The sequence below is a fragment of the Streptomyces sp. Tu6071 genome (assembly GCF_000213055.1).
In the GTDB taxonomy this organism is placed as follows: Bacteria; Actinomycetota; Actinomycetes; order Streptomycetales; family Streptomycetaceae; genus Streptomyces; species Streptomyces evansiae.
This window is the reverse complement of the sequence record NZ_CM001165.1, coordinates 6291646-6347931: the sequence shown is the minus strand read 5'-3', so window position 1 is coordinate 6347931 and position 56286 is coordinate 6291646. Positions and strand designations below refer to the sequence as shown.

Annotated in this window: 54 protein-coding genes and 1 riboswitch (2 of these 55 cut by a window edge); of the genes, 32 read left to right on the top strand and 22 right to left on the bottom strand. The window is 74.7% G+C overall.

Going from position 1 to position 56286, the window contains the following annotated elements; translation table 11 throughout:
* The 3 genes from STTU_RS26860 to STTU_RS26850 form a co-directional block, all read left to right on the top strand.
* A protein-coding gene (locus STTU_RS26860) for a S8 family peptidase (RefSeq protein ID WP_007828689.1) crosses the window boundary here: on the top strand, positions 1-389 show its final stretch. It extends 1132 nt beyond the left edge of the window; only the last 389 of its 1521 coding nucleotides appear in the window; its start codon lies off the left edge, out of view; the stop codon is at positions 387-389.
* A gap of 172 nt (positions 390-561) precedes the next feature.
* The gene (locus STTU_RS26855) at positions 562-1944 is read left to right on the top strand and encodes a CoA transferase (protein WP_007828688.1); all 1383 of its coding nucleotides are present in this window, start codon (positions 562-564) and stop codon (positions 1942-1944) included.
* Positions 1945-2129: 185 nt separating this feature from the next.
* Entirely contained in the window at positions 2130-3107 is a 978-nt protein-coding gene (locus STTU_RS26850) for a CopD family protein (RefSeq protein WP_007828687.1), read from the top strand.
* Here STTU_RS26850 and STTU_RS26845 read toward each other — a convergent pair.
* The 3 genes from STTU_RS26845 to STTU_RS26835 form a co-directional block, all read right to left on the bottom strand.
* A complete protein-coding gene (locus STTU_RS26845) occupies positions 3076-3738 on the bottom strand; it encodes a lysoplasmalogenase (protein WP_043256454.1) in 663 nt (220 codons plus the stop codon). The two genes, STTU_RS26850 and STTU_RS26845, sit on opposite strands and share 32 nt — an antisense overlap.
* Entirely contained in the window at positions 3735-4712 is a 978-nt protein-coding gene (locus STTU_RS26840; protein WP_007828685.1) for a sterol desaturase family protein, read from the bottom strand. The genes STTU_RS26845 and STTU_RS26840 overlap by 4 nt, the downstream gene beginning before the upstream one ends.
* Positions 4713-4872: 160 nt before the next feature.
* Positions 4873-5595 (bottom strand): VIT1/CCC1 transporter family protein, encoded by a 723-nt coding sequence (locus tag STTU_RS26835; RefSeq protein ID WP_007828683.1) that lies wholly within the window; start codon positions 5593-5595, stop codon positions 4873-4875.
* 284 nt (positions 5596-5879) lie between these two features.
* Between STTU_RS26835 and STTU_RS26830 the strand changes: the two genes are divergently transcribed.
* The 4 genes from STTU_RS26830 to STTU_RS26815 all read left to right on the top strand — a co-directional run bounded on the left by STTU_RS26830 (position 5880) and on the right by STTU_RS26815 (position 10487).
* Complete coding sequence (locus STTU_RS26830; RefSeq protein ID WP_007828681.1) at positions 5880-6875, top strand: DEDDh family exonuclease; 996 nt, start codon at positions 5880-5882, stop codon at positions 6873-6875.
* Positions 6876-7005: 130 nt separating this feature from the next.
* Positions 7006-7806: an SURF1 family protein gene (locus tag STTU_RS26825; RefSeq protein ID WP_007828679.1), complete on the top strand. Its 801-nt coding sequence runs from the start codon at positions 7006-7008 to the stop codon at positions 7804-7806.
* 79 nt (positions 7807-7885) lie between these two features.
* Positions 7886-9709: a glycoside hydrolase family 15 protein gene (locus tag STTU_RS26820; RefSeq protein ID WP_007828678.1), complete on the top strand. Its 1824-nt coding sequence runs from the start codon at positions 7886-7888 to the stop codon at positions 9707-9709.
* Between the two features lie 43 nt (positions 9710-9752).
* Entirely contained in the window at positions 9753-10487 is a 735-nt protein-coding gene (locus STTU_RS26815; RefSeq protein WP_043256452.1) for an SDR family oxidoreductase, read from the top strand.
* Positions 10488-10518: 31 nt separating this feature from the next.
* Here STTU_RS26815 and amaP read toward each other — a convergent pair whose 3' ends face one another.
* The 5 genes from amaP to STTU_RS26790 are packed head-to-tail and all read right to left on the bottom strand — an operon-like array spanning position 10519 to position 12815.
* Complete coding sequence (amaP, locus tag STTU_RS26810; RefSeq protein ID WP_007828677.1) at positions 10519-11097, bottom strand: alkaline shock response membrane anchor protein AmaP; 579 nt, start codon at positions 11095-11097, stop codon at positions 10519-10521.
* A gap of 5 nt (positions 11098-11102) precedes the next feature.
* The gene (locus STTU_RS26805) at positions 11103-11759 is read right to left on the bottom strand and encodes a DUF6286 domain-containing protein (RefSeq protein ID WP_009064013.1); all 657 of its coding nucleotides are present in this window, start codon (positions 11757-11759) and stop codon (positions 11103-11105) included.
* Positions 11756-12151: a hypothetical protein gene (locus STTU_RS26800; RefSeq protein ID WP_043256450.1), complete on the bottom strand. Its 396-nt coding sequence runs from the start codon at positions 12149-12151 to the stop codon at positions 11756-11758. The genes STTU_RS26805 and STTU_RS26800 overlap by 4 nt, the downstream gene beginning before the upstream one ends.
* Positions 12152-12157: 6 nt before the next feature.
* Complete coding sequence (locus STTU_RS26795) at positions 12158-12346, bottom strand: hypothetical protein (protein ID WP_007828675.1); 189 nt, start codon at positions 12344-12346, stop codon at positions 12158-12160.
* 31 nt (positions 12347-12377) lie between these two features.
* Positions 12378-12815: an Asp23/Gls24 family envelope stress response protein gene (locus STTU_RS26790; protein WP_007828673.1), complete on the bottom strand. Its 438-nt coding sequence runs from the start codon at positions 12813-12815 to the stop codon at positions 12378-12380.
* A 114-nt stretch (positions 12816-12929) separates the two neighbouring features.
* Between STTU_RS26790 and STTU_RS26785 the strand changes: the two genes are divergently transcribed.
* Positions 12930-13646 carry a hypothetical protein gene (locus tag STTU_RS26785; RefSeq protein WP_007828671.1) on the top strand — a complete coding sequence of 239 codons (717 nt, stop codon included), beginning with the start codon at positions 12930-12932 and terminating at the stop codon, positions 13644-13646.
* A 105-nt stretch (positions 13647-13751) separates the two neighbouring features.
* Here the strand turns inward: STTU_RS26785 and STTU_RS26780 are convergent, their stop codons facing one another.
* The 6 genes from STTU_RS26780 to STTU_RS26755 all read right to left on the bottom strand — a co-directional run bounded on the left by STTU_RS26780 (position 13752) and on the right by STTU_RS26755 (position 21280).
* Positions 13752-14570, bottom strand: a complete 819-nt coding sequence (locus STTU_RS26780; RefSeq protein WP_007828670.1) for an enoyl-CoA hydratase/isomerase family protein — start codon at positions 14568-14570, stop codon at positions 13752-13754.
* A 138-nt stretch (positions 14571-14708) separates the two neighbouring features.
* On the bottom strand, positions 14709-14933 hold the full coding sequence (locus STTU_RS26775) for a helix-turn-helix domain-containing protein (RefSeq protein ID WP_009064022.1): 225 nt from the start codon (positions 14931-14933) through the stop codon (positions 14709-14711).
* Between the two features lie 400 nt (positions 14934-15333).
* Entirely contained in the window at positions 15334-16932 is a 1599-nt protein-coding gene (locus STTU_RS26770; RefSeq protein WP_007828668.1) for an ABC-F family ATP-binding cassette domain-containing protein, read from the bottom strand.
* A 252-nt stretch (positions 16933-17184) separates the two neighbouring features.
* Positions 17185-18606, bottom strand: a complete 1422-nt coding sequence (locus tag STTU_RS26765; RefSeq protein WP_007828667.1) for a hypothetical protein — start codon at positions 18604-18606, stop codon at positions 17185-17187.
* Between the two features lie 273 nt (positions 18607-18879).
* Entirely contained in the window at positions 18880-20019 is a 1140-nt protein-coding gene (locus STTU_RS26760; RefSeq protein ID WP_007828664.1) for an alpha/beta hydrolase, read from the bottom strand.
* A gap of 568 nt (positions 20020-20587) precedes the next feature.
* Entirely contained in the window at positions 20588-21280 is a 693-nt protein-coding gene (locus STTU_RS26755; RefSeq protein WP_043256447.1) for a class II aldolase/adducin family protein, read from the bottom strand.
* Positions 21281-21419: 139 nt separating this feature from the next.
* Here STTU_RS26755 and STTU_RS26750 point away from each other — a divergent pair, with 139 nt between their 5' ends.
* The 8 genes from STTU_RS26750 to STTU_RS26715 all read left to right on the top strand — a co-directional run bounded on the left by STTU_RS26750 (position 21420) and on the right by STTU_RS26715 (position 31192).
* Positions 21420-22148 carry a lysozyme gene (locus STTU_RS26750; RefSeq protein WP_007828662.1) on the top strand — a complete coding sequence of 243 codons (729 nt, stop codon included), beginning with the start codon at positions 21420-21422 and terminating at the stop codon, positions 22146-22148.
* A gap of 227 nt (positions 22149-22375) precedes the next feature.
* The gene (locus STTU_RS26745) at positions 22376-23668 is read left to right on the top strand and encodes an inorganic phosphate transporter (protein ID WP_007828661.1); all 1293 of its coding nucleotides are present in this window, start codon (positions 22376-22378) and stop codon (positions 23666-23668) included.
* A gap of 11 nt (positions 23669-23679) precedes the next feature.
* The gene (locus tag STTU_RS26740) at positions 23680-23934 is read left to right on the top strand and encodes a hypothetical protein (protein ID WP_007828660.1); all 255 of its coding nucleotides are present in this window, start codon (positions 23680-23682) and stop codon (positions 23932-23934) included.
* A gap of 170 nt (positions 23935-24104) precedes the next feature.
* Positions 24105-24237, top strand: a riboswitch (cobalamin riboswitch).
* Between the two features lie 110 nt (positions 24238-24347).
* A complete protein-coding gene (locus STTU_RS26735; protein WP_007828659.1) occupies positions 24348-25304 on the top strand; it encodes a cobalamin biosynthesis protein in 957 nt (318 codons plus the stop codon).
* The gene (locus tag STTU_RS26730; protein ID WP_086021161.1) at positions 25301-26815 is read left to right on the top strand and encodes a cobyric acid synthase; all 1515 of its coding nucleotides are present in this window, start codon (positions 25301-25303) and stop codon (positions 26813-26815) included. Before STTU_RS26735 ends, STTU_RS26730 begins: the two co-directional genes overlap by 4 nt.
* Positions 26816-26904: 89 nt before the next feature.
* Positions 26905-29028: a putative cobaltochelatase gene (locus STTU_RS26725; RefSeq protein WP_043256444.1), complete on the top strand. Its 2124-nt coding sequence runs from the start codon at positions 26905-26907 to the stop codon at positions 29026-29028.
* Complete coding sequence (gene cobO / locus STTU_RS26720) at positions 29028-29627, top strand: cob(I)yrinic acid a,c-diamide adenosyltransferase (RefSeq protein WP_007828656.1); 600 nt, start codon at positions 29028-29030, stop codon at positions 29625-29627. Before STTU_RS26725 ends, cobO begins: the two co-directional genes overlap by 1 nt.
* 164 nt (positions 29628-29791) lie before the next feature.
* Positions 29792-31192: a cobyrinate a,c-diamide synthase gene (locus tag STTU_RS26715; protein ID WP_007828655.1), complete on the top strand. Its 1401-nt coding sequence runs from the start codon at positions 29792-29794 to the stop codon at positions 31190-31192.
* 11 nt (positions 31193-31203) lie between these two features.
* Here the strand turns inward: STTU_RS26715 and STTU_RS26710 are convergent, their stop codons facing one another.
* Complete coding sequence (locus STTU_RS26710; protein WP_007828653.1) at positions 31204-31932, bottom strand: ZIP family metal transporter; 729 nt, start codon at positions 31930-31932, stop codon at positions 31204-31206.
* Positions 31933-31977: 45 nt separating this feature from the next.
* On the opposite strand from STTU_RS26710, the gene cobC reads away from it, so the two are divergent.
* Positions 31978-33411 (top strand): Rv2231c family pyridoxal phosphate-dependent protein CobC, encoded by a 1434-nt coding sequence (gene cobC, locus STTU_RS26705; RefSeq protein WP_007828651.1) that lies wholly within the window; start codon positions 31978-31980, stop codon positions 33409-33411.
* Positions 33412-33467: 56 nt separating this feature from the next.
* Here cobC and STTU_RS26700 read toward each other — a convergent pair whose 3' ends face one another.
* Positions 33468-34508: an SCO1860 family LAETG-anchored protein gene (locus STTU_RS26700; RefSeq protein WP_007828649.1), complete on the bottom strand. Its 1041-nt coding sequence runs from the start codon at positions 34506-34508 to the stop codon at positions 33468-33470.
* A 313-nt stretch (positions 34509-34821) separates the two neighbouring features.
* Entirely contained in the window at positions 34822-35928 is a 1107-nt protein-coding gene (locus STTU_RS26695; protein ID WP_043256443.1) for an amidohydrolase family protein, read from the bottom strand.
* Positions 35929-36075: 147 nt separating this feature from the next.
* On the opposite strand from STTU_RS26695, the gene STTU_RS26690 reads away from it, so the two are divergent.
* The 5 genes from STTU_RS26690 (at position 36076) to thpD (ending at position 41189) form a co-directional block, all read left to right on the top strand.
* Positions 36076-37218, top strand: a complete 1143-nt coding sequence (locus STTU_RS26690) for an aminotransferase class V-fold PLP-dependent enzyme (RefSeq protein WP_007828644.1) — start codon at positions 36076-36078, stop codon at positions 37216-37218.
* A gap of 492 nt (positions 37219-37710) precedes the next feature.
* A complete protein-coding gene (gene ectA / locus STTU_RS26685; RefSeq protein WP_029396641.1) occupies positions 37711-38292 on the top strand; it encodes a diaminobutyrate acetyltransferase in 582 nt (193 codons plus the stop codon).
* 158 nt (positions 38293-38450) lie between these two features.
* Positions 38451-39719: a diaminobutyrate--2-oxoglutarate transaminase gene (ectB, locus tag STTU_RS26680; RefSeq protein ID WP_007828640.1), complete on the top strand. Its 1269-nt coding sequence runs from the start codon at positions 38451-38453 to the stop codon at positions 39717-39719.
* 166 nt (positions 39720-39885) lie between these two features.
* The gene (locus STTU_RS26675; RefSeq protein ID WP_007828638.1) at positions 39886-40284 is read left to right on the top strand and encodes an ectoine synthase; all 399 of its coding nucleotides are present in this window, start codon (positions 39886-39888) and stop codon (positions 40282-40284) included.
* 5 nt (positions 40285-40289) lie between these two features.
* Positions 40290-41189 carry an ectoine hydroxylase gene (gene thpD, locus STTU_RS26670; protein ID WP_007828636.1) on the top strand — a complete coding sequence of 300 codons (900 nt, stop codon included), beginning with the start codon at positions 40290-40292 and terminating at the stop codon, positions 41187-41189.
* Positions 41190-41296: 107 nt separating this feature from the next.
* Here thpD and STTU_RS26665 read toward each other — a convergent pair whose 3' ends face one another.
* From STTU_RS26665 to STTU_RS26655, 3 genes are all read right to left on the bottom strand, one after another.
* Positions 41297-42334 carry an aminotransferase class V-fold PLP-dependent enzyme gene (locus STTU_RS26665; RefSeq protein WP_007828633.1) on the bottom strand — a complete coding sequence of 346 codons (1038 nt, stop codon included), beginning with the start codon at positions 42332-42334 and terminating at the stop codon, positions 41297-41299.
* Positions 42335-42394: 60 nt separating this feature from the next.
* Positions 42395-43129 (bottom strand): DsbA family oxidoreductase, encoded by a 735-nt coding sequence (locus STTU_RS26660; RefSeq protein WP_199785092.1) that lies wholly within the window; start codon positions 43127-43129, stop codon positions 42395-42397.
* Positions 43130-43279: 150 nt separating this feature from the next.
* Positions 43280-43507, bottom strand: a complete 228-nt coding sequence (locus STTU_RS26655; RefSeq protein WP_007828628.1) for a hypothetical protein — start codon at positions 43505-43507, stop codon at positions 43280-43282.
* A 107-nt stretch (positions 43508-43614) separates the two neighbouring features.
* Between STTU_RS26655 and STTU_RS34765 the strand changes: the two genes are divergently transcribed.
* On the top strand, positions 43615-43833 hold the full coding sequence (locus tag STTU_RS34765) for a hypothetical protein (RefSeq protein ID WP_129288379.1): 219 nt from the start codon (positions 43615-43617) through the stop codon (positions 43831-43833).
* 135 nt (positions 43834-43968) lie between these two features.
* Here STTU_RS34765 and STTU_RS26650 read toward each other — a convergent pair whose 3' ends face one another.
* The gene (locus STTU_RS26650; RefSeq protein WP_007828624.1) at positions 43969-45006 is read right to left on the bottom strand and encodes a GlxA family transcriptional regulator; all 1038 of its coding nucleotides are present in this window, start codon (positions 45004-45006) and stop codon (positions 43969-43971) included.
* Positions 45007-45056: 50 nt separating this feature from the next.
* On the opposite strand from STTU_RS26650, the gene STTU_RS26645 reads away from it, so the two are divergent.
* From STTU_RS26645 to STTU_RS26610, 8 genes are all read left to right on the top strand, one after another.
* Positions 45057-46517 (top strand): MFS transporter, encoded by a 1461-nt coding sequence (locus STTU_RS26645; protein ID WP_007828621.1) that lies wholly within the window; start codon positions 45057-45059, stop codon positions 46515-46517.
* Between the two features lie 182 nt (positions 46518-46699).
* Entirely contained in the window at positions 46700-48163 is a 1464-nt protein-coding gene (locus STTU_RS26640) for a peptidoglycan D,D-transpeptidase FtsI family protein (protein WP_043256441.1), read from the top strand.
* Positions 48164-48196: 33 nt separating this feature from the next.
* A complete protein-coding gene (locus STTU_RS26635) occupies positions 48197-48574 on the top strand; it encodes a hypothetical protein (RefSeq protein ID WP_007828618.1) in 378 nt (125 codons plus the stop codon).
* Between the two features lie 520 nt (positions 48575-49094).
* Positions 49095-50006, top strand: a complete 912-nt coding sequence (locus STTU_RS26630; protein WP_234019322.1) for a DeoR/GlpR family DNA-binding transcription regulator — start codon at positions 49095-49097, stop codon at positions 50004-50006.
* Between the two features lie 68 nt (positions 50007-50074).
* Positions 50075-51460, top strand: coding sequence for an ABC transporter substrate-binding protein (locus tag STTU_RS26625; RefSeq protein WP_007828613.1), 1386 nt, complete (start codon positions 50075-50077; stop codon positions 51458-51460).
* Complete coding sequence (locus STTU_RS26620; RefSeq protein WP_043256439.1) at positions 51457-52407, top strand: carbohydrate ABC transporter permease; 951 nt, start codon at positions 51457-51459, stop codon at positions 52405-52407. The genes STTU_RS26625 and STTU_RS26620 overlap by 4 nt, the downstream gene beginning before the upstream one ends.
* Positions 52404-53294 carry a carbohydrate ABC transporter permease gene (locus STTU_RS26615; RefSeq protein WP_010264815.1) on the top strand — a complete coding sequence of 297 codons (891 nt, stop codon included), beginning with the start codon at positions 52404-52406 and terminating at the stop codon, positions 53292-53294. The genes STTU_RS26620 and STTU_RS26615 overlap by 4 nt, the downstream gene beginning before the upstream one ends.
* Positions 53291-54289: a zinc-dependent alcohol dehydrogenase family protein gene (locus STTU_RS26610; RefSeq protein WP_009064071.1), complete on the top strand. Its 999-nt coding sequence runs from the start codon at positions 53291-53293 to the stop codon at positions 54287-54289. The genes STTU_RS26615 and STTU_RS26610 overlap by 4 nt, the downstream gene beginning before the upstream one ends.
* Before the next feature lie 70 nt (positions 54290-54359).
* Here STTU_RS26610 and STTU_RS26605 read toward each other — a convergent pair whose 3' ends face one another.
* Entirely contained in the window at positions 54360-55556 is a 1197-nt protein-coding gene (locus tag STTU_RS26605; RefSeq protein ID WP_007828607.1) for a low temperature requirement protein A, read from the bottom strand.
* A gap of 197 nt (positions 55557-55753) precedes the next feature.
* Between STTU_RS26605 and STTU_RS26600 the strand changes: the two genes are divergently transcribed.
* Positions 55754-56286, top strand: the 5' portion of a protein-coding gene (locus STTU_RS26600) for a TerD family protein (RefSeq protein ID WP_043256438.1). The gene runs 706 nt beyond the window's last position; the window shows 533 of its 1239 coding nt (coding positions 1-533); the start codon lies at positions 55754-55756; its stop codon lies off the right edge, out of view.

Below are 56286 nucleotides of genomic sequence, written 5' to 3'. Positions count from 1 at the left end.
TGAAGTCCTCGTTCTCGAACTACGGCAACGGGCAGATCGACATCGCGGCCCCCGGCGGCGACTCGACGGTCTACCAGACCCCGGCCCCGCCCGCCACGAGCGGCCTCATCCTCGGCACGCTGCCCGGCGGCGGCTACGGCTACATGGCCGGTACGTCGATGGCGTCCCCGCACGTCGCGGGCGTCGCCGCGCTCATCAAGTCCCGCCACCCGCACGCCCCGGCGGCCCTCGTCAAGGCGCTCCTGTACGCGGGCGCCGACGACACGGCCTGCGGAGCGGCGTACGACATCGACGGAGACGGCGAGGTCGACGCGGTGTGCGAGGGCGGCAAGAAGAAGAACGGCTTCTACGGCGAGGGCGTGGCGAACGCGCTCAACGCGGTGAAGTAGCCGGTCTCCGGGACGGGGTCCCGGGTTTCCGGTTCGGGGCGGGGCGGCCTCTCGCGGGCGGCCCCGCCCCTTCACGCTCTCGCGGGCGGCCCCACCCCCTTCGCGCTCTCGCACCCCTTCGCGCTCCGCGAATATCTTCCCCGGCGTGGCACTCAGTGCCATAGTGGCGCCTATGGAAACTCCCGCCTCACCCGGCCTCGCCTCCACCTGGGCGGCACTGAGTGGCGACCCCGCTCTGCTCGCCCGCGTCACCCGCCACGAGGACACCGGCGTACTCGCCGCGCGCCTCCCGGTCCGTGAGCTGGCCGCCGCGTGCGCGGGTGCCTGCGCGCTCGCCGCCGCCGAACTCGTCTCCGTACGGGACGGGGCCGCCGTACCCGCCGTACGGCTCGACGACCGGGCCGTGGCCGCCGCCTTCGCGAGCGAGCGGCTCCTGCGCGTCGAGGGGCGCGCGCCCGAGAGCTTCGCGCCGCTCTCGCGGTTCTGGCGCACGGCGGACGGCTGGGTCCGTACGCACGCCAACTACCCGCACCACGAAGCCCGGTTGCTCAAGGCGCTCGGGCTCGGCGCGGGGGCCGGGCCCGAGGAGGTCGCCGCCGTCCTGCGGCGGCGCGCGGCGCGGGAGACCGAGGAGGCGGTGTACGCGGCCGGGGGTCTCGCCGTGGCGCTGCGGGCGCCCGAGGAGTGGCGCGCGGGGCCGCAGGCGAGGGTCCTGGAGGCGCTGCCGCTCGTGAGCGCGGGCCGCATCGACGCCGCGCCCCGCCGCGTGTTCCGTGCGCGGGGCGGCGGGCTGCCGCTCGCGGGGATACGGGTGCTCGATCTGACGCGGGTCCTCGCGGGCCCCGTCGCGACCCGCGCGCTCGCGCTGCTCGGCGCGGACGTCCTGCGCGTCGACCCGCCGGGGATGCCCGAACTCGCCGACCAGCAGACCGACACGGGCCTCGGCAAGCACAGCGCGCTGCTGGACCTCGCCGACTGCGCGGGGCTGCGGCGCTTCGAGGAACTGCTCGCCGAGGCCGATGTCGTGGTGACCGGCTACCGGCCCGGGGCCCTGGAGCGGTTCGGGCTCACGCCGGACGGGCTCGCCGCGCGGCGCCCCGGGCTGGTGCTCGCGCAGGTCTCGGCGTGGGGGCGCTCGGGTCCGTGGGGGCAGCGGCGCGGCTTCGACAGCCTGGTGCAGGTGGCGACGGGGATCGCGGCCGTCGAGGCGAACCGCGAGGGCCGCCCGGGGGCTCTGCCCGCCCAGGCGCTCGACCACGGTACGGGGTACCTCCTCGCGGCCGGAGTGCTCCGCGCCCTGACGGAGCAGACCCGCACGGGTGGCTCCCGCCTCGTCCGCCTCGCCCTGGCCCGTACCGCCGCCTGGCTCCTGGACGGCCCCCGCGCCCCGCTCCCCGCCACCGTCCCGCCCCCGCCGGAGGAGCACACGGCGGAGCGCGACAGCGAGTGGGGCCGCCTGCGGTACGCGCTCCCGGCGTTCTCGTACGAGGGCGGCCCGGCGGACTGGGCACGGGCGTCGGTGCCGAGTGGGACGGACGCGGCGGAGTGGGGGTGAGGCGAGGGCGCGGGTGAGGCGGGAGCGGAGGTGAGACGGGGCGGGGGTGCGGCGGGAACCAGGATGAGGGAGACCGTTCGTTCTTCCGGGCTCCGGCCGACGCGTGGAGCGGCGCCCCGCTCCGGTACCCCGCACTTCGGGCGCATCGCTTGCGGGGCGTCCGGTTCGTCCGGGAACATCCTCGGGTGGGTGCGGGCAAGGGGGCGGGCGTGGTCGCGGAGCCGTACGACGGGGCGGGGGCCGTACGGCGGTCGGGGGTGTTCCTCGGGCTGCTGCTCGTGGGGGCGTTCCTCGTGCCCCTGCTCGGGCCGGACCTCGCCCTGCGCGGGACCGGGGAGGCCGCCGCGCCGGCCGTGCGGGAGGTGGGGTGGCTGCGCGGGGCCGTGCTCGTGGCCCTGTGCGTGCAGGCCGGGGAGGTGTGGCTGAGGCGCGGGCCCGCGCTCCCCCGTCCCCTCGCGCCCGCCGCCGCCCTGCTCGGCACCCTCGCCGCCTCCGGGCTCGCCGTCGTCGTCGCCGCCGGGAACCTGCTGCCCCGCTCCCTCAGCGCGCTCGATCCCGGCGCGCTCGCGCAGAGCGGGGACGGGCAACTCGCGCTGCTCGAGGTGAACGCCTTCGGGGCCGCCTGGCTCTGCGCGCTCGGGCGACGCCGGGGGCTCGCCGCCGTACCGCTCGCGCTCGTCGTGCTCGCCGAAGCCGTGCGCGCCCACCCCGAGCCGTCCACGCCGTGGCTCGGCTCCCTCCTCACCTTCGTCCACCTGAGCTGCGCCGCCCTGTGGGCGGGCGGGCTGCTCGCCGTGGTGCGGACGGTGCCCCGGCTGCCCGCCCCCGAGGGGGCGCGGCTGCTCGGGCGGTACGCGCGGACGGCCGCGTACCTGCTCGCCGCGCTCACCGCGACGGGCATCGCGAGCACCCTGCGCCGGATGCCGCCGGGCACGGTGGCCGGGCAGCTCACCGACACCGCCTACGGCCGTGTCCTCCTCGCGAAGACCGTGCTCGTCGCCGGGGTCGCCGCGCTCGCCTGGCGGGCGCGGCGGCGCCTGCGCGGAGACGGCGGGGCGGCGGCCGGAGCGGTCGTGCCCGCGCGCGCCGAACTCCTCGCCCTGGCCCTCGTCGTGCTCGTGTCGGCGCTGCTCACCGCGCTGCCGCTGCCGATCCGGTGGTGACGGGCGTGCCGCGCGAGATGCCGGTGACGAGCAGGTACTGAGCGAGCGCGTAGGTGAGCATGATCCAGAAGTCGGCGGGCGCGGGGCGGGTCAGGTCTGCCGCGCCGAGCGCGATGAGCAGGTCCGAGACGAGGAAGAGCGCGCCGCCCGCCGCCGCGCGCGTCCCGCACCGCTGCGCCGCGAGCGCCGTCGCCGTGAGCAGCACGCTGTACACGGCCATCGGCACCCGCAGCCCCGCCGGGAGTCGCGGCCACAGCACGAGGAGCGCGGCGGCGAGGACGAGGACGGCGCCGACGAGCCGGGCGGGCAGAGCGCGTGGAGTGGCGCCGTGCCGCAGGAAGGTGACGAGGTAGCAGACGTGCCCGGCGGCGAAGGCGGCCATCCCCGCGAGGAAGGCGGGGTCGGCCGGGGAGAGCAGGAGGAGATCGCCGAGCCATCCGGCGGCGAGCGCGGCGAGCAGGGAGCGGGGGGCGCCCGCGCGCACCGCGTACCAGGCGAGGAGGGGCAGGAGCAGGGCCTTGCAGACGGCGTGCGCGGGCCAGGCGTGGAACCGGGTGTCGAGGAGAAGGGCGAGGAGGTCGGCGCAAGCGGCGAGGGCGAAGAGGCGCAGGGGCAGCGGGACGCGGGTCACCCGGCGGCCTCGGTGGGGGCGGGACTCGCGGCGGAGGTCACGGCGGGAGACACGCCCGTCCCCGTCCCCGAGCCCGCACCCGCACCCGCACCCGCACCCGCACCCGCACCCGCACCCGCACCCGGGCCGCCCGTACCCGCCGCCTCCCCCGGTCGCCACCCCGGCCCGTTCACCAGGTGCCGGAGCCGGTCGCGCCATGTGCGGGCCGCGCGCAGGTCGCGGGCGAGCGCCACGTATTCGTGGGTCGCGACGCGCAGCGGGTTGTATGTCGTGATGTTCTTCGTGAGGCCGTAGACGGGGCGTTCCGTCTCGGGGGTGAAGGAGCCGAAGAGGCGGTCCCAGACGATGAGGATGCCGCCGAAGTTGCGGTCGAGGTAGCTGCCCTGCGAGGCGTGGTGGACGCGGTGGTGCGAGGGCGTGTTGAAGACGTACTCGACCGGCGCGGGCAGTTTGTGGACGCGCTCGGTGTGAATCCAGAACTGGTAGACGAGGTTCGCCGAGGAGCAGAAGGCGAGCGCGGCCGGGTGCACGCCGAGCGCGATGAGCGGCAGGTAGAAGGGCCAGGAGGTGAGGCTCGTCCAGGGCTGGCGCAGCGCGGTGGTGAGGTTGAAGGCGCGGCTGGAGTGGTGCACGACGTGGCAGGCCCACAGGAGGCGGATGACGTGGTGGCCCCGGTGCGACCAGTAGTAGAAGAAGTCCTGTGCGAGGAGCATGAGGAGGACCGTCCACCACAGCACCGGTATCCGCAGCGGGGTCAGCGCGTAGAGCGCGGAGTAGACGGCGACGATCGGGATCTTCCAGACGAAGTCGGTGACGAGGCTCCCGAGCCCCATCGTGACGCTCGTCGCCGCGTCCTTCGCCTCGTACCCGGCGTCGTCGTCGTCGGGGTGGAGGCGCACGGTGACGATCTCGACGACGGTGAGCAGGACGAACGCCGGGACGGACCACAGCACGACATCGGGCAGGTTCGGCATACGGGCAAGGTAAGGCCGCCGCGCGGTGCTTGAACAGGGGTCGTTACCGACGAGTATTACTTGCGGTAAGTCGTGGTGGCCGCAAGGGAGTCGACGGAGGCGGGGTCCACTCCCCCGGCCCCGCGCGCCCTCGGTCCCCCGCACCGTACGCCCTGCCCGCTCACGCCCCCGCGGCCCCGAGCAGCGCCCCCACCGCGTACGTGATCGCCATCGCCGCCGCGCCGCCCGCCACGTTGCGCACGACCGCGCGGCCGGGCGGGGCGCCGCCGAGGCGGGCGCTGGCCCAGCCGGTGAGGACGAGCGCCGCGAGGACGGAGCAGACGGTGACGGCGAGGCGCGCGCTCGCGGGCGGCAGCACGATGGCGAGGAGCGGGAGCAGGGCGCCCGCGGTGAAGGAGAGGAAGCTCGCCCAGGCGGCGTGCCAGGGGTTGGTGAGCGCGTCCGGGTCGATGCCGAGTTCGACGTCGGCGTGGGCGCGCAGCGCGTCGCGCGCGGTGAGCTGTTCGGCGGCCTCGCGCGCGACGTCGTGGCTCAGGCCGCGCGCGGCGAGGAGGCGGGTGAGTTCGTCGAGTTCGGCCTCCGGGTCCTCGCGCAGTTCGCGCCGCTCGACGGCGAGCGCGGCCTTCTCGGCGTCGCGCTGGGTGTTCACCGAGACGTACTCGCCCGCCGCCATCGACATCGACCCGGCGAGGAGACCCGCGAGTCCGGCGGTCAGGAGTGTGCCCCGGTCCGCGCTCGCGCCCGCGACGCCGACGACGAGCCCGGCGGTGGAGACGACGCCGTCGTTGGCGCCGAGCACACCGGCGCGCAGCCAGTTGAGCCTGGTGCCGAGCGCCCCGCCGTGGCTCTCCTCGTGGCGCCCTTCCCGCTCTCCGTCACTCATTGCGCGATCTTCACATCCCGCGGGGCGCACGGCGGGCTTTTCGGCGGCGCCCCGTGTCCTGGTGGCGCGACCCCGTCCGGCCGCGCCCGATGGCGGTCGCCCGGCCGCACACCCAGGGGCGGTCGCCCGCGCTCCCGCTGACCGCACGCCAGTTCCCGTACGACCGCGCGGCGAACGGGCGTCCGGCGCGATGCGGCACGCAATCCGGACATCGCGCCTGATTCGGTACGGGCCCGGGGCCGGGGCGCGGGCGCTGTCGGACCGGCCCCGTATCCTCAGTGACCATGCTCGAAGACCGTACGACCGACACCTCCTGGCCGTCCGCCTACCCCGAGGGGTACGCGGTGGTCGACGTGGAGACGACCGGTCTGGCCCGCGACGACCGGATCGTCTCCGCCGCCGTGTACCGCGTGGACGCGCGCGGCGAGGTCGAGGACCACTGGTACACGCTGGTCAACCCGGAGCGCGATCCGGGCCCGGTGTGGATACACGGCCTGACGAGCGAGGTCCTGGAGGGCGCGCCGCTCTTCCCCGAGATCGCCGAGGAGCTGTCCCGGCGGCTCGACGGCCGGGTCCTCGTCGCGCACAACGCGGTCTTCGACTGGTCGATGCTCGCGCGCGAGTACGCGCGGGCGGGGATCACGGCCCCCGTGCGGCGCAGGCTGTGCACGATCGCGCTCGCCAAGGAGCTGGCGCTCCCGCTGCCGAACCACAAGCTGGAGACGCTCGCCGCGCACTTCGGCGTCGAGCAGCGCCGCGCGCACCACGCGCTCGACGACGCGCGGGTCCTCGCCGAGGCGTTCCGGCCGAGCCTGCGGGCCGCGGCGCTCGGGGGCGTACGGCTGCCGCTCCTGGAGTGCAGGCCGCTCACCGAGTGGTCCGACAGCCCGGCCCGTCCCACCATCGGCCGCCAGTACGGGGGCCAGTACGGGTCCCGCCCGGCGGCGGGGAACTGGCGCCCCTCGCGCAAGCGCCCCCCGTGCCCGTACCCGAACCCGGGCCGCTGGCAGGACGGGCAGCCGCTCGTGCAGGGGATGCGGATCGCCTTCTCGGGCGACACGTCCACGGAGCGCGAGCTCTTGGAGGACCGGGCGACGGAGGCGGGGCTGCACGTCGCGGGCAGCATCTCGCGGCTCACGAGCCTGCTCGTCACCAACGACCCCGACTCGGGCACGTCGAAGACGGTCCGCGCCCGGCAGTACGGCACCCCGGTGATCGACGAGGCGGCCTTCGGGCAGCTCCTGCGGGACGTGGCGCCCGCGGTGCGCGTGGAGGGCTGAGCCGGAGGCCCCCGCGCCCCCGCCGCCCCCGCGCCCCCGCCGCCCCCACGCCCCGCCCGCCCTCGCGCCTCCGCCCGGACACACCACCCCTCCCGCCGGGGACAGGTCGGGCGAGTTGTACCTTCATGGGGTGTACCGCTTCCTGTTGTCGTGGCAGTGGCTGATCATCACCCTGGTCGGCCTCGTCCTCATCCCCGTGATGATCGAGCTGGGCTTCTGGCAGCTCCACCGTCACGAGCACAAGGTCGCGCAGAACGAGCGGATCACGGCGGCGGTCGAGGCCCCGCCCGTGCCCGCCGAGGAGCTGACCTCACCCGGGCACACGGTGCCGACGCCCGAGGTGTGGCGCCGCGTCACGGGGACGGGCCGCTTCGACGCCGCGCACGAGGTCGTCGTCCGCCGCCGTACCAACGACGACGGCTCGATCGGCTTCCACGTCCTCACCCCGCTCGTGCTGCGCGACGGCAAGGTGCTGCTCGTCAACCGGGGCTGGATTCCGGCGAACGGCGCGCAGACCGAGTTCCCGAAGATCCCCGCGCCGCCCACCGGCGAGGTCACCGTCACCGGGCGGCTCAAGGCCGACGAGACGAGCGCGGCGAGCGGCATCAAGAACCTCAGGGACCTGCCGCCGCGCCAGATCATGCTGATCGACAGCGCGGAGGAGAGCGCGCGCCTGCACCGGCAGGTCCTCGGCGGCTACATCGAGCAGATCGACCCGAAGCCCTCCGGGCACACGCCGCAGCTCCTCGCCGAGCCCGACCACAGCGGTATCGGCCCGCACATGGCGTACGCGGTGCAGTGGTGGATGTTCTCGGCCGCCGTCCCGCTCGGCTGGTGGATTCTCGTACGGCGCGAGCGGCGCGACCGCGAGGCGGCGGCGCGCGAGGCGGAGCAGGCGGAAGCGGCCGAGCCGGAGCCCGCGGGGGTCTGAGCGCCGGGGCCCGGTGTGACGTGCGGCCTTTTGGGCGTGCGTTCGATTGGGCGCGCGGGCGGCGGGGAAGCCGCTTCCCGTGGCCCAACGTACCGAGAACACCCAGCCCATCGAGAACTACGCCCTGATCGGCGATCACCAGACCGCGGCCCTCGTCGGGCGCAACGGCTCGATGGACTGGCTGTGCCTGCCCCGCTTCGATTCGGCGGCCTGTTTCGCCGCCCTCGTCGGTTCGCACGAGAACGGGCACTGGCTCCTCGCCCCGAAGGGCGAGGGCGACTGCACCCACCGCGCCTACCGGACCGACTCGCTCGTCCTCGACTCGGTGTGGGAGACACCCGGGGGCACGGTCCGCGTCACCGATTTCATGCCGCAGCGCGACAAGGCGCCCGACGTCGTCCGGATCGTGGAGTGCCTGGACGGCGAGGTGACGATGCACTCGACGCTGCGGCTGCGCTTCGACTACGGCTCGATCGTGCCGTGGATGCGCAAGGTCGACGGGCACCGGGTCGCCGTCGCGGGGCCGGACGCGGTGTGGCTGCGCAGCGAGCCCGAAGTGCCCAGCTGGGGCGAGAAGTTCAGCACGCACGCCGAGTTCTCGCTCACGGCGGGCGAGAAGGTCGCCTTCGTCCTCACCTGGTACCCCTCGCACAAGAAGCACCCGCGGCTCATCGACCCGTACAAGGCGCTGGAGGAGAGCCTCGCCGACTGGCGCGCGTGGGTCGGGCAGTGCGCGTACGAGGGTCCGTACCGGGAGGTCGTGGTCCGCTCCCTCATCACCCTCAAGGCCCTCACCTACGCCCCGACGGGCGGAATCGTCGCCGCGCCCACGACCTCGCTGCCCGAGACGCCGGGCGGTGTGCGCAACTGGGACTACCGCTACTGCTGGCTGCGGGACTCGACCCTCACGCTCGGCGCGATGATCGCCGCCGGGTACCTCGACGAGGCGCGCGCCTGGCGCGACTGGCTGCTGCGCGCCGTCGCGGGCGACCCCTCGACGCTCCAGATCATGTACGGACTCGGGGGCGAGCGGCGCATCCCCGAGTTCGAGGTGCCCTGGCTCAGCGGCTACGACGGCGCCGCGCCGGTACGCGTCGGCAACGACGCCGCCCACCAGCTCCAGCTCGACGTCTACGGCGAGGTCATCGACTCGCTCTACCTCGCCGACCGCGCGGGCCTGCCCGCCAAGCACCACGCCTGGCAGCTCCAGCTCAAGCTCATGGAGTACCTGGAGAAGACGTGGCAGCAGCCCGACGAGGGACTGTGGGAGGTGCGGGGCCCGCGCCGCCAGTTCGTGCACTCCAAGGTCATGGCCTGGGTGGCCGCCGACCGCACCGTCAGGGCGATGGAGGCCACGCCGGAGCTCGGCGGGGACGTCGCGCGCTGGCGGCGGATGCGGGACGCGATCCACGCCGAGGTGTGCGAGAAGGGCTACGACCCGGTGCGGAACACCTTCACGCAGTCGTACGGCTCGCAGGGGCTCGACGCGGCGCTCCTCCTCATCCCGCGCGCCGGCTTCCTGCCGCCCGACGACCCGCGCGTGCTCGGCACGATCGAGGCGGTCCGCGACGAACTCGGCGCGGAAGGCGGGCTGTTGCTGCGCTACAGCCCGGGACAGGGCGAGGTGGACGGGCTGCCGGGCGAGGAGGGCGCCTTCCTCGTGTGCTCCTTCTGGCTCGCCGACGCGCTGCACCTCGCGGGGCGCACGAAGGAGGCGGAGGCGCTCTTCCGGCAGTTGCTCTCGTACACGAACGACGTGGGGCTGCTCGCGGAGGAGTACGACGTGCGCACGGGCCGGCAGCTCGGCAACTTCCCGCAGGCGTTCAGCCACATCGGGCTCGTCGGCACGGCGCTCGGGCTGTCGGGGCGCGGCGGGAGCGCGGGCCCCGGCGCGGCGGACTGAACCCGGGGCGGCCCGGGGGCGGGGCCCGGTGAAGAATGGCCCCATGGATCTTGGACTGAGGGACCGCGTGTTCGCTGTCACCGGGGCGACGCGCGGTCTCGGCCACGCGACCGCCGAGGCGCTCGTCGCCGACGGCGCGAAAGTCGTCGTGACGGGCAGGGAGCAGGAGAGCGCGGACGCCGCCGCGGCGAGGCTGGGCGCCGGTGCGGTCGGTGTCGGCGGGGACAACGCGGACCCCGGGCTGGCCGGGCGGCTCGTCGCGACCGCGCGGGAGCGCTTCGGGCGCTTCGACGGTGTCCTCGTGAGCGTGGGCGGCCCGCCGCCCGGCTTCCTCGGCGACCTGGACGACGAGCGGTGGCGCGCGTCCTTCGAGTCGGTCTTCCTCGGCGCGGTGCGGCTCGCGCGGACGGCGGCGGCCGAGCTGGGCGAGGGCGGCGCGATCGGGTTCGTGCTCTCGTCCTCGGTGCACGAGCCGATCCCCGGGCTCACGCTCTCCAACGGCCTGCGCCCCGCCCTCGCGGGCGTCGCGAAGTCCCTCGCGACCGAACTCGGCCCCCGGGGCATCCGCGTCTTCGGCGTCCTGCCGGGCAGAATCGCGACGGATCGCATCCGCGAGTTGCACGGGGGCGGGGAGCCGGACGCGGGCGGGATTCCCCTGGGGCGGCTCGGCGCGCCCGAGGAGTTCGGACGGGTGGCGGCGTTCCTGCTCTCCCCCGCCGCCTCCTACATGACGGGCGTGATGGTCCCGGTGGACGGCGGGGCGCGGCACGGGTTCTGACGATCCAGCTCCCGGGCGCGCCCGCGGGCGGCTACTGCACCCGCTCCGCCCCGTGCGGTACGCCGTTCATCCGGACCTCGGCCCGCATGTTCCCCTGGCCCGTCGCCTCCTTCGCCGCTCTCAGCGTCTCCGTCACCGCGTGGTGCTGGACGAGCAGGGGGGCGGCGTCGGGGGCGAGCGTCAGGTGAAGGTGGGCGACCGGGGAGCCGGGGCGACCGCGGAGGCGGACGCGGGCGCGTTCGACGCCGTCGAGGCGTTCGGTGTGGGCGGCGAGGGCCTGTTCGAGTGCCGAGCCGCGCAGGTTGGCGCTGTCGCCGTTGCCGGTGTCGAGCGGGAGCGCGGACAGGTGCCTGCGGCGCAGCCCGGCGGCGAGCCACCACAGGGCGAGCAGCAGGAGCACCGCGAGCGCGGCGATGACGACGGGCCACCACCAGCCCTCCTCGCGCCAGCGGGTCCGCTCCCCCGCCGTGAGCAGGACGTCGTGCTCGCTCTGGTGCACCCACCAGTGCGGCGGGTTCACGCCGTAGCCCACGGCGAGGACGGAGCCGCCCAGCGCGATGAGGACCAGCCCGGCGAGGGCGAGCAGGACGCGGTTGAGGGTGCGCAGCATGCCGCTCAGTCCTTCCCCGGGCGCCGTACCCGCACGACGAGGCGCGGGGTACGGGCGAGGCCGAGTTCCGTGAGGGTGGAGCCGAGGGTCTGGGAGAGTTCGGCCCGTACCTGGTCGAGATCGCGGAAGTGCGCGAGCGCGCGCACCTTGACCTTGTGGCGGCGCACGGTGACGTGGGCCGAGCGGATGCCGGAGACCTGGGTGGCCCGGTCCCGTACGACCATCGCGGCGGCCTGCCGGTGGAGCGCGCCGCGCACCCCTTCGTAGGGCCTGCGCATCGGCAGGAGCCGGCGGCGGCCCGGGGTGAGGGCGAGGAGGAGGAGCCACAGGCCGAGCGCGGCGGCGACGCCCGCGCCGACGAGGACCCAGGTGTCGTCCAGGCGGTGGTCCGCGAGTCCCCGGGCGAGTTCCTTGCGCCAGCTCATCGCGGAGTGCCCGGCGCGCACGGCGACGACGTCGTAGAGGAAGAGGCCCGAGGCGCCGGTGAGGACCAGCGCGAGGATCGTCGCGGGGACGCGGCGCGCCGACCAGAAGCGCCCGGCGCGGGCCACGGGGCGGGCGTCCGGGTCGGGGAGCGGCGCCGCCGCGTGGGCGCCGGTCCTCGCCGCGGAGGCGCCGGTCTTCTCCAGGACCGGCGGGCGCGGGCTGTCCGCGGTGCTCACGGGGCTGCCTCCGGGGATGGTTCCTGAGCGTCCGGCGGGGACCCGGCCGACGGTACGGGTGCGGGCGACAACTGCGGGGCGAGATGCAGCCGTTCGACCTGCACGGCGACCTCGGGGACCCGCATCCCCGCGAGGTCGCCGACGCGTTCGGCGACCCGCTGGCGCACCGCGCCGCACTGGGCGCCGAGGTCGCCCGGATAGGCCAGCTCGACGCTGACCCGGACGCGCGCGGTGTCGCGGTGCACGGAGACGGCCGTGCGCGGGGCGCGCGCTCCCGGGGGTACGGGGGCGATCGCCTCGCGGGCGGCCTGCGCGGCAATCTTGGCGACGACGCGGTCGGCGATGCGGGTCGCCCCGCGCTCAGCGGGCTCGACGGCGTCCTGACCCTGCACTCCCCCTCACCGCCGGTCGCCGCGATCGCGCGGCCGGAAGAACTCCCCGGGCTCCAGGTCCCCGTCCAGGAACCTGCCCACGACGAAGCCCACGGCGCCGAGCGCCGCGACCAGCAAGAACGCGCCGAAGCCGCCGAAGTACCCGGCGAAGCCCAGCGCCATGCCGACGATCAGACCGAGCACGGCCCAGCTCATGGTGTCCTCTCCCGTTCCACCCGGCCCCGCGTCACTGGACGCGCGAGCCGGCGTTGTCGTCCTCGTCGTCGCTCTCGTCGGGCAGCTTGACGTCGCTGACGAGGATGTTGACCTCGACGACCTCCAGGCCCGTCATCCGCTCGACCGCCGTGACGACGTTCTCGCGGACGTTGCGCGCCACCTCCGCGATCCGCTCGCCGTACTCGACGACGATCTCCAGGTCGATCGCGGCCTGCTTCTCGCCGACCTCGGCCTTGACGCCGCGCGTGACCGACTTGGAGTTGCTCGCGCCGGGGACGCGGTCGCGCATCGCGCCGAAGGTGCGGGCCGCGCCGCTGCCCATCGCGTGCACACCGTAGACGTCGCGGGCCGCGAGACCGGCGATCTTCTCGACGACACCGTCCGCGATGGTGGTCTTGCCGCGCACCGCGGCCTCGCCGCTGCTCTGGTTCTGCGTGTTCTCGCTCATGGGGCTCCAGCCTTCCTCGAAAGGGGCACTGAAAGGGGCACTCCTTCGAGCACACTAAGGGGCCACGCGCCGCTTCGCGCCTCGACGCGGCGCCCTGTACGGCACGCTGGGCCCATGACGGAACGGCGATGGGACCGCACAGTACGTGATCAGCTCGCGCTCGGCAGGCTGTTGCCCCTGGCCGGGGCGCCCGGCGGCGCCTGGCTCACGGAATCGGCCGCTTCGGCGGCGTTGCGCCGGACGGGTGAGGGCGTGCCCGGGGCGGAGCTCGTGAAGGTCTCCTTCACGGCGGCCGGGGAGGAGGGCGCGGCCCCGGGCGGGGGCTTCCCCGCTCCCGCGACGGCTCCCCCGCCCGGCCCCCTCGTGCTCACGGCGACGTGCGGGGTGCACGCCCGGGGAGCGCTCACCGAGGTGACGGACGCGCTGCGCGCGGCGCTCGCCCGGACGGCTCGCGACGGCCTCGGGCTCGATGTCGCGGCCGTGGACCTGCGGGTCGCCGAGCTGCTCGACGAGGCGCCGGAGCCCGCGCCCCGCGCCGAGGAGGCGTCCGGCGGGGACACGGAGCCGGGCGGGGACGGGGAGGAGGCCGCGGTGGGGCGCGCCGTGCTCGCGGTGCCCGGTGTCGCGGGGCTCGCGCGGCGCTTCGGTACGGGCGGGCGCGCGGTGCGGCTCGGGACGGCGGCGGACGGGGCGCGGGCGGTGCGCGTGGAGCTGACCGCCTCGGGAGGGCGCCCGCTGCCCGGCACGGTCGGCGCGGTGCGCGAGGCGGCGGCCGGGGTGCTCGGGGCGGGCACGGACGTGGCGGTGCTGGTCACCGGGTGGCGGGGGTGAGGGGCCGCACCGGGTGAGGGCGATACAGCGTAAGGCCGTACGGCGGCGGGGGCCGTACGGGGTGGGCGTCGCGGCCCGTCCCGTACGGCCCCGGGCCGCTCGCCGCTACTCGCCGCCCATCAGTTCCCGCAGGCGGCGGCCCTGGGCCTGGCGCTCCGCGGCGCGCTGCTCCTCGAAGGGGCGGTGGACCGCGCCCTGGAGGAGCGCCTTGGTCTCGTTGACCGCGTTCCGCGGCGCCGCGAGGAGCGCGCTCGTGAACTCGGTGACGGCCGCGTCGAGGGCCTCGGCGGGGACGACGAGGTTGGCGAGGCCGATACGGGCCGCCTCGGCCGCATCGACGTACCGTCCCGTCGCGCAGATCTCCAGCGCGCGCCCGTAGCCGACGAGGCCGACGAGGGGGCTCGTGCCGGTGAGGTCGGGGACGAGGCCGAGGCTGGTCTCGCGCATCGCGAAGCGCGCGTCCTCGGCGCAGACGCGCAGGTCGCAGGCGAGGGCGAGCTGGAAGCCCGCGCCGATGGCGTGGCCCTGGACGACGGCGACCGAGACGAGGTCGGGACGCCGCCACCAGGTGAACGCCTCCTGGTAGAAGGCGATCGTCTCGTCGAGTTCGGCCTCGGGGGCCTTGGCCAGGGTGAAGAAGGAGATGTCGCCCGGGAAGCCCTCGGGCGTGAAGGCACGCCGGTCGAGCCCCGCGGAGAAGGACTGGCCCTCGCCGCGCAGCACCACGACGCGCACGCTGCCGGGGAGTTCCCGTCCGGCACGCGCGAGCGCCCGCCACAGCGCGGGAGTCTGGGCGTTCCGCTTGGCCGGATTGGTCAGCGTGACGACGGCGATCTCGTCCCGTACCGCGAGGCGGACGCCGTCCTCCTCGAAGACGAGGTCGCCGGGTGCGGGGCTTGCCGTGTCCTGGGCGGGTGTGGTCATCGCGGGCCTCCGGGTGCCTGTGCCGTCGTAAGTGACTGCACAGTAACCACCCGGCCGGGGATCCGGACACCCGGGTGGTCACCGCGTGGAGCCCACTCCTCGCGAGGTACGCGAGGCGTCAGGACGTGCGGCGACAGCTCAGCTCGCGCCGCTCGTCTTCTTGCCCCGGGTCGCTCCGCCGCGTCCGCGCAGCGTCACGCCCGATTCCTTGAGCATGCGGTGGACGAATCCGTAGCTCCGGCCCGTTTCCTCGGCCAGTGCACGGATACTCGCTCCGCCGTCGTACTTCTTCTTCAGGTCTGCCGCGAGCGTGTCGCGCGCGGCGCCGGTCACCCGGCTGCCCTTCTTCAGAGTCTCGGCCACCCGTGCCTCCTCATGGGAAGTGCGCTCTGGACTCTCATGATCACCCCTGTCGGCAATCCTGGCCACCCATTCGGCAAGGTCCACAGGAGGAGCTTTGGGTAAAGCACTGCGGTCCGCAGGGGTGGAATTCCCGGTTCCGTCCGCGCGCGGCTGTGTTCACACACGGAATTACCCGGGGAAACCGCTGGTGGGAGCGGTGCGGGCGGAATTGGTCGCGGAACTTCGCGGGGACGGGAATATCACTCGCCGACACTCCCGGATACGAGGTGTTCTCACCCAGATGACGGAGTTCCGGCACGGCCGAATGATCGAGTGGTCATCGATCATTCGGCCGTGCCGGGAGTGATCTCGTGCGTCCGCAGGGGCGCGAGCGCGCGGGTGCGGGCGGTGCGCGGCCCGCTCAGGCGAGGGCGACGAGGTCGCGGTAGCCCGCGCCCCACAGGTCCTCGATGCCGTCGGGGAGCATGATGATCCGCTCGGGCGAGAGCGCCTCGACGGCGCCCTCGTCGTGGGTGACGAGGACGACGGCGCCCTTGTACGTGCGCAGGGCGCCGAGGATCTCCTCGCGGCTGGCGGGGTCGAGGTTGTTCGTCGGCTCGTCGAGGAGGAGGACGTTGGCGGCCGAGACGACGAGCGTCGCGAGCGCGAGGCGGGTCTTCTCGCCGCCGGAGAGGACCGCGGCGGGCTTGTCGACGTCGTCGCCCGAGAAGAGGAAGGAGCCGAGCACCTTGCGCACCTCGACGAGGTCGAGGTCGGGCGCCGAGGAGCGCATGTTCTCCAGGACCGTGCGCTCGGGGTCGAGCGTCTCGTGCTCCTGCGCGTAGTAGCCGAGCTTGAGGCCGTGGCCCTCGACGACCTCGCCCGTGTCGGGCTGCTCGACGCCCGCGAGGAGGCGCAGGAGCGTCGTCTTGCCCGCGCCGTTGAGGCCGAGGATGACGACGCGGGAGCCCTTGTCGATCGCGAGGTCCACGTCCGTGAAGATCTCCAGGGACCCGTACGACTTCGAGAGGCCCTCGGCGGTGAGCGGGGTCTTGCCGCAGGGCGAGGGGTCGGGGAAGCGGAGCTTGGCCACCTTGTCGGACTGGCGCACGTCCTCCAGCCCGGCGAGCAGGCGTTCGGCGCGGCGGGCCATGTTCTGCGCGGCGACGGTCTTGGTCGCCTTGGCACGCATCTTGTCGGCCTGCGCGTTGAGCGCGGACGCCTTCTTCTCGGCGTTCTGGCGCTCGCGCTTGCGGCGCTTCTCGTCGGCCTCGCGCTGCTGCTGGTAGAGCTTCCAGCCCATGTTGTAGATGTCGATCTGGGAGCGGTTCGCGTCGAGGTAGAAGACCTTGTTGACGACCGTCTCGACGAGTTCGACGTCGTGGGAGATCACGATGAAGCCGCCGCGGTAGGTCCGCAGGTAGTCGCGGAGCCACACGATCGAGTCGGCGTCGAGGTGGTTGGTCGGCTCGTCGAGCAGGAGGACGTCCGCGTCGGAGAAGAGGATGCGGGCGAGCTCGATGCGACGGCGCTGACCACCGGAGAGGGTGTGCAGCGGCTGTCCGAGCACGCGGTCCGGCAGGCTCAGCGCGGCGGCGATCGTGGCGGCCTCGGCCTCGGCCGCGTACCCGCCCTTGGTGAGGAACTCGGTCTCCAGGCGCTCGTACCGCTTCATCGCCTTCTCGCGCGTGGCGCCCTGCCCGTTCGCCATGCGCTCCTCGTTCTCGCGCATCTTGCGCAGCGTCACGTCAAGGCCGCGGGCGGAGAGGATGCGGTCGCGGGCGAGGATGTCGAGGTCGCCGGTACGGGGGTCCTGCGGGAGGTAGCCGACCTCGCCCGAGCTGGTGATGGTGCCGCCGGCGGGCTGGCCCTCGCCCGCGAGGCACTTGGTGAGCGTGGTCTTGCCCGCCCCGTTGCGGCCGACGAGGCCGATGCGGTCGCCCTTGGCGACGCGGAAGCTGGCGTTCTCGATGAGGATGCGGGCGCCGGCGCGCAGCTCGATGCCGGTGGCGGTGATCATGGACGTACTCCTGGGCGTGTGGGACGGCGGGGGGCGGGGCGGGGCGGAATGCCGTCGCGCTAATGCGCAAGGAGGAGGGCCATGGCTTCAGTCTAACCGGGGACGAAGGCTGCCCTTTCTGCGGGCCGAGGTCGCGGGGCTCCGCCCCGGGCCCCGCTCCTCGACCGCCGCGGGGGCTGGATCGCGGGCCCCGCTCCCCGATCGCCGGAGGGGCTGGAGAGCGGTCCGCCGGGACGGGAACCCTCGTTCCGGTCAGCCCCCCGTGTGGACCTGGAAGGCCGCTCTGCGGACCGCTTTGGCGAGGGCCGGGTCGGGATGGGCCGCCGCGAGGGCCAGGAGGACCTGCACGGTGAGGGGGTGGCCCGCGGCGCGTACCTCGTCGAGGAGGGCCGGGATCGTGGGCTGGTGGGCGGCCTCGATGTGGCGCACGAGGAGTTCGGTGTCGCCGTGGTCGTTGAGGGCCGCCGCCGTGTCGATCCACAGCCAGGTCGACTCCTCGCGGGTGAGGAGCGCGTGCGCGTCCTCGGCGTCGCCGCCCTCCTGCTCGGCGAGCCAGAGGAGCGCGTACGGGCGCAGCGGCAGGTCCGCGCTGACCTCGCGGACGCCCGGCTCGGCGGGGGCGCCGACCGCGCGCAACGCCTCGAAGGCGAGCTGGCGCAGCAGCGCGTCGTCGCCGCGCGCGGCGTCGAGGAGCTCCTGCACGGCGGTGCCCACGGTGCGGGCGGCGATCCAGGCGCGGTACTCGGCACGGGCCTCGCCGGGGCGCAGCCGTACGCAGCCGCGCAGCATGTCCTCGGCGGACTGCTCGATGTTCCCGGCCGGGGACTGCGCGGCGACGCAGATCTGTTCGAGCTTGACCCACACCGCCCAGCTCCCGAGCGGGGTGAGCGCGATGTCCCCGCCGTCCCCCTCGGGGAGCGTGAGGGCGCCGACGCCCGCGAGCCGGTCGAGCGCCCAGTCGAACAACTCGGGGAGCGGGGCCGGCGCGGGCACGGTGAGGCCGGGCGCGGGAAGTTCGCAACGCGCGTCACGCAGCTCGGTGATCCGCTGGTCGAGGAGGTCGAGCAGCTCTTCGCGGGGGGCCGTGCCGGCCGAGAGCTGGAGCACCGAGAGGAGCTGCGGCATCGCCTCGACGACCTCGGCGACGGCCGTGGGGTCGATGGGGGTCGCGGACTCGGCGTGCGCGGGGTGGAAGAGCGACCAGGCGTCGAAGAGCGCGACCCAGCCGCGCAGCACCGCCATGTCGTCGCGGTCCCAGGCCCGCAGCCGCCAGCCGGGGCGGGCGTGGCCGCCGTGGGTCTCGACGAGACCGGCGAGCCGGGCGGCGTCCCAGTGGGCGCGCACCTCGGCGGGCCGGAGGCCGAGCGCCGCCGCGGCCTGGCCGGCCTGGGCGGGGCTGAGCGTGCCCTCGTGGCCGCGGGGGGCCGGGGGTGGGGTGCGCAGGGGGCCGGTGGCGGCGGGGCGGAGGGCTTCGGCGCTCCAGCGGGCGAGCGCGGCGGCGCCGGCGAGGACGGTGCGGGCCGCGCGGGCCAGTTCGGTGGGGGGCGGGGTGCCCTCCGGCGGGCGGGGAGCGGGACGGCGTGGCCGCCCTTCCGCGACCGTACGGACGGGAGCCGCGAGCGGGGCGCGGCCGACGAGTCGGAGCCTGGAGTCGCGCGGGATACGGGACGTCACGCAAGGCAGTCTCCCCGTTGACGGCCCGAAAGCCCAAACGGAATGCGCGAGACCGGTACGAAAGGGGTGTTCGGGGGTGGGTCCGGGCCGGGCGGGGCGTCGCGGGGCTCTGCCCCGGGCCCCGCTCCTCAAGCGCCGGAGGGGCTGAATTTCGGTCGGCCCGAACGGTTGGGGACTGGCCCGCCGGGCGTGCCCCTCGGGGCTCCGCCCCCGGCCCCGCTCCTCAAGCGCCGGAGGGGCTGGGATGTGGGGAGCGGCTGGGATGGGGGGCTGTTACATCAAGGGGGTCAGGAAGCGGCGGAGGGCTTCCTCGTAGGTGGTCGGGTCGCGGTTCCAGGCGGCGCTGTGGGGGGCCTTGTCGACCGTGTGGGTGACGATCAGGTCGGGGCGGGAGCGGGCGAAGGCGCGGGCCAGGGGGTAGGGGGCGAGGGCGTCGTCCTCGCTCTGGGCGAGGAAGACCGGGACGCGCAGGGCCTGCGGGTCGGCCGCCCTGTCGACGCGTTCCTTCGGCAGGCCCGCGCGGCCCTCCGCCGCCCGTACCGCGAGCGGCAGCACGAAGCCCGGGGTGCGGCGGGCCCTGGCGAGCCCTTCGAGCGCGTACTGCCAGCTCAGGACAGGTGAGTCGAGGACCAGGCCCGCGATGCGGTCGCGGTGCTCCGAGCGCGCCGCGACGCGCAGCGCCATCGACGCCCCCGTGGACCAGCCGAGCAGGACGACGCGCCGCGCCCCGTGCCGCACGGCCCACCGCACCGCCGCTTCGAGGTCCTGCCACTCGTCCGCGCCGAACCGCGAGAGGCCGCCCTCGGCCGCCGGGGCGCCCGGGTCGCCGCGGTAGGCGAGGGCGAGCACGGGGAACTGCTGCCGGTGCAGGAAGTCCATGAGCACGAGCGCGTGTTCCCGGGTCGTGCCGAGTCCGTGCGCGGCGATCACCCACGTCGCGCGGGCCGCCGGGACGAACCACGCGGGCAGCGCGCCCGGCAGGCCCGCGATCTCGACGTCCTCGTAGTCGAGGCCCAGCGCCGTGCGCGGTGTGCCCGTGTAGACCTGCGGGGTGAGCTGCGCGTGCGCTCCTGGCTTGAACTCACCTGCTCCGTCGAGGAGTTCGCGTACCACCGTGTCCGCCTTGTGCGCCTCCGCCTCGAGCACCCGCCCGACGGAGGCGTGCCTGCCGTCCTCGCCCGCGAGGCCGTAGACGCCGGGGCGGAGCGAGGCGAGGGCGCGGGTGAGGGTGACGCGGTCGGCGGTCGCGGTGTGCACGGTGAGTTTCGGCTCGGTGGGGAGCGGGCGGCCGGGGCGGGGCCGCAGGCCCGCCTCGCCCGCGAGCCGCCCGGCGGCGACGGCCGCGGCACCGGCGCCGAGCAGGGCGGTCAGCGCCGCCGCGGTCGCTTGGGCGGTGGTCTTCACGGTGCGCACCCCGCCAGTCTCCGCCCGCCCGCGCGACCCGGCCACCGGACGGCCGCGGGTGGGTGAGGACGGTGCGGGGGGACGAGGGCGCCGGGGGCACGGGAAGGGGGCCGCGTGCGGCCGGGCGGGGTGGGGCGGGGGGCCGCCAGCCTTTGGCGGGGCGGCGGCTCGGGCGGTGGCGGCGGGCCAGCCGGGCGAGACGCACCAGGCGGCGGGCGGTGAGGGCCGGGCCGACGACGGGGAGGCGGCGGGCGACGAGGAGGACGCGGAAGCGGGTGGGGAGGCGGCGGGTGAGATGGCGGCCGAGGTGGTGGGGGGCGGGGATGCGGGGCAGGGCGGTACGGCTCGGTTTCGGCACGGGACGATTCCTCTCCGGGCACCTGCGGGATGCGGAGCGCCTTCCAGGCGTCTTCCCCTTCTCGGGCGCTCCTCCCGCCCCGGCCCGGCAGTGCGCCCGTGCGGCGCAGTGGCGACCCGGCGGTGAGGGCACGAGGGGGCGGGGCTCGTACCGTGCGGGCCGGGAGACGCCGGACGGCTCATGCCCGGGGCCCCGGCCCCTTCGGGCCCTGCGCCTCTGTCAGTCCGCCGTCCCGCCCGGCGGCTGTCCGTAGCCGCTCAGTGCGCGGGCCGCCTCCGCCAGCTCGTCCGGGGACAGGACGCGCGGTGTGCGGTCCGGGAGCGCGGCGGCCGTGAGCCAGACGTGGCAGAGCCAGTCGAGCTGGCTGGTGCGGTCGTAGGCCGTGGGGAGGTCGGGCCCGAGGGTCAGGGTGCCGTGGTGGGCGAGGAGGCAGGCGGTGCGGTCCGTCAGGGCGGTGCGGACCGCCTCGGCCAGGGCCTCGCTGCCGTAGAGGGCGTACGGGGCGACGCGGACCGGGCCGCCGAAGAGGGCCGTGACGTAGTGGACGGGCGGGATCTCGTCGACCAGGAGCGAGGCCGCCGTCGCGTGCACCGCGTGCGTGTGGACGACGGCCCTGGCCTCGGGGCGGTCCCGGTGGACGGCGAGGTGGAGCGGGAGTTCGCTCGTCGGGCGCAGGGTGCCGAGCACCTGCCGGCCCGCCGGGTCGACGGCCACGAGGTCGTCCGGGCCGAGTTCCCCGTACGGGACGCCCGTCGGGGTGACGAGGACGAGCGTGCCGAGCGCCGGGTCCTCGACGCGTACGGAGACGTTGCCGGAGGTGCCCGTGACGAGTCCGTCCGCGACGCTGCGGCGCGCCGTGGCGAGCAGTTCCGCCCAGGCGGCGCGGGTGTCGGATCCCGGGGTCCGTGTCATGCCCGTATCCTCGCAGCCGCTTTTCCGGGGACGCGGACGGATGAGCATCGCGAATCGCGGGCTTATTTACCGTTTTGCATATGTATCAGCCGTTACGCTCGGCAGGATTTCCGTTCGTCCTCTTCCCGCCGGGGGCTCCATGAGGCTTCTTCGCCGCACCCGTTCCGTCCTGCTCGGCCCGGCGGTCCTCGCCGCCGCGGCCCTCTCCGCGACCCCGGCCCTCGCGGCCGGGCCCGAGGGGCCGCGCGGGCACGACGTCTCCGCGCACCAGGAGAAGGTGAACTTCGCCGACGCGCGCGCCAAGGGCGCGCGGTTCACGTACGTGAAGGCGACCGAGTCGACCACGTACCGCAGCCCGGTCTTCCGGAAGCAGTACGACGACGCGGCGAAAGCGGGGCTGCTGCGCGGCGCGTACCACTTCGCGCTGCCCGACCGCTCCTCCGGCGCCGATCAGGCCGCCTACTTCGTGCGCAACGGGGGCGACTGGCGGCCGGACGGGCGGACGCTGCCGCCCGCGCTCGACCTGGAGGCGAACCCGTACAACACCCAGCACAAGTGCTACGGCATCAGCAAGCAGAGGATGCGCGCCTGGATCAGCGACTTCAGCGACGAGACGCTGCGGCTGACCGGGCGGCGGCCGATGATCTACACGAGCGCGCACTGGTGGAACACCTGCACCGGGCGCAGCACGGCCTTCGCCGACACGCACCCGCTGTGGCTCGCGAACTGGGCAGACAGCCCGGGGACGCTGCCGGCGGGGTGGGCGTACTGGACGCTGTGGCAGTACGCGGTGAAGGGACCGCTGCCCGGTGACCAGAACGTGTTCAACGGGTCCCAGGGGGACCTGGAGCGCTTCACGGACGGCTGAGGGGGCGTCGAGGGAAGGGGCGCGGGGCGCGGTGGTGCGGGAGGGGCGGCGGACGGGTACGGGGCGCAAGCGGAACCCGCGCCGGCGGCGCCCCGGGTCCCGCGCACGGGCCCGCGCGAGGGGCCGCTCCGGACGGGGTCACCACAGCGCCCGCCCCAGTTCATCTTCCGTTCACTCGGATTGCTTACGTTCGGCGTGACATTGACGTCCAACAGAAGCCTGGGTAAATGGAACACATCACGCTTCTCCTCGGGATCGTGATCGTCACCGCTCTCGTGTTCGACTTCACGAACGGTTTCCACGACACCGCCAACGCGATGGCGACCACCATCTCCACCGGCGCCCTCAAGCCCAAGACGGCCGTGGCGATGTCCGCGGCGCTCAACCTCGTGGGTGCCTTCCTCTCGGTGGAGGTCGCCAAGACGATCTCCGGGGGAATCGTCGACGAGTCCGGGCTCAGGACGGAAGTGATCTTCGCGGCGCTCGTCGGCGCCATCCTGTGGAACCTCCTCACCTGGCTGCTCGGCCTGCCCTCCAGCTCCTCGCACGCCCTCTTCGGCGGGCTCATCGGGGCGGCCGTCATGTCGGCGGGCTTCTCCAGCATCAACGGCGGCACGATCGTCACCAAGATCGTGATCCCCGCCGTGGCGGCGCCCGTCGTCGCGGGGCTCGCCGCCTTCGCGGCCACCCGGCTGACGTACCGGCTGACCCGCGGTGTCGACGAGAAGACCGGGGCGAAGGGCTACAGGGTGGGGCAGATCGCCTCGGCCGGGCTCGTCTCGCTCGCGCACGGGACCAACGACGCGCAGAAGACGATGGGCATCATCACGCTCGCCCTCGTCACGGGCGATGTGCTCAAGCCGGGGGCCAACCCGCCGGTGTGGGTGATCCTCTCGGCCGGGTGCGCGATCGCGCTCGGCACGTACCTCGGCGGCTGGCGCATCATCCGCACGATGGGCACCGGACTCACCGACCTCGAACCGCCGCAGGGCTTCGCCTCGCAGACCGGCGCGGCGACCGTCATCCTCGCCTCCTCGCACCTCGGCTTCTCGCTCTCCACGACCCAGGCGTGCTCCGGCTCGGTGATGGGCGCGGGCCTCGGGCGCAAGGGCGGCACGGTGCGCTGGTCCACGGCCGGGCGGATGGCGATCGCCTGGCTGCTCACGCTCCCCGCCGCCGCGCTCGTCGGCGCGGGCGCCGAGTTCCTGACCCGCCAGGGCACATGGGGCGTCGTGCTCACCGGGGTGCTGCTCCTCGCGGGAGCCGCGACGATCTACGTCCTGTCGCGGCGCCGGCCGGTGAGCCACCACGACGTGACCGGCGACGCCGAGCCCGCCGGAGTGATCACCCAGGCCCTCGCCTCGGTCGCGCCGCCGCCCGCCGGGACGCTCACGGTGCCGGTCCAGCCGACGGCCGCCGAGGCGCCCGACGCACTCCACCCCCCGCTCACGGCGGAACTCCCCGCCCCGGCGACGGCCGAGACCCCGCGTCACACCGCGGGCTCCGGCACCGCGGCCTGAAAGGAACCGGCATGAACATCGACTGGGCGGCACTCGGCTCCGTCTTCGGCGTGAGCCTGCTCGTCACCGTGGGCCTCGGCGGCGCCTTCGCCCTCGGCATCGCGGGCCTCTCGCGCGCCTCGGCGGCGACGGCGGCGGAGGACGGCGGTACGGGCGGCGGTACGGGCGCGGGCGGGCAGGCGCTGCTCGCCCGGCTCGGCGCGTACGCGTGCTTCGGCGTGTGCCTCGCGGCCGTCGCGTTCGGGATCTACGTGATCGTGGCCTGAGACGGACCGGCACCACGGGCCCCGCGAGGCCCCCCGCACGGGGGGCGGCGCGGGGCTTTCGCGTGGGCGGGCGGGGCGTCCGTGCGACGTGGGCGGGGGCGCGGGGGGCCGGACGTCCGGACCGGGCGATGTGCCCGGAGTGCGTCAAGTGCGAGTTGACGCCCGGTCTCGGGGCGTGATGCACTGCCGGGGCCATTTCGGCGGCTGTGGAGGAAGTACCGGTGCGAATCCGGCGCGGTCCCGCCACTGTGAGCGGGGAGTGATCCCCGTGAGTCAGGAACTCCCGGCGCCGAATCACGTCGTACCAGGGCGCGGACCCTGAGAGTAGGACACCCCCATGCCCGGCATCCGCCGCAGTGCGCACCCGCCAGCCCGCCCGTTCCCCCGGCGAGGCGTGACGGCGGACTGACGCCATGTCCGCCGGACGTGTTTTCGCGGTCGGCGCCACCGCCGGTCTGCTCGGCGACTCCCTCTTCGGCGATCCGCGCCGCGGCCACCCCGTCGCGGCGTACGGGTCTCTCGCGGGCGTCGCCGAGAAGGCGTTGTGGCGCGACCAGCGCGGTGCGGGCGCCCTGCACACCCTGCTGTGCGCGGGCGGCGCCACCGCGCTCGCCGCCGTCGCCTCCCGTACCGCCGCGCGCCGCTCCCCCGCCGCGTCCGCCGCGCTCACCGCGCTCGTGACGTGGGCCGTCGTGGGCGGTACGTCGCTCGCGCGCGAGGGCCGCGCGCTCGCCGCCGCGCTCGAAGCGGACGATCTCGCCGCCGCGCGCGAGCGCCTGCCGCACCTGTGCGGGCGCGATCCCCGCCGGCTCGACGCGGACGGCATCGCGCGCGCCGTCGTCGAGTCCGTCGCCGAGAACACCTCGGACGCGGTCGTCGGGGCGCTCGTGTGGGGCGCGCTCGGCGGCGTGCCCGGACTCGTCGCCTTCCGGGCCGTCAACACGCTCGACGCGATGGTGGGCCACAAGTCGCCGCGCCACCTGCGGTTCGGCTGGTCCGCCGCGCGGCTCGACGACGTCATGGGCTTCCCGGGCGCCCGGCTCACCGCCGGGCTCGCCGCACTCGTGGGCGGCGCGCCCCGTACCGCGCTCGCCGCCGTGCGGGAGGACGCGCACCGGCACCCGAGCCCCAACGCGGGGCCCGTCGAGGCGGCCTTCGCGGGCGCGCTCGGGGTGCGGCTCGGCGGGACGCTGTCGTACGGGGGCCGGGTCGAGCACCGGCCCGTGCTCAACGCGCGGCGCGGGCGGCCGGTCGCCGTGGCGGACGTCGAGCGGGCGGTGCGGCTCTCGCGGCGGGTGACGTGGGCGGCGCTCGGGGTGTGCGTCGCGGCGCGGCTCGTCGTCGCGCGGCGCCCGGGGGGTGCGCGGTGACCGGGGGCGGGCTGCTCGTCGCCGGGACGACCTCGGACGCGGGCAAGAGCGTCGTGACGGCCGGGATCTGCCGGTGGCTCGTGCGGCGGGGGGTGAGCGTCGCGCCGTTCAAGGGGCAGAACATGTCCCTCAACTCCTTCGTCACGCGCGAAGGCGCCGAGATCGGCCGCGCGCAGGCGATGCAGGCGCAGGCCGCGCGCGTCGAGCCGAGCGCGCTCATGAACCCGGTGCTGCTCAAGCCGGGCGGGGAGCGGTCGAGCCAGGTCGTGCTCCTCGGGAAGCCGCTCGGCGAGCTGAGCGCGCGCGGCTACCACGGGGGGAAGCAGGCGGAGCTGTTCGGGACGGTCGTGGACTGCCTCGCGGAGCTGCGGCGCACGTACGACGCGGTGATCTGCGAGGGCGCGGGGAGCCCGGCGGAGATCAACCTGCGCCGTACCGACCTCGTCAACATGGGGATCGCGCGGGCGGCCCGACTGCCGGTCGTGGTGGTCGGGGACATCGACAGGGGCGGTGTCTTCGCCTCGTTCTTCGGGACGACGGCGCTGCTCTCGGCGGAGGACCAGGCGCTCGTCGCGGGGTACCTCGTCAACAAGTTCCGAGGCGATGTCTCGCTGCTCGAACCGGGCCTGCGGATGCTGCGGGACCTGACGGGGCGGGACACCTTCGGGGTGCTGCCGTTCCGGCCGGGGCTCGGCATCGACGAGGAGGACGGCATGGCCGTCTCCCTGCGCGGCGCGGTGCGCGAGTCGCGGCTCGCGGAGCCGTTCGGGGAAGAGGTGCTGCGGGTCGCCGTGTGCGCCGTGCCGCTCATGTCGAACTTCACCGACGTGGACGCGCTCGCTGCCGAACCGGGCGTCGTCGTGCGGTTCGTGGACCGGGCGGCGGACCTCGTGGACGCGGACCTCGTGGTGGTGCCGGGGACGCGGGGGACGGTGCGGGCGCTGGAGTGGCTGCGCGAGCGGGGGCTCGCGGACGCGCTCGCCCGGCGGGCGGCCGAGGGGCGGCCCGTGCTCGGGATCTGCGGCGGCTTCCAGTTGCTCGGCGAGCTGATCGAGGACGAGGTCGAGTCGCGGGCCGGGACCGTGGCGGGGCTCGGGCTGCTGCCGGTACGGGTGCGGTTCGCGCGCGGGAAGACGCTCGCCCGGCCCTCGGGGACCGCGCTCGGGGAGGCCGTGGACGGCTACGAGATCCACCACGGGGTCGCGGAGGTGAGGGGCGGCGACGAGCCGTTCCTCGACGGGTGCCGGGTCGGATCGGTGTGGGGGACGCACTGGCACGGGTCGCTGGAGAGCGACGGCTTCCGGCGGGCCTTCCTGCGGAGGGTCGCCGCGCAGGCGGGGCGGAGGTTCGTACCGGCGCCGGACACGGAGTTCGGGGCCCTGCGGGAGGAGCAGCTGGAGGCGCTCGCGGATCTGATCGAGGAGCACGCCGACACGCGTGCGCTGCTGCGACTGATCGAGCGGGGGGCTCCGCCGGGACTGCCCTTCGTGCCGCCGGGAGCACCGGGGTGACCCCGCGGGGCCCGCTCCCCACCTGCCCGAAGGGCGCGATCACGCGTGCCCGGGCCGTGCCGCAATCCTCACGAAAGGAAGACCCCCGCATGACCACCGCCGACCATCCCTACCCCTTCACCGCCCTCGTCGGGCAGGACGATCTCCGGCTCGCCCTCCTCCTCAACGCCGTCTCCGCCCGCGTCGGCGGGGTGCTCGTGCGCGGCGAGAAGGGGACGGCCAAGTCCACCGCCGTGCGGGCGCTCACCGCGCTGCTGCCCGAGGCCGACGTCGTGGCGGGGTGCCGGTTCTCGTGCGATCCGGCCGCTCCCGATCCGCGCTGCCCCGACGGGCCGCACGCTCCCGCCCAGGCGGAGTCGCGGCGCCCCGCGCGGATGGTCGAGCTGCCCGTGGGGGCCTCCGAGGACCGGCTCGTTGGCGCGCTCGACATCGAGCGGGCGCTCGCCGAGGGCGTCAAGGCGTTCGAGCCGGGACTGCTCGCCGCCGCGCACCGCGGCATCCTCTACGTCGACGAGGTCAACCTTCTCGGCGACCACCTCGTGGACCTCCTGCTCGACGCCGCCGCCATGGGTGTCTCCTCCGTGGAGCGCGAGGGCGTCTCCGTGCGGCACGCCGCGCGGTTCCTGCTCGTCGGGACGATGAACCCCGAGGAGGGCGAGCTGCGCCCGCAGCTCCTCGACCGCTTCGGGCTCACCGTCGAGGTCGCCGCCTCGCGCGAGACCGACGAGCGCGTCGAGGTCGTACGGCGCCGGATGGCGTACGAGGACGACCCCGCCGCCTTCGCCGCGCGCTTCGCCGGGGACGAGGCGGCGCTGCGCAGCCGGATCGCCGAGGCCCGCGCGCTGCTGCCCCGCGTCGTCCTCGGGGACACCGCGCTGCGGCAGATCGCCGCGACGTGCGCCGCCTTCGAGGTGGACGGGATGCGCGCCGACCTCGTCATGGCCCGTACCGCGACGGCCCTCGCCGCCTGGGCCGGGCGCGAGAGCGTGCTCGCCGAGGACGTGCGGCAGGCCGCGCTCCTCGCCCTGCCGCACCGGGGGCGCCGCAACCCCTTCGACGCCCCCGGGCTCGACGAGGACAAGCTCGACGAGGTGCTCGACGAGAACGCCGGGCCCGAGGAGGAGCCGGAGGGCCCCGGCGACGGGGACGGCCCGGACGGGCCCGGCGGCGGGGGCGATGTCCCGCCGCAGGGCGGGGATCCGGAGGACCGCACCGACCGGGGTGAGGACGGCGGTTCCTCGGACGCGCCCGGCGACGCGCCCACCGGCCCCGCGGACGCCCCGGACGCCGACGCCCCGGCCCCCTCGGACGCCTCCGCCCCCTCGGACGCCGAGGGAAAAGGCCGCGCGGGCGCCGCTGAGCAGCCCGCCGCCTCCGCCTCCGCCCCCTTCCGCACGAAGAAGCTGACCGTTCCCGGGCTCGGTGAGGGCGCCGCCGGGCGGCGGTCGCGGGCGCGGACCGCGCACGGCAGGACGACGGGCTCGTACCGCCCGCGCGGGGGCGCGCTCGGCTCGCTGCACCTCGCCGCGACGGTCCGCGCCGCCGCCCCGTACCAGAAGGCGCGCGGGCGCACCGGCGCCGGGCTCCTGGTGCGCAAGGACGATTTGCGGCTCGCGAGCAGGGAGGGGCGCGAGGGCAATCTCGTGCTCTTCGTCGTGGACGCCTCCGGGTCGATGGCGGCGCGGCAGCGGATGGGCGTGGTCAAGGGCGCGGTGCTCTCGCTGCTCCTCGACGCCTATCAGCGGCGCGACAAGGTGGGGCTCGTGACGTTCCGGGGGCGCGAGGCGGGTCTCGCGCTGCCGCCCACGTCGTCGGTGGACACGGCGGCGGCCCGGCTCGAATCCCTGCCGACCGGGGGCCGGACGCCGCTCGCGGCGGGCCTGCTGAAGGCGCGCGACGTGCTGCGGATCGAGCGGCTGCGCGATCCGGCGCGGCGCGCGCTGCTCGTCGTCGTGACGGACGGGCGGGCGACGGGCGGTCCCGAGCCGCTGCCGCTCGCGCGGCGCGCGGCCGGGCTGCTCGCGGCGGACGGGACGGCCTCGGTCGTCGTGGACTGCGAGACGGGGCCCGTGCGGCTCGGGCTCGCTGCCGATCTCGCGGGGCGGCTCGGGGGGAGCGCGGTGACGCTGGACGAGCTGCGCGCGGACGCGCTCGCGGGGCTCGTGAAGGACGTACGGGGCGGACAGGGCTCGACAACAGGGAGGGCGGCGTAATGCCGCAGGGACAGCCGGCCGTCGTGCCGGACGACGGGATGACGACACGCCAGCGGCGCAACAGGCCGCTCCTCGCGGTCCACACGGGACCGGGCAAGGGCAAGTCGACGGCCGCCTTCGGGCTCGCGCTGCGGGCCTGGAACCAGGGGTGGCCGATCGGGGTGTTCCAGTTCGTCAAGTCGGCGAAGTGGAAGGTCGGCGAGGAGAACGCGCTGCGCGTGCTCGGGACCTCGGGCGAGGGCGGCACGGTCGCCTGGCACAAGATGGGCGAGGGCTGGTCCTGGGTCCAGCGCGACGGCCAGGACTCCAACGAGGACAAGGCCCGCGAGGGCTGGGAACAGGTCAAGCGGGACCTGGCCGCCGAGACGTACAAGCTGTACGTCCTCGACGAGTTCGCCTACCCGCTGCACTGGGGCTGGATCGACACCGCCGAGGTCGTCGAGACCCTGCGTACCCGCCCCGGCAACCAGCACGTCGTCGTCACGGGGCGCAACGCGCCGCGTGAGCTGATCGACGCGGCGGACCTCGTGACCGAGATGACGAAGGTCAAGCACCCGATGGACGCGGGGCAGAAGGGGCAGCGGGGCATCGAGTGGTGACGCTCCCGCAGGGGCGGGGCGGGGGCCGCGAGGCGTGACGCGGGGCCGGTCGCCCGGCCCCGCCGCCCCGCGCTCCCCGGTGGCCGCGAGGCCGCGCCGCCCCGTCCCGTACCACCGATCCGCCCTCCCGGGCCGCAGCTCCCGGGCCCTGAAAGCAGCACACGATGACCGCACAACCCAGCCCCGCGCCCCTGCCCCTGCCCCTGCCGCCCCGGCTCGTCGTCGCCGCGCCCTCCTCGAACAGTGGCAAGACGACCGTCGCGACCGGGCTCATGGCCGCCTTCCGCGCCGCCGGGCTCTCCGTGTCGCCGCACAAGGTCGGGCCGGACTACATCGACCCGGGGTACCACGCGCTCGCGACGGGGCGGCCCGGCCGCAACCTCGACGCCTACCTGTGCGGCACCGACGCGCTCGTGCCGCTCTTCGCGCACGGCGCGCGCGACGCCGACCTCGCCGTCGTCGAAGGCGTCATGGGGCTGTACGACGGCGCCGCGGGGCAGGGCGAGCTGGCGTCGACCGCGCAGGTCGCGAAGGTGCTCGGGGCGCCCGTCGTGCTCGTCGTGGACGCCTCGGCGCAGTCGCGCTCGGTCGCGGCCCTCGTGCACGGCTTCGCCTCCTTCGACCCGGAGGTGCGGATCGGCGGGGTGATCCTCAACAAGGTCGGCTCCGACCGGCACGAGGAGTTGCTGCGGGCCGCGCTCGACGAGGCGGGGGTGCCCGTGCTCGGAGTACTGCGCCGGACGAAGGAGCTGTTCACGCCCTCGCGGCACCTCGGACTCGTCCCGGCGGCCGAGCGGCGCGCGGAGGCGGTCGACGCGGTCGCCGCGCTCGCCGCGCACGTACGGGAGGGCTGCGACCTGCCCGCGCTGCTCCGCCTCGCGCACTCCGCGGCGACGCGGAGCGCGGTGCCCTGGCAGCCGCCGCTCGCCCCGGTGCCGGACGGCGGGCGGCCCGTCGTGGCGGTCGCGGGCGGGCCCGCGTTCACGTTCTCGTACGCGGAGCAGACCGAGGCGCTGACGGCGGCGGGCGCGGAGGTCGTGAGCGTGGACCCGCTGCGCGCCGAGGAACTGCCCGAGGGGACGCGCGCCTTCGTCGTCGGCGGGGGCTTTCCCGAGGTGTACGCGCCCGAGCTGGCCGCCAACGCGCCGCTGCGCGCGGCCGTCGCGGGCCTCGCGCGGGCGGGCGGGCCGGTGTGGGCGGAGTGCGCGGGGCTGCTCTACCTGGCGCGCTCGCTCGACGGGGCGCCGATGTGCGGCGTGCTCGACGCGGACGCGCGCATGACGGAGCGCCTGACGCTCGGATACCGCGAGGCGGTCGCGGTCGGCGACAGCGCGGTGGCCGCCGCGGGGACGCGGACGCGGGGGCACGAGTTCCACCGCACGGTGATCGAGCCGGGCGCGGGCCCGGCCCCGGCGTGGGGGCTGCGGCAGCCGCGCGCCCGCCTGGAGGGCTTCGTCCGGGCCGAGATCCACGCCAGCTACCTGCACACCCACCCGGCGGGCCTCCCCGAGGCGGCGGCACGGTTCGTGGCGCGGGCGGCGGGGGCGGGACGGGTGACGGGGTGAGCGGGGCCCCGCTACTCCCCCGCGAAGCCGATCACGAGCCACATCAGGGCCACGCCCGCGACCGTGCACAGGAGGGTGGAGCGGGCCGGGTGGCTGTGGCTGGCCTCGGGCAGGATCTCGGCGGCGGCGATGTAGAGGAGGACGCCGCCGAAGAAGCCGAGGTAGCAGGCGAGCGCTTCGCCCGGAATGGTGAACAGGAGCGTCGACGCGGCGCCCGCGACAGGGGCGACGGCGTCGGCGCCGAGCATCGCGAACGCCTTGCGGCGGGCGTTGCCCGTGGCGCGCGTGAGCGTGTACGTGTTGAAGCCGTCCGCGAAGTCGTGGCTGATGACGGCGAGCGCGACGGTGAAGCCGATCGCCTCGCCGACCTGGAACGAGGCGCCGATCGCGATGCCGTCGGCGACGCTGTGCCCGACCATCGCGGCGGCGGCGCCGATGCCGACCTGCGGGACCTGCTCGGGGTTCTTCGCCCCGTGGGCGGCGCGGCGCAGCGCGAGGAGGCGTTCGACGACGTGCGCGGTGAGGAAGCCCGCGACGAAGAGGAGCAGCGCGGCGGGCACGCCCCACACCTTGCGCCCCGCCCCCTCGACGGCCTCGGGCAGCAGGTCCAGCCCGACGACGCCGAGCATGAGCCCGCCCGCGAAGCCCAGGACGAGGTGGCGCCGGTCGGTGACGTGGTGCGCGGCCCAGCCGCCGACCAGCGTCATCACGAAGGAGCCGAGGGCCACGAGCACGACCATGCCTCCTTGCTAGCGGACGGCGCGCCCCGCCGCACCTCGTCCCTCGTGGTCGGTGTCGGCGCGGCGACGGGCGCGACGGCCGCCGAGATCGAGGCGCTGGTACGGGGCGCGCTCGGCGCGGCCGGGCTGCCGCTCGCGCGCGTACGTGCCGTGGCGACCGTCGACCGACGCGCGGAGGCGCCCGCCGTCGTGGCGCTCGCGGCGCGGCTCGGCGTGCCGGTACGGGCGTACGCGCCGCACGAGCTGGCGGCGGTCTCCGTACCCCGTCCGTCGCGCGCGCCGCGCGCCGCGCTCGGCACCGGGTCGGTCGCGGAGGCGGCGGCGCTCGCGGAGGCGGGGGGTCGCGGGCGGCTGCTCGTGGCGAAACAGAAGTCCGCGCGGGCGACGTGCGCCGTGGCGGAGGACCCACGGGAGGGACGTGTCATGCCGTCGTACGAGCTGCGCCACCACGGGGACGCGGAGGTGCGCGGGGCCGGGCTCACCGATCTCGCGGTGAACGTGCGCGCCGGGACGCCGCCCGCGTGGCTGCGGGAGCGGCTCGCGGACGCGCTCGGCTCGCTCGCCGCGTACCCGGACGACCGGGCGGCGCGCGCGGCGGTCGCGGCGCGGCACGGGCTGGCGCCGGAGCGGGTGCTGCTCACGGCGGGCGCCGCGGAGGCGTTCGTGCTGCTGGCGCGGACGCTGCCGGTGCGGCGGCCCGTCGTCGTGCACCCGCAGTTCACGGAGCCGGAGGCGGCGCTGCGGGCGGCGGGGCACGCGGTGGAGCGGGTGCTCCTGCGCGAGGAGGACGGCTTCCGGCTCGATCCGGCGCTCGTGCCCGCCGGGGCGGATCTCGTGGTGCTCGGGAACCCGACGAACCCGACGTCGGTGCTGCACCCGGCGGACGTGATCGCCTCGCTCGCGCGTCCCGGGCGGACGCTCGTCGTGGACGAGGCGTTCGTCGACACGGTGCCGGGCGAGCGCGAGTCGCTCGCCTCGCGCACGGACGTCCCCGGGCTCCTCGTCCTGCGGAGCCTCACGAAGACGTGGGGGCTCGCGGGGCTGCGGATCGGCTACGTGCTCGGCGCGCCCGCGACGCTCGCGCGGCTCGCGCGGGCGCAGCCGCTGTGGCCGGTCTCGACGCCCGCGCTCGTGGCGGCCGAGGCGTGCTCGGCGCCCGGGGCGCTCGCGGAGGCGGAGGCGGCGGCGCGGGACCTCGCGGGCGACAGGGACTTCCTCGCGGCGGGGCTCGCGGAGCTGCCGGAGGCGCGGGTCGTGGGTCCGGCGTCGGCGTCGTTCCTATTGGTGCGGCTGCCGGGCGCGGCCGGGGTGCGGGAGCGGCTGCGCGGCGCGGGGTGGGCGGTGCGGCGCGGGGACACGTTCCCGGGGCTCGGGGACGAGTGGCTGCGGGTGGCGGTGCGGGACCGGGGGACGAGCGAGCGGTTCCTGGCGGCGGTGCGGGGCGTGGTGGGGGCCGAAATGCCGGGGGCAGGGGGCTGAGGTGTCGCGGGGGCGGGGCGGGCCGGTGGGTCGGCCCGCCCCGCCCCCGCGTGGTGTCAGTTGCCGCGCGCGGCGCGGCGGGTGCGCGCGAACCAGACGGCGCCCGCGCCGCCCACGAGGAGGACGGCGGCGCCGCCCGCGAGGTAGGGGGTGGTCGAGCTGCCGCCGGTCTCGGCGAGGTTCTCGCCGTCGTCGGAGCCCGCGGCGGCGGTGGTCACCTCGGCGCCCTTGGCGCCGTTGCTCTTCGCGCCCTCGTCGTCCTTGCCGCCGCCCGGCGCGGCCGGGGACGGGCTCGCGGCGCCGTCGGAGTCGTCGTCGGCAGGGGCCGAGGCGGGCGGCTCGGAGGCCGGGGTGCCGGGGCCGGCGCCGTCCGTCCTCGGAGTCTCGCAGGTGGCTCCGGCGAGTGTGACGGTGCCCTCGACCTGGGCGACGCCGAGTTTGAGCGGGTCGACGGAGACCTTCAGCTCCAGCGCGGCGGCGGCGGCCGTGGTGGCGGTGGTGGTGCGCTGGGAGAGGTCGAGGGTGACCTCGCCCACGCCGGGGACCTCGACGTGCGTGGTGCCTCCGGCGGACAGGCTCACGGTCTTGCCGAGGACCTTGACGTGCCCGAGGACGTTCGCCTCGGCGACGGGGTGCCGCCCCGCCTCGCACACGGCCTTCGACGTGACCTTCTCGACCTCGACGAGCGAGAGGAACGGGAGTCCGGGGACGTGGACGCGGGCGCCGACGAGTTCGGTCGCGCCCTCCGCCTTGTGGCCGTCGGCGGTGGCCTTCGCCTGGGCGACGCGGGCGTCGAGGACGCGGAAGGGGCGGCCCTTGTCGACGCCGTCGAGTGTGGCGGTGAGCGCGGTCTTGTCGGCGTCGCCTGGGGCGCTCACCTCGTTGAGCGAGACGTTGAGCGGCAGGTCGACGGTCTTCCGCAGGAGGGAGACGTCGAGTCCGGTGCGCAGGACGACGGCGCCGGACTTCCCCCCGTGGCCCTCGGTGGCGTGCGCGGTGCCCGCGGCGGTGAGCACGGCGGGCGCGCCGACGAGGAGCGCGGCCGTGGTGGCGGCGGCGAGTCGGCGCACGGGCAGGCCGAAGGTGGTGCTGTTCACAGCGGTGTTACCCCCACAAGAGACATGGAGCCGCCGGCGCGTCCCGGGGACACGGGGGCCGGCGGCCTCGATGCGGGAATCCTCGCGGAACGGGGGTGAAAGAACGACAGACCGCAGCACGTTCACCCTAAAGGGTGGTTTCCGGCATGGTGTTCGAAAAAGGAATCGCTTCGCTGCGCACGCGTTCGCCCACGTCACAGCGGTACGTCCCCCGCGAGGAGGGGCGCTCGACGACCTCTCGCGCGCCCCTGACGGCTCCTCACACGCCCTCGACGGCTCTGTACACGCCCCCGGGGGACGCGCGTGCCGCCCCCTACGCCACCACCCGCCCCGACATCACGACGCGCCGAGGCGCCGTCAGAACCCGCACGTCGGCGCGCGGGTCGCTCTCGTACACCACGAGGTCCGCCGGGGCGCCCTCCTCCAGGCCCGGCCTGCCCAGCCAGGCGCGGGCGTCCCAGACGGCGGCGGAGAGGGCCGCGAGCGGCGGGAGGCCCGCGCGGACGAGTTCGGCCACCTCGGCGCCGATGAGGCCGTGCGGGAGGCTGCCGCCCGCGTCGGTGCCCGTGAAGACGGGGACGCCCGCGTCGAAGGCGGCGCGCACCGTCTCGTAGCGCCGGGCGTGCAGGCGGCGCATGTGGGCCGACCAGCGGGGGAACTTGGCCTCGCCGCCGTCCGCGAGGCGCGGGAACGTCGCGATATTGACCAGGGTCGGGACGATCGCGACGCCGCGCTCGGCGAAGAGCGGGATCGTCTCCTCGGTGAGCCCCGTCGCGTGCTCTACGCAGTCGATGCCCGCTTCGACGAGGTCGGCGAGCGAGTCCTCGGCGAAGCAGTGCGCGGTGACGCGCGCGCCGAGCCGGTGCGCCTCGGCGATCGCCGCCTCGACGGCGCCGCGCGGCCAGCACGCCGTCAGGTCGCCCTCCTCGCGGTCGATCCAGTCGCCGACGAGCTTGACCCAGCCGTCGCCGCGCCGCGCCTCGCGCGCCACGTAGGCGACGAGGTCCTCGGGCTCGATCTCGTGCGCGAAGTTCCGGATGTAGCGGCGGGTGCGGGCGATGTGGCGCCCGGCGCGGATGATGCGGGGCAGGTCCTCGCGCGCGTCCGTCCAGTGCGTGTCGGAGGGCGAGCCCGCGTCGCGGAGCAGCAGCGCGCCCGCGTCCCGCTCGGTGAGCGCCTGCTTCTCGGCCTCCTCGGCGGGCACGGCCCCGTGCGCGTCGAGCCCGACGTGGCAGTGCGCGTCGACGAGTCCGGGCAGCGCCCAGCCCTCGACGGTCCGCACGTCCCGCGCCCCGGCCGGCGCGGTGAGGGCGACCCGCCCGCCGACCACCCACACCTCGTCCCGCACGTCCTCGGGCCCGACGAGTACGGCCCCCTTCACCCGCAGCACCGGCGGCGTCGCCCCACTCACGTCACTCATGACCGGCACCCTAGAAGGCGGCCCGCCCCGCTCTCTCCCCCGCACCCCCCTGAGTACGCTCACAACCGGCCCGCACGGCCATCCGTCCCCGTACCGCCGCACGACACACGCGCAAGCCGCACGCGCACACGCAGAAAGAGCCACCTCGTGACACACCCCCTGCTTGACCTCACTCCCCTGACCGCCCACCACTTCGCCACGATCGAACGCAAGGTCGCCGCCCTGCTCGGGCTCGACGCGCCCGGGAGCGGGGGGCACGAACTCGTCGTGACGCAGGGCGAGGCGCTGCTGCCGCTCGAAGGGTGCATCCGGGGCGTCGCCGGTCCGGGGACGGTGGCGCTGAACATCGTGACGGGCCCGTACGGGCAGACCTTCGGCAACTGGCTGCGCGACTGCGGCGCCACCGTGCACGACCTCGCGGTGCCCTTCGACACGGCGGTGAGCGCGGCGCAGGTGCGCGAGGCGCTCGCGGCGCACCCGGAGACGGACTTCGTCTCGCTCGTGCACGCGGAGGCCGCGACGGGCAACACGAACCCGGTGGCCGGGATCGGCGAGGTGGTGCGGGAGCACGGCGCGCTGCTCATGCTCGACGCCGTCGCCTCGGTGGGCGCGGAGCCGCTGCTGCCCGCCGAGTGGGGCGTGGACCTGTGCGTGATCGGGGCGCAGAAGGCGCTCGGCGGGCCCGCCGGGGTCTCGGTGGCGGCACTGAGCCCGCGCGCCTGGGAGCGCCTGGAGGCGAACCCGGCGGGCCCGCGCGGCTCGTACCTCTCCCTGCTCGACTGGAAGCACCGGTGGATCGACGCGGGCCGCAAGGCGCTCCCGCACGCCCCGGCCCAGCTGGAGATGCTCGCGCTCGAAGCGTGCCTGGAGCGCTTCGCGGCGGAGGGCCCCGACCTCGTGCGCGGGCGGCACGCGCGCGCCGCGGCGGCGGTACGGGCCGGGCTCGCCGCGCTCGGGACGCCGCTGACCCCGTACGTGACCGAGGCGCGCGACGCCGCGCCGGTCGCGACGACGGTCCGGGTGCCGGTGACGGGGACGGGCCCGGACGCGGCCACGCTCGTCGCGAAGGCGCTCGCCGCGCACCCCTCGCTGCCGCTCGCGGCGGGCGGCGGCGCGCTCGCGGCCGAGATGGTCCGCGTCAACCACTACGGTCCGCTGGCGGCGGAGAACGTCGTACGGGACAGCCTGCGCGCGCTCGCCGCCGCGTGGAGCGAGGCGACGGGCGAGCGGGCCGACACGCGCGCGGCCGACCGCGCGGTGGCGGAGACCTGGGCGGCCGGACAGGCGTGAGGCACGCGGGGTGCCGGGGGCGGATGTGCTGCCGGGAAGCCGGGGTGCCGGGACAGGTGCGCGACGGTGCCGGGCGGTCGGCCGGGGCTCCGGCACCCGTGGCGCTCCCGGCACCCGGTGCCACTTCCGGCATTCGTCCCCCGGCATCGCGGAAATGCCCCACACACATTCGGCACGGTATAAACTCCGGATTAATTCCCGGTGCATTCTTTCGCGCAGCTTCCCACATTCTTCTGCCCGCTTTCCCGGGGGCTAAACAAGAAGTTTTGACCCCCGCACATTTTCCATAATTCGGACAGGTTCCACGGGTGTTACTTCTTTGTGACCGAGTCCACAAAGAGGCACCATTCATCCCCTATGCCCGCCGCATACCAGGCATTTCGCAAGGGATTTCGCGCCCGAGCACCCGCACGCGCGATAACACAGAACACCCTTTCACCCAACCCTGGCACCCGATGCATTTTCTGCGCCTGCTGGGTAAGTTCAAATCCCATGACCGCCGCACAAGCAGACCTCACCGCACCCCGTGCCGCATTCCGGGAAATGCCGGAGGGACTACGCCTTGACGGCCCACGCGTGCAGGACGGCGCCGCGCTGTGGCGCCTCGCCCGCGACTCGGGAAAGCTCGACCTGAACTCCTCGTACAGCTACCTGCTGTGGTGTCGCGACTTCGCCGCGACCTCCGTGGTGGCACGCGACGCCGCCGGGGACCCGGTCGGTTTCGTCACCGGCTACATCCGGCCCGAACGCCCCGGCGTCCTCGTCGTCTGGCAGGTCGCCGTGGCCGCCTCGCAGCAGGGCAGGGGCCTGGCCGCCGCGCTGCTCGACGGGCTCGCCGCGCGCGTCGCCGCGAGCACGGAGCTGCACGGCCTGGAGACCACCATCACGCCCGGCAACGTGCCCTCCGAGCGCCTGTTCACCTCCTTCGCCGCGCGCCACGGCGCGGACCTGGAGCGCGAGGTGCTCTTCGACGCGGAGCTGTTCCCGGCGGACGACGAGGCCGGACACGAGCCCGAAGTGCTGTACCGCATCGGCCCGCTCGCCCTCGCGGCGGCCCGCGCCGAGGCGGCCTGAGCCGAGCGGTCGGGCCGTCCCCCACCCGGGGGCGGCCCGTACACCGGACGGCACCCCCGGGCCCGTACCGCCGACCGGCACCACGGCCCCGCATCCGTACCCGTACCGCAGTCCACACTCCCTGCTCCGCTCCACCCTCTTCCTCCCAGGAGACAGCTGTGACCATCGCCCCGCCCGCCCTGAGCGTCTTCGAGACCCTTGAGTCGGAGGTGCGCAGTTACTGCCGAAGCTGGCCCGCCGTGTTCGACCGCGCGCAGGGCAGCCGCCTCTACGACGAGGACGGCCACGCGTACCTGGACTTCTTCTCCGGGGCCGGCGCCCTCAACTACGGCCACAACAACCCGGTCCTGAAACGCGCGCTGATCGACTACATCGAGCGCGACGGCATCACGCACGGCCTCGACATGGGCACCACGGCCAAGCGCGCGTTCCTCGAAACCTTCCAGAACGTGATCCTGCGCCCCCGCGACCTGCCCTACAAGGTCATGTTCCCCGGCCCGACAGGGACCAACGCGGTCGAGGCGGCGCTCAAGCTGGCCCGCAAGGTCAAGGGCCGCGAGTCGATCGTCTCCTTCACCAACGCCTTCCACGGCATGTCGCTCGGCTCCCTCGCCGTCACGGGCAACGCCTTCAAGCGCGCGGGCGCCGGCATCCCCCTCGTGCACGGCACGCCGATGCCCTTCGACAACTACCTCGACGGGCAGACCCCCGACTTCCTCTGGTTCGAGCGGCTGCTCGACGACCAGGGCTCCGGGCTCAACAAGCCCGCGGCCGTCATCGTCGAGACCGTGCAGGGCGAGGGCGGCATCAACGTCGCGCGGCCCGAGTGGCTGCGCGCGCTCTCCGAGCTGTGCAAGCGGCAGGACATGCTGCTCATCGTCGACGACATCCAGATGGGCTGCGGCCGGACCGGTGCCTTCTTCTCCTTCGAGGAGTCGGGCATCACGCCGGACATCGTCACGCTGTCGAAGTCCATCGGCGGCTACGGGATGCCGATGTCGCTGTGCCTCTTCCGCCCCGAGCTGGACGTGTGGGAGCCGGGCGAGCACAACGGCACCTTCCGCGGCAACAACCCGGCCTTCGTCACGGCGGCGGCAGCCCTGGAGGCGTACTGGGCGGACGGCCAGATGGAGAAGCAGACCCTCGCCCGCGGCGAGCAGGTCGAGGCGGCGCTGCGCGCGATCTGCCTCGAACACGCCCAGCTCGGCGCCTCCTACCGGGGCCGCGGCCTCGTGTGGGGCATGGAGTTCGAGGACGCGGAGCAGGCGACGAAGGTGTGCCGCCGCGCCTTCGAGCACGGGCTGCTCCTGGAGACCTCGGGCCCGCGCAGCGAGGTCGTCAAGCTGCTGCCCGCGCTCACCACGACCCCCGAGGAGCTGGACGAGGGGCTGCGCATCCTCGCCCGCTCGGTCCGCGAGACCGCCTAGGCCCGCGGGACCACCACCGGTCCGCGGGACCACCCCGGTCCAGCAGACCGCACGCGTCCGCGGACCGGCCGAAATCCGGTACGGGGCCGGGCCGTCCGACGCGACGCGGCCCGCCCCGTACCCGTAGAGAAACAACCGCACCACGGAAGAGAGGCACAGGGACACCGTGCTCATTCGCTCGTTCAAGGACATCGAGGGCACCGACCGGCACATCGTCGCCGAGTCGGGCACCTGGGAGAGCAAGCGCATCGTGCTCGCCAAGGAGAAGGTCGGCTTCTCGCTGCACGAAACGATCATGTACGCCGGCACCGAGACGACGATGCACTACGCCAATCACATCGAGGCGGTGCTCTGTGTCGAGGGCGAGGCGGAGCTGACCGACGAGGCCACGGGGGAGAAGCACTGGATCACCCCCGGCACGATGTACCTGCTCAACAACCACGACCTGCACACGATGCGGCCCAAGACCGACTTCCGCTGCGTCTGCGTCTTCAACCCGCCCGTCACCGGGCGCGAGGAGCACGACGAGAACGGTGTCTACCCGCTGCTGACCGAGGAGGACTGAGCGAGATGACCGTCACCCACGAGAAGATCACGGACCTCTACCCGACCCGCGGCAAGACCGAGGTCTCCACGCCGCGCCAGGACCCGGTCGTGTGGTCCGCGCCCGGCACCCAGGGGCCCATCAGCGCCGGTGAACTCGCCTCCTTCGAGGAGAACGGCTTCCACGCGATCCCCGAGCTGCTCACCCCGGACGAGGTCTCCGTCTACCGCGCCGAGCTGGACCGGCTCGTCGCCGATCCCGCGATCCGCGCCGACGAGCGCTCCATCGTGGAGCCGCAGTCGCAGGAGATCCGCTCCGTCTTCGAGATCCACAAGATCAGCGAGGTCTTCGCGCGGCTCGTGCGCGACGAGCGGCTGCTGAACCGCGCCCGGCAGATCCTCGGCTCGGACGTCTACGTCCACCAGTCGCGGATCAACGTCAAGCCCGGCTTCGGCGCCTCCGGCTTCTACTGGCACTCGGACTTCGAGACGTGGCACGCCGAGGACGGCATGCCGAACATGCGCGCCGTCTCCGTCTCGATCGCGCTCACCGAGAACTACGACACCAACGGCGGGCTCATGATCATGCCCGGCTCGCACAAGACCTTCCTGGGCTGCGCGGGCGAGACGCCGAAGGACAACTACAAGAAGTCGCTCCAGATGCAGGACGCGGGCACGCCCTCGGACGAGGCGCTCACCGAGATGGCCGGGAAGTGGGGCATCAAGCTCTTCACCGGCAAGGCGGGCTCGGCGACCTGGTTCGACTGCAACGCGATGCACGGCTCGGGCGACAACATCACGCCGTTCCCGCGCAGCAACGTGTTCCTCGTCTTCAACAGCGTCGAGAACGCGGCGGTCGAGCCCTTCGCGGCGCCGATCCGGCGGCCCGAGTTCATCGGGGCCAGGGACTTCACGCCGGTCCGCTGAGGGCCGGGAAGTCGTCCGTACGCGTCCCGGGGGGCCCGTACGAGGGCGGGGCCGCGCACCACGGGGTGCGCGGCCCCGCTTCCGTGCGCCCGGCCCCGCCCCGCCCCTCAGCCCAGCGCCGCGAGGAGCGCGTCGACGTCCGCCGCCGAGTTGTGGAGGTGGAAGGACGCGCGCAGGTTGCCCGCGCGGTCCGAGACCTCGATACCGGCCCGCGCGAGATCCGCCTGCCGCCCGCCGAGGCCCGGGACGGAGACGATCGCCGAGCCGGGCGCGGGCAGCGGTTCGTGGCCGAGGGCGCGCAGCCCGGTGGTGAAGCGCCCGGCGAGCGCGAGGTCGTGCGCGTGGACGGTCGCGACGCCGAGGCGCTCGACGATCCCCATCGCCTCGGCCGCGCCCTCGTAGGAGAAGAGGGGCTGCGCGGTGTCGAAGCGGCGGGCGTCGGGGGCCGGTTCGCGGACCGGGCCGTACGTGCTCGTCCACGGGTCCGCCGCGCTCAGCCAGCCGCCGAGCAGCGGGCGCAGCCCGCCGAGGTCCTCGGGGACGACGAGGAAGCCGACGCCGTGCGCGGCGCCGAGCCACTTGAAGCCGACCGCCGCCGTGAAGTCGTCCTCGGCCGCGTCGAGCGGCAGCCAGCCCGCGGCCTGCGAGACGTCGACGAAGGTACGGGCGCCGTGGGCGCGCGCGGCGGCGCGGATCGCGGGCAGGTCGGCGATCCTGCCGTCCGCGGACTGCACCGAGGAGACCGCGACGAGCGCCGTGCCGGGGCGCACCTCCTCGGCGAGGCGGTCGAGCGGGACGGTGCGGACCTCGATGCCCCCGCGGACGTGGAAGGGGTTCACGACGGAGGCGAAATCACCCTCGGCGGTGAGGACTTCGGCGCCCTCGGGCACGGAGGCGGCGACGAGTCCCGCGTAGGTGGCGACGGAGTTCCCGGCGGCGACGCGGCCCACGGGGACGCCCGCGAGGCGCGCGAAGGCGGCGCGCGCGGCGGCCACGGCGGGGAAGACGTCGGCCCCGTCCCCGTACTCGCGGCGCTCGACGGCGGCCCGGATCGCGTCGGCCGCGGAGCGGGAGAGGAGTCCGTGGCTCGCGGTGTTCAGGTGGATGCGGCGGGGGCGGTACTCCTCCGGTGCGAGATTCTCCATGGCCCCATGGTGCGGGGCCGGGGGGCCCGCGTCCATGGCGCGACCCGGGCCCCCGGGAGGTCAGGAACCGTCGCGCGGCGGGACCGCGCAGCCGTCGGGGCCGCACACCCCGGCCTCGTCGGCACCCGCCACCGCGGTCACGGGGGTCAGTCGGGGCTGCGCGTCCCACGCCTGCTGGAGCGCCTGCGCGAAGACCTCGACGGGCTGGGCGCCCGAGACGCCGTAGCGGCGGTCGAGGACGAAGAAGGGCACGCCGTTGGCGCCCAGCTCGGCGGCCTCGCGCTCGTCGGCGCGCACGTCGGCCGCGTACTTCTCCGGGTCCGCGAGGACGGCACGCGTCTCGGCCTCGTCGAGCCCGGCGGCGACGGCGATCGCGACAAGGCGCTCGGCGTCGCCGAAGAGGCTCTCCTCCTCGGCGAAGTTGCCCCGGTAGAGGCCGTCGATCAGCGCGTCCTGGCGGCCCCTGTCCTTGGCGAGGTGGAGCAGGCGGTGCATGTCGAAGGTGTTGCCGGAGTCGCGGCCCTCGGTCACGTAGCCGAGGCCCTCGCCGTCCGCGTTCTCCTTGAGCCGCGCCTCCCCCTGCCTGGCCTGCTCCTCGCTCATGCCGTACTTCTTGGCGAGCATGGACAGGACCCGCACGGTCTCGCCCTTCGGGAAGGAGGGGTCCAGCTCGAAGGAGCGGTGCACGACCTCGACCCGCGCGCGGTGCGCGAAGCCGTCGAGCGCGCGCTCGAAACGGGCCTTTCCGACGTAGCACCAGGGACAGGCGATGTCCGTCCAGATCTCCACGCGCAGGGGGGTCGGGGCCGCCAGAGGTGTCGCCATCGGCTTCTGCTCTCTTCGTGTCATGCGTACGGGTAAGAGAACGGGCCGCCCCGTGGCACGGGGGACCCCTTCGCACGCCCGAACGCGCCCGGTCCCCCGTTCATTCCCCGGCGCGCGGGCTCAGGGCACCTCGCGCAGGTACAGTGCGCCGCACGTCTTGCAGAAGGGGCGCGCGGACGGGGTGCCCCAGGCGTCGGCGGACTGCGTCGCCGCGGCGGGGTCGAGCAGGAGGCCGCACAGCGTGCGCGGCTCCTCCGCCCCGCGCACCATGTGCCACTTGCGCACGGGTGCCTCGGGGTCGCCGGGCGTGTCGCCCTCGGCGTACTCGGCGCGCATGTGGTGCTCCATCGCTGCTCCTGTCCTGTGCGGGTGTGGTCCCATGGCAGCACAGGGCGGCCGGGCCCGCGCGCCGAGGCCGGGCGAGGCGGCGTCAGGGCACTGGCACAATTGCCGACATGAGCCGACAGGGGTGGTCCGACGCGTACGGCTCCGGGAGTACCGGGCGCCGGCTCCCGGTGCGGTGTGTGAAGTGCGCGGACACCCACGTCATCCTTACCAAGACCGGCTCGCCGGGGCGCGGCGGCGAAGTCCCGCGCTGGCGGTACACGTGCCTGGACTGCCGCGTCGCGTGGTGGGTGGACGAGCACGGCGGGGCGCTCGACGACTACGCGTGAGCCACCGGGCGGGCGGGGCGGTGCGGGGACTCGGGGCGGTGCGGGGGCCTGGGCCGGTGTGGGGACGCGGGGCGGTGCGGGGGTCTGGGCCGGTGTGCGGCGTGAGGCCCCGCGCGCTTGACGACCCCGCCGGGCTCAGGCGCTCAGCCGTGTGAACTGCGCCCGGTAGGCGCTCGGTGTGAGGCCCGCGCGCTGGAGCAGGTGCTTGCGCAGCGAGTCGGCGCTGCCGAGCCCGCACGCCTCGGCGATCCGGTCCATGGGCAGCTCCGTCGTCTCCAGGAGTTCCTTCGCGCGCTCGACGCGCTGGACCAGGAGCCACTGGAGCGGGCTCACCCCGGTCTCGGCCTGGAAGCGGCGGGTGAGGGTGCGCACGCTCACGCCCGCGTGCCGGGCGAGGTCCGCGAGGCCGAGCGGCTGGTCGAGGCGGGCGAGCGCCCAGCCGCGCGTGTCGGCGCAGCGCCTGCCGCGCTCGGGCGGCAGCGGGGTCCGTACGAACTGGGCCTGCCCGCCGGGGCGTACGGGGGCGACGAGGGTGCGACGCGCGACGTCGTTGGCGACGGCGGCGCCGTAGTCCGTGCGCACCATGTGCAGGCACAGGTCGATGCCCGCCGCGTAGCCGGAGGAGGTCATGACGCGGCCCTCGTCGACGAAGAGGACGTCCCCCGCGAGGTCGACGGCGGGGTAACGGGCGCGCAGTTCCTGGGCGAGGTCCGCGTACGTCGTGGCGCGGCGCCCGTCGAGGAGACCGGCCTCCGCGAGGACGAAGGCGCCCGAGCAGATCGAGGTGACGCGCCGCCCGGCCGCCGCCGCCTCGCGTACGGCGGCGACCGCCTCCGGCTCGGGCTCGAAGCGGTGCCCGGTCCCCGCGACGACGACCGTGTCGGCGGTGCGGATCACGTCGAGGCCGTGCCGCACGATGAGGTCGAGCCCGCCGGTCGTGGGCACGGGGCCCGGCTCCACGGCGCAGACGGTGACCTCGTACCCCGGGCGTCCACCCACCTCGACGCGGCCGAAGACGAGTTCGGGCAGCGCGATGTTGAAGAGCGAGACCGGTGAGGGCGCGATGACGGCGACGCGGTGCGGCGCCCGGTACGGCGCGGGCGGCGGAAGCGGCAGCGGCGCGGAGGGCGGGGGCGGCACGGACAGAGACATGGCCAGAACCTCCGGATGCATGGCGTTCGGGCCACTACTGTAGCGGCTCGGGGTCCCGGCAGGCTGGCCGTATGACCACACCCACGGGGAACCAACTCCCTCCCGCCGCAACGCCATCGGCCCCCTCCCCCGCCCCCGCGACAGGTCCCGCGACGGCTCCCGCGCCACGTCCCGCCGCGCGTCCCGCCGTCGCCCTCGTCGCCGCGCTGCTCGGCTTCTCGCTCACGAGCTTCGACGCCTCGGCCGTGACCGTCTCGCTCACCTCGCTCGGCGCGGACCTCGGCGGCGGGATCGCGGGGGCGCAGTGGGTCGTGGACGCGTACACGCTCGCCTTCGCGGGGCTCATGCTCTCCTCGGGGCTGCTCGCCGACCGCTTCGGCGCGGCGCGTACCTACGGGGCGGGGCTCGCGGCCTTCGTCGTGACCTCGGCGCTGTGCGGCCTCGCGCCCTCGCTCGGCTGGCTGCTCGCGGGGCGGGTCGCGCAGGGGGCCGCCGCCGCCGTGATCCTGCCCTCCTCGCTCGCGCTGGTGCGCCGCGCCTACAGCCGCCCGGAGGCGCGGGTGCGGGCGCTCGCGGTGTGGGCGACGGGCGGTTCGGTCGCCGTGGCGCTCGCCCCGGTGCTCGGCGGGGCGCTGACGACGGCGTGGGGCTGGCGCGGGATCTTCTTCGCGACGCTGCCGCTCGGTCTCGCGGCGCTCGCGCTGCTCGCCCGCGCGGACCGCCCGGCGGAGCCCGTCGTACGGGGGCGGCGCCCGGATCTCGCGGGGCAGCTCACGGCCGTGCTCGCCGTCACGGCGCTGTCGGTCGCGGTGATCGAGCACGGCGCGGTGCGCTGGATCGCCGCGGGGCTCGCGGTGCTCGGCGCGCTCGGTTTCGTACGGGCCGAGCGGCGCGCCGCCGAACCGGCCGTGCCGCTCGCGCTGCTGCGCGGGCGCGCGGTCGCGACGGCGCTGCTCGCGGGGTCCGCGGCGAGCACGGGGTTCTTCGGGCTCGTCTTCCTCTACAGCCTGTTCTTCCAGCAGGCGCAGGGGAACTCGGCGCTGGAGACAGGGCTGCTCTTCCTGCCGATGACCTCGCTCATCGCCGCGACGAACGTCGTGTCGGGGCGGCTCACGGCGCGGTACGGGGCGCGGCGGCCGATGCTCGCGGGGCAGGTGCTCGCGACGGCCGGTTCGCTGTTCCTGCTGCTCGCGACGGGTCCGGGGACGTCCTCGGTGGCGCTCGCCTTCGCGCTCGTGCCGCTCGCCCTCGGGTGCGCGCTGACCGTGCCCGCGCTCACGACGCTCATGATGGAGGCGGTCCCGGCGGCGCGTGCGGGGGTCGCGGCGGGGGTGCTCAACGCGGCGCGGCAGAACATGGCGGGTCTCGCGACGGCGGTCTTCGGCTCGCTCGTGGCGGGCGGCTTCGCGAGCGGGACGCGGGCGAGCCTGGCGATCACGGCGGTCGTCTTCGCGGGCGCCGCGCTGGCGACGTACCGGCTGCCGAAGACGGATACGCGCGGGACGGCGACCGCACCCGCCGGGCGTTCGTAGGACCGCCGGAAGGACCGGCTGCCGCCCGGCCGCCCCGCCCCGGTCCCGGGGCGGGGCCTTGGTCCCGGCACGGGCTCGCGCAGGTCAACACCACACCTCTCGTACACACGATCGAATGAGAGTCGGCTGAGAATCGGAGTGGGGAGGAACCCGGCTCGCACGGTCGTTCGTCTCTCTCTGTGATGAACAGGACGATCAGGAACACCTCGGTCTTCGTGCTGCTCCTCGTACTGGCCCTCCTCGCGCGGGCGACGTGGGTGCAGTTCTACGAAGCCCCCGCGCTCTCCTCCGACGAGGACAACCACCGCACGGTCATGGCGCGCTACGCCGACCCGCTCGGTGACATCGTCGTGGGCGGGAGCGCCGTGACCGGTTCGCGCGAGACCGACAGCGGGGATCTGCGCTACGCGCGCACGTACGAGGACGGGCCGCTCTACGCGCCCGTGACGGGCTACACCTCGCAGGTGTACGGGCAGACGATGCTGGAGGGCGTCTACAAGGACCTGCTGGACGGCTCCGACACGCGCCTCCAGAGCCCCGTGGACGCGCTCACGCGCAGCCGCGCGAAGCCGGGTGACGTGGTCACGACGATCGATCCGGCGGTGCAGAAGGCCGGGTACGAGGCGCTCGGGAACAAGAAGGGCGCCGCGCTCGCGCTCGACCCGGCGACGGGCAGAATCCTCGGCATGGTCTCGACGCCCTCGTACGACCCGTCGAAGATCACGGGGAGTGACGACGGCGCGGTGTGGAAGGCGCTCCTCGCCGACCCGGACAAGCCCACTGTGAACCGGGCGCTGCGCCAGCCCCTGCCACCCGGCTCGACGTTCAAGCTCGTCGTCGCGGCGGCGGCCCTGGAGGACGGTCTCTACGCCTCCGTGGACGCGCGCACGGACAGCCCCGACCCGTACCACCTGCCCCTGTCCACCAAGGACCTCACCAACGAGTCGGCCTCCGCGCCCTGCGAGAACGCCTCGATACGCGTCGCGCTCCAGTACTCGTGCAACACCGTCTTCGGGAAGATGGCCGCCGACCTCGGGCAGGACAAGGTCCGGGCGATGGCCGAGAAGTTCGGCTTCAACACGGACGACCAGGACGTGCCCGTACGGGCCTACCCGAGCGTGTACCCGAAGGGCATGGACAAGGCGCAGACGGCGCTCTCGGGGATCGGGCAGTTCGACGTCACCGCGACGCCGCTCCAGATGGCGGAGGTCTCGGCGGCGCTCGCCAACGGCGGCCAGCTCGCGACGCCGTACCTCGTCGACCGCACGACGAACGGCGACGGGGACGTGCTGAGCACCCACGGAGACACGAGGACGACCCGCATCGTGAGCGCGGACACCGCACGGCAGTTGCGCTCCGCCATGGAGACGGTGGTCGCGAAGGGCACGGGCACCAACGCGGCGATACCCGGCGCCACGGTCGGCGCGAAGACCGGTACGGCCCAGCACGGCGAGAACAACAGCGCGACGCCGTACGCCTGGTTCACCTCCTACGCGAAGGGCGCGGACGGCAAGCAGGTCGCGGTCGCCGTCATGGTCGAGGACTCGGACGCGGCGCGCGCGGAGGTGAGCGGCAACGGCCTGGCGGGCCCGGTCGCGAAGGCGATGATGACGGCGGCGCTGGGGAAGGGGGCCGGGTCTGCGTGAGAGGGCGGGGGACGGGCGGGGTGAGCTGAGGCGGTGGGGGCTCGATCCGGCCGAGGTCGGCGGGGGACGGGCTCGGGCGGGCTGAGGCGGTGGGGGCCGGGCGCGACGCTCCACTCCCTCGCCCACCCCGCGGCCTCGCTCGTCGGCGCCGTCCTGTGCGGCCTCGGCCTGCCGCTTCCCCTGATCACCACGGCCACGGAGGTCCAGAAACGGGCACCCGCCCACCTCCTCGGCCGCGCCACGGCCACGGCGAACACCCTGATGTTCGCCCACACGGCCCTCGGCCAGGGAGCGGGGGCGGCCCTGGTCACGGCCCTGGACCCGCGCGCCCAGTACCTCATGACGGCCCTCCTGGCCGCCACGACGGCCCTCACCCTCCACCTCGGACGCCGGACCTGGCGGGGCCGCTGAGGACCCCGAACGCGTCCGCCGTGCCGAGCCGATCGCGAATCCGCCGCCCCTCCCACCACGCCCACGGCGGCTCCCGTCCCCGGCCTCCCGCCGACCGCCGCCCCCGACCGGGCCGCACGCCGTCGGCCCGGCCTCACCCGCCCGTTCTCGCCCCCTCCCGGCATCGCCCCCCGCCCGTTCTCGCCCCCGCCCACCCCCGGCCGCACCGCTCCCGGCAGCGTCCGCCCGCCCCGCCCGTCACCCCGTACGGGCACGATCCGGGCCCCCGTCCGCCCCCGAACGGGCGGGCAGGTCCGCCCGCTTCGGGGCGGGCGGGCGGTATAGGGCCAGCTCAGCCCGTCATCGCGTCTTCCGGTGAGAGGTCTCGGGCGGGCCCAAGCGGGCAGGATTCCCCCGGTGCCGCGCCTGTTCGGGCACCGGCACGGCCACTACAACTCTGCGTACGGCCCGAACGGGCGGCGGCGCGCGAGCGCGGCGAGCCCGGGTCAGGGCCGGTGACCCACCGAAAGGCGAGGCGGCGATGACGGCGCTCCACCACGGGGCCGACACCCCACAGCCGGACACCCCACGGCCCGGCACCGCACGGCCCGGCACCCCCCGAGCCGGCACCCGGCAGCCCGATGCCCCCCGAGCCGACGCCCCCCGGCCCGGAACACCGGCTCCGGACCGGCTCGGGGCCCCCGAGCGGCAGCGCGAGATCGTGCGCGCGGCCCGCGAGGGCGGCTCGGTCGAGGTGAACGCGCTGGCGAGGCGCCTGGGAGTGGCCAAGGAGACGGTCCGCAGGGACCTCCAGGCGCTGGAGGACCACGGTCTCGTGCGCCGTACGCACGGCGGCGCGTACCCCGTCGAGAGTTCCGGGTTCGAGACGACGCTCGCCTACCGCACCACGATGCACGTCCCCGAGAAGCGCGCCATCGCCCGTGCCGCCGCCGGGCTGCTGCACGACGCGGAGACGGTCTTCGTCGACGAGGGCTTCACCCCTCAGCTCATCGCCGAGGCCCTTCCCCGCGAACGCCCGCTCACCGTCGTCACGGCCTCGCTCTCGACGGCGGGAGCGCTCGCCGCCGACCCGCACATGACCGTGCTGCTCCTCGGCGGCCGGGTGCGGGCGGGGACACTCGCGACGGTGGAGCACTGGGCGACCAGGATGCTCTCCGGCTTCGTGCTCGACCTCGCGTTCATCGGCGCCAACGGCATCTCGCGCGAGCACGGCCTCACCACGCCGGACCCGGCCGTCGCCGAGGTGAAGCGGCAGGCGGTACGGGCCGCCAGGCGGCGCGTCTTCGCGGGCGTGCACACGAAGTTCGGGGCCGCCGGGTTCTGCCGCTTCGCCGCGATCCCCGACCTCGACACCATCGTCACGAGCGCCCGCCTCCCCGCCGCGGAGGCCCACCGCTACGCCCAGCTCGGCCCCCAGGTCCTCCGCGTCTGAGACCACCGCACACCCCCTTCCCAGTCCCCGAGTCCCCCGATCCCCAGCCACCCACGTACGGAGTCGCCATGCGCCTTCCGAGCCGCCGCAGGCCACCCGGAACCCCCGGGAAACACCCCCGCCGCGCCCTCGCCCTCCTCGCCACGAGCACCCTGCTCCTCAGCGGCTGCTGGGCGGGCGCGGGCGGCGCGGGGTCCGGCGGGGACGCGATCAACGTCCTCATGGTCAACAACCCGCAGATGGTCGAGCTCCAGAAGCTCACGAAGGCGCACTTCACCAAGGAGACCGGCATCAAGGTGAACTTCACCGTGCTGCCGGAGAACGACGTGCGCGACAAGATCAGCCAGGACTTCGCCAACCAGGCGGGCCAGTACGACGTCGCGACGCTCTCCAACTACGAGATCCCGATCTACGCCCGCAACGGCTGGCTCCACGACCTCGACGACTACGTCGCCAAGTCCCCCTCGTTCGACCAGGACGACATCCTCGCGCCGATGCGCGACTCGCTCACGGGCGACGACGGGAAGCTGTACGGGGAGCCGTTCTACGGCGAGTCGTCGATGCTCATGTACCGCAAGGACGTTCTCGCGGCGAAGGGCCTGAAGATGCCCGCGTACCCGACGTGGCAGCAGGTCGCGGACATCGCGGCGAAGGTCGACGGCGCGAAGCCGGGGATGCGCGGGATCTGCCTGCGCGGGCTGCCGGGCTGGGGCGAGCTGATCGCGCCGCTGACGACGGTCGTCAACACCTTCGGCGGCACGTGGTTCGCGAAGGACTGGTCGGCCCGGCTCGGCGACAAGGAGTTCCGCGAGGCGGCGAAGTTCTACGTCGACCTCGTGCGCGAGCACGGCGAGTCGGGCGCGGCGCAGTCCGGTTTTGCCGAGTGCCTCAACAACCTGACGCAGGGCAAGACGGCCATGTGGTACGACGCGACCTCGGGCGCGGGCTCGCTCGAAGCGGCGAAGTCCCCGGTCAAGGGCAAGATCGGCTACGCGCCCGCGCCGGTCGTGAACACGAAGTCGTCGGGCTGGCTCTACACGTGGGCCTTCGGCCTCCAGAAGGCGTCCAGGAACGCCGACAAGGGCTGGAAGTTCATGGAGTGGGCGACCGGCAAGGAGTACGAGTCGCTCGTCGGCAAGACGTACGGCTGGGCGAACGTCCCGGCGGGCAAGCGCGCCTCCACGTACGACCTGCCCGCGTACCGGAAGGAGGCCGGCGCGTTCGCGGACGTCACGCGCGACGCGATCGCGGCGGCCAAGCCCCGCGACCCGGGCGTCCAGCCGCGTCCCGCGCCCGGCATCCAGTTCGTCGGCATCCCCGAGTTCACGGACCTCGGCACGAAGGTCTCGCAGGAACTCAGCTCGGCGATAGCGGGCCGCAAGTCCGTGGACGCCGCGCTCGACGCGTCGCAGAAACTCGCCGCCGAGGTGTCGAAGGAGTACGAGGGACGATGACGACCGCCACCGCGACACCCCCCGCCACCGCCCCGGACCGGAGCGGAGCGGCCGCCGCGCGCTCCCGCCTGCGCGCGTGGGCGACGCGCGCCCCGCTCCTGCCGGCCCTGATCTTCATGATCGTCGTGACGCAGCTCCCGTTCGTCGCGACGCTCGTGATCTCGCTCTTCGACTGGAACGCGCTCTACCCGGACGCCCGCAGCTTCACGTGGTTCAGCAACTACGGCGATGTCCTGAGCGATCCCGACCTGCGCAAGTCCGTCCTCACGACGATCGTCCTGACCGTCTCCGTCGTCCTCGTGAGCCTCGTGCTCGGGCTGTGCCTCGCGCTGCTGCTCGACCGGAAGTTCCCGGGGCGTGGACTCGTCCGCACGCTCCTGATCGCACCGTTCCTGCTCGTCCCCGTCGCCGCCGCGCTGCTGTGGAAGCACGTGCTGTTCAACCCGGAGTACGGGCTCTTCAACGGCCTGCTGCACTGGGTCGGCGGCGACAGCGCCCCACAGCCGGACTGGGTGTCCAACACGCCCCTCATCGCCGTCGAGGCGAGCCTCGTGTGGCAGTGGACGCCGTTCATGATGCTCATCCTGCTCGCGGGGCTCCAGAGCCGTTCGCCCGAACTCATCGAGGCCGCGCGCATGGACGGCGCGGGGGCCTGGCAGATCTTCCGGCACCTGACGCTGCCGCACCTGCGCCGCTACCTGGAACTCGGCGCGCTGCTCGGCTCGATCTACATCGTGCAGAACTTCGACGCCGTGTTCACGCTCACCTCCGGCGGCCTCGGCACGGCGAACCTGCCGTACACCGTCTACCAGACCTTCTACCAGGCGCACGAGAACGGGCTCGCCTCGGCGGCCGGGGTCCTCGTCGTCATCGGTTCGCTCATCCTCGCGACCTTCGTCCTGCGGGTCGTCTCGTCGCTCTTCCGTGAGGAGGTGGGCCGGTCATGAGCACCGCCACCGCTGACCTGCCCCGTACGCGCCCCGCCGCCGCGCCCGCACGCGCCCCGCGCGGCCCCCGCCGCCGCGGCACCGCGCTCGGACTGCTCGCCTGGGTCCTCGGCATCCTCGCCTTCCTGCCGATCGCGTGGATGGTCCTGACCTCCTTCCACTCCGAGCCCGACGCGGCGAAGAACCCGCCCGCGCTCGGCGCCTCGCTCACCCTCGACGCCTACCGCGACTTCTTCGGCAGCGGCGGCGGCGCGAGCCCCTGGCCCGCCCTGCTCAACTCGGCGGTCGCCTCGCTCGCCTCGACGCTGCTCGTCCTCGTCCTCGCGCTGCCCGCCGCGTACGCGCTGTCGCTGCGGCCCGTGCGCAAGTGGACGGACGTGCTGTTCTTCTTCCTGTCCACGAAGATGCTCCCCGTCGTCGCCGGGCTGCTCCCCATCTACCTCTTCGCGAAGAACACGGGCTTCCTCGACAACATCTGGCTGCTCGTCATCCTCTACACGTCGATGAACCTGCCGATCGCGGTGTGGATGATGCAGTCCTTCCTCGCCGAGGTCCCGACGGCGCTCATCGAGGCCGCGCAGCTCGACGGGGCGCGCCTGCCGACGATCCTCGCCCGCGTCGTCGCCCCGATCGCGCTCCCCGGGATCGCGGCGACGTCGCTCATCTGCTTCATCTTCAGCTGGAACGAACTCCTCTTCGCACGGGTGCTCTCCGGTGTCGTCGCCGAGACCGCGCCCGTCTTCCTGACCGGCTTCATCACGAGCCAGGGCCTGTTCCTGGCGAAGGTGTGCGCCGCGTCGCTCGTCATCTCCCTGCCGGTGCTCGCCGCGGGGTTCGCCGCCCAGGACAAACTCGTCCAGGGCCTGTCGCTGGGAGCCGTCAAGTGAAGGCAGCCGTCATCGAGTCCGTCGGGAACGCCGTCGTCACGGAGGTCCCCGACCCCACCCCGGGGCCGCGCCAGGTCGTCGTGGAGGTCGCGGCGTGCGGCCTGTGCGGAACGGATCTGCACATCCTCCAGGGCGAGTTCGCGCCGACGCTGCCGGTCGTGCCGGGCCACGAGTTCGCGGGCACGGTCGTGGCGCTCGGCTCCGAGGTCACGGAGCTGCGCACGGGCGACCGGGTCGCCGTGGACCCCTCCCTGTACTGCTACGAGTGCCGCTACTGCCGCACGGGGCACAACAACCTGTGCGAGCGGTGGGCCGCGATCGGCGTCACGACGACGGGCGGCGCCGCCGAGTACGCCGTCGCGCCCGTCGCCAACTGCGTCAAGCTGCCCGACCACGTCCGCACGCGGGACGCCGCGCTCATCGAGCCGCTGTCCTGCGCGGTGCGCGGCTACGACGTCCTCAAGTCCCAGCTCGGCGCGCACGTCCTGATCTACGGCTCGGGGACGATGGGCCTCATGATGCTGGAACTCGCCAAGCGGACCGGTGCCGTCTCGGTGGACGTCGTCGACCTCAACGAGGAGCGCCTCAAGACCGCCGCGCACCTCGGCTGCTCCGCGACGGCGACCACGCCCGACGCCCTGGAGCGGCCCGGCGGCTGGGAGCTGGTGATCGACGCGACGGGCAACGCGGCGGCGATCCAGGACGGCCTGGGCCGCGTCGCCAAGGCGGGCACGTTCCTCCAGTTCGGGGTCGCCGACTACGCGACGACGGCGACGATCGAGCCGTACCGGATCTACAACCAGGAGATCACCATCACGGGCTCGATGGCGGTCCTGCACAGCTACGAGCGCGCGGCGGAACTCTTCGCGACGGGCATCCTGGACCCGGAGGTCTTCATCAGCGACCGGCTCCCGCTGAGCGCCTACCCGCAGGCGCTGGAGCGGTTCGCCTCGGGCGTCGGCCGGAAGATCGTGGTGGAGCCGACGGCGGGCTGAGGACCCCGGGCACGGGGAGCGGCGCGGGTACGAGAAGGGGCCCGGGGTACGGGGAGCAGCGGCCCGGGACTCAGGCCCCTCCCCGTACCGCCGCCGCGCGCGCCCGGCGGTGCGTCACCGCGACGACCGCCACGACGAGCGCCGCGAGCACGAGCCCGGTCGCGAGGACGGGCGAGGGGGCGAAGGTGACCGCGAGCACCGCGAGGACGCCCGCGCCCCACAGCCCGTCGAGCAGCCCCGGCGGCTCCGGGTCGCGCTGCAACAGCCGGACGACGAGGACGTAGACGGCGACCGGGACGGTGAAGACGGCCGCCGTCGTGAGGTCCGGGGCCTCGGAGTGCTCCCCGTGCCCGGCGTGCTCGGCGGCGAGCGCGAAACCGGCGCCGACCGCGGCTGCCGAAGCGAAGACCGCGTAGTGCCCGTAGCCCCAGCGCAGCGCGGCGGCGAGACTGCCGAGGCGCTTCGGCTCGGTGCGCAGGAAGTAGAGCCACCACAGCGAGAAGACGGTGAGCAGGCCGCCGACACCGACCGGGAGCAGGTCGCCGAGGGCGTGCTCGTCGAGGAGGCCGCGCAGCGTCGCGACGGCGGCGGTGATCGACTCGCCGAGCACGATGAGGGTGAAGAGGCCGTAGCGTTCGGCGATGTGGTGCGGGTGCCAGGTCGTCGCCGCGTGCCGCTCGGCCCAGGCGGGGACGGCGAGTTCGGCGGCGACCAGGACGAGGAAGGACCACAGTCCGGCGTCGTCGGGCAGCGCGAGCCGTCCCAGCCAGCCGAGTTGCACCACGAGGATGCCCGCCGCGTACCGCAGGCACGTCGTGCGCCGCTCGGGGTCCCCGGCGGCGGCCCGCAGCCACTGCGCGACCCCGGCGAGCCGCATCACGACGTAGCCCCAGGTGATGACGGTGAAGTCGAGGTGTTCGAGCGCGTCGCGCGCCCCGGCGGCGACCGCGAGCGCCCCGGCGATCTGCACGAGCGTCAGGAGGCGGTAGGGCACGTCGTCGGTGTCGTACGCGGAGGCGAACCAGGTGAAGCCCATCCACGCCCACCAGATCGCGAAGAAGACGAGCGCGTAGCCGAGCACGCCGTGCCCGGTGTGCCCGGCCGTGACCTCGTGTTCGAGCGCGGCGGCGGCCTGCGCGACGGCGGTGACGAAGCACAGGTCGAAGAAGAGTTCCAGAACGGTCGCTGTGCGGTGCTCCTCGGCGGGCTCCCTGGGGCCCATGGGGCGGTGCCAGGAGAAGCCGGGGACGACGTGACGGGGCGACATTGCTGCCTTCCGGTGGGAGGGGACGGGCCGTGCGGCGGCCGGTCCAGCAGCGTAGACCGCGGTCGCCGCACGGCCGTCGCGGCGCCTCCGGGTCATCGGCCGGACCGGGGGCGCGGGTCCGCTGGGCCGTCCGGTGAGAAATTCGCGGGTAAGGGAACGGCAAAGTGGGGTCGTTCGTTGGGGGGAGCATGACCGCAATGACCCCTGGCTCGAACATCCCCCTCAGCGCCGCCCGTGTGGCGGTCGACGTGAGCGCCCCGGTGCGGCTCGACGTCTCGGGCCTGCTCCTCACCGCCGACGGCAAAGTGCGCTCGGACGACGACTTCATCTTCTACAACCAGCCCTCGGGCCCCGGCGTGACGTACACCTCCGGCGGAGGCACGGCGCCCGACGCGGTCACCGTGGACACGGGTGCCGTCCCGGCCGCGATCGAGAAGATCGTCGTCACCGCGAGCCCCGACGCGGCGGGCCAGACCTTCCAGGGCATCGAACCGACCGCGACCGTGCGGGACGCGGACAGCGGCGCGGTCCTCGCGACCTTCACGCCGCCCCGGCTCGGTGCCGAGACGGCCCTCGTCGTCGTCGAGGTGTACCGCAGGAACGGCGTGTGGAAGGCCCGCGCCGTGGGCCAGGGCTACGCGAACGGGCTGGCCGGGATCGCGACGGACTTCGGCGTGAGCGTGGAGGAGGAGCCGCAGGCGGCCCCGGCGGCACCCCAGGCCCCCGCCCC

Excerpts from the sequence above, each read along its gene's own strand:
- STTU_RS26655 (WP_007828628.1), bottom strand. The coding sequence starts at position 43,507 with ATGGAGCACCACATGCGCGCCGAGTACGCCGAGGGCGACACGCCCGGC.
- STTU_RS26665 (WP_007828633.1), bottom strand. The coding sequence starts at position 42,334 with ATGGAGAATCTCGCACCGGAGGAGTACCGCCCCCGCCGCATCCACCTG.
- STTU_RS26625 (WP_007828613.1), top strand. The coding sequence starts at position 50,075 with ATGCGCCTTCCGAGCCGCCGCAGGCCACCCGGAACCCCCGGGAAACAC.
- STTU_RS26740 (WP_007828660.1), top strand. The coding sequence starts at position 23,680 with ATGAACATCGACTGGGCGGCACTCGGCTCCGTCTTCGGCGTGAGCCTG.
- STTU_RS26715 (WP_007828655.1), top strand. The coding sequence starts at position 29,792 with ATGACCGCACAACCCAGCCCCGCGCCCCTGCCCCTGCCCCTGCCGCCC.
- STTU_RS26785 (WP_007828671.1), top strand. The coding sequence starts at position 12,930 with ATGACGGAACGGCGATGGGACCGCACAGTACGTGATCAGCTCGCGCTC.
- STTU_RS26650 (WP_007828624.1), bottom strand. The coding sequence starts at position 45,006 with ATGCATCCGGAGGTTCTGGCCATGTCTCTGTCCGTGCCGCCCCCGCCC.
- STTU_RS26695 (WP_043256443.1), bottom strand. The coding sequence starts at position 35,928 with ATGAGTGACGTGAGTGGGGCGACGCCGCCGGTGCTGCGGGTGAAGGGG.
- STTU_RS26755 (WP_043256447.1), bottom strand. The coding sequence starts at position 21,280 with ATGACACGGACCCCGGGATCCGACACCCGCGCCGCCTGGGCGGAACTG.
- cobO (WP_007828656.1), top strand. The coding sequence starts at position 29,028 with ATGCCGCAGGGACAGCCGGCCGTCGTGCCGGACGACGGGATGACGACA.
- STTU_RS34765 (WP_129288379.1), top strand. The coding sequence starts at position 43,615 with ATGAGCCGACAGGGGTGGTCCGACGCGTACGGCTCCGGGAGTACCGGG.
- STTU_RS26710 (WP_007828653.1), bottom strand. The coding sequence starts at position 31,932 with ATGGTCGTGCTCGTGGCCCTCGGCTCCTTCGTGATGACGCTGGTCGGC.
- STTU_RS26735 (WP_007828659.1), top strand. The coding sequence starts at position 24,348 with ATGTCCGCCGGACGTGTTTTCGCGGTCGGCGCCACCGCCGGTCTGCTC.
- ectA (WP_029396641.1), top strand. The coding sequence starts at position 37,711 with ATGACCGCCGCACAAGCAGACCTCACCGCACCCCGTGCCGCATTCCGG.
- STTU_RS26615 (WP_010264815.1), top strand. The coding sequence starts at position 52,404 with ATGAGCACCGCCACCGCTGACCTGCCCCGTACGCGCCCCGCCGCCGCG.
- amaP (WP_007828677.1), bottom strand. The coding sequence starts at position 11,097 with ATGCTGCGCACCCTCAACCGCGTCCTGCTCGCCCTCGCCGGGCTGGTC.
- STTU_RS26630 (WP_234019322.1), top strand. The coding sequence starts at position 49,095 with ATGACGGCGCTCCACCACGGGGCCGACACCCCACAGCCGGACACCCCA.
- STTU_RS26835 (WP_007828683.1), bottom strand. The coding sequence starts at position 5,595 with ATGAGTGACGGAGAGCGGGAAGGGCGCCACGAGGAGAGCCACGGCGGG.
- STTU_RS26620 (WP_043256439.1), top strand. The coding sequence starts at position 51,457 with ATGACGACCGCCACCGCGACACCCCCCGCCACCGCCCCGGACCGGAGC.
- STTU_RS26795 (WP_007828675.1), bottom strand. The coding sequence starts at position 12,346 with ATGAGCTGGGCCGTGCTCGGTCTGATCGTCGGCATGGCGCTGGGCTTC.
- STTU_RS26750 (WP_007828662.1), top strand. The coding sequence starts at position 21,420 with ATGAGGCTTCTTCGCCGCACCCGTTCCGTCCTGCTCGGCCCGGCGGTC.
- STTU_RS26725 (WP_043256444.1), top strand. The coding sequence starts at position 26,905 with ATGACCACCGCCGACCATCCCTACCCCTTCACCGCCCTCGTCGGGCAG.
- STTU_RS26855 (WP_007828688.1), top strand. The coding sequence starts at position 562 with ATGGAAACTCCCGCCTCACCCGGCCTCGCCTCCACCTGGGCGGCACTG.
- STTU_RS26605 (WP_007828607.1), bottom strand. The coding sequence starts at position 55,556 with ATGTCGCCCCGTCACGTCGTCCCCGGCTTCTCCTGGCACCGCCCCATG.
- STTU_RS26790 (WP_007828673.1), bottom strand. The coding sequence starts at position 12,815 with ATGAGCGAGAACACGCAGAACCAGAGCAGCGGCGAGGCCGCGGTGCGC.
- STTU_RS26640 (WP_043256441.1), top strand. The coding sequence starts at position 46,700 with ATGAACAGGACGATCAGGAACACCTCGGTCTTCGTGCTGCTCCTCGTA.
- STTU_RS26830 (WP_007828681.1), top strand. The coding sequence starts at position 5,880 with ATGCTCGAAGACCGTACGACCGACACCTCCTGGCCGTCCGCCTACCCC.
- STTU_RS26645 (WP_007828621.1), top strand. The coding sequence starts at position 45,057 with ATGACCACACCCACGGGGAACCAACTCCCTCCCGCCGCAACGCCATCG.
- thpD (WP_007828636.1), top strand. The coding sequence starts at position 40,290 with ATGACCGTCACCCACGAGAAGATCACGGACCTCTACCCGACCCGCGGC.
- STTU_RS26770 (WP_007828668.1), bottom strand. The coding sequence starts at position 16,932 with ATGATCACCGCCACCGGCATCGAGCTGCGCGCCGGCGCCCGCATCCTC.
- STTU_RS26815 (WP_043256452.1), top strand. The coding sequence starts at position 9,753 with ATGGATCTTGGACTGAGGGACCGCGTGTTCGCTGTCACCGGGGCGACG.
- STTU_RS26840 (WP_007828685.1), bottom strand. The coding sequence starts at position 4,712 with ATGCCGAACCTGCCCGATGTCGTGCTGTGGTCCGTCCCGGCGTTCGTC.
- STTU_RS26780 (WP_007828670.1), bottom strand. The coding sequence starts at position 14,570 with ATGACCACACCCGCCCAGGACACGGCAAGCCCCGCACCCGGCGACCTC.
- STTU_RS26745 (WP_007828661.1), top strand. The coding sequence starts at position 22,376 with ATGGAACACATCACGCTTCTCCTCGGGATCGTGATCGTCACCGCTCTC.